The following is a 57,671-nucleotide window of genomic DNA, read 5'->3' on the forward strand; positions in this document are numbered from 1 at the left end:
TCAAGCCGATCTACACCGTGCTCGACAACAAGTACTGGTTCGACACCGTGTACTTCGCCGTGTTTGCCCGTGGCGGCATGGCGCTGGGTCGTGCCCTGTGGAAGGGTGGCGACGCCGCTGTCATCGACGGTGTGCTGATCGACGGTTCGGCGAGTCTGGTGGACCGCATCGCGGGTGGCGTGCGTCGCCTGCAGTCCGGTTATCTCTATCACTACGCTTTCGCGATGATCCTCGGCCTGATCCTGCTGCTCGGCGGGTATTGGCTGGTCGGGCAATAAGGGAACCTGCTCCATGTTCAATCATTTGCTCAGCCTGCTGATCTGGCTTCCCGTTCTGGGTGCCATCCCGGTGCTGCTCGCCGGCTCAGCCCGTCCCAATGCAGCGCGCTGGATCGCGCTGCTGGTGGCCATCCTCACCTTCGTGGTCAGCCTTTGCGTACTGCCGCAGTTCAACGCGGCCGACAGCGCCAAGCAGCTCGCGGAGAACCACGTGTGGATCGCCTCGCTCGGCGTCCACTACAGCCTTGCCGTCGACGGCATCTCCGTCGCCCTGATCCTGCTGACCACCTTCGTGGGCATCCTGGTGATCATCGGCGCCTGGGAGGTCATCCAGACCAACCCGCACCAGTACATGGCCGCCATGCTGGTGCTCGAGGGCCTGATGATCGGCGTGTTCTGCGCCACCGACGCGTTGCTGTTCTACGTGTTCTTCGAAGCCATGCTGATCCCGATGTTCATCCTCATCGGTGTCTGGGGTGGTCCGCGTCGCGTCTACGCCACGCTGAAGTTCTTCATCTACACGTTCTTCGGCTCCATCTTCATGCTTGTGGGCCTGATCTATCTGTACCTGAAGGCGGGTTCGTTCGACCTGGCCACGCTGGCCGCGCTGCCGCTGACCATGCAGGAGCAGTCCTGGCTGTTCTTCGCCTTCCTCATCGCCTTCGCGGTGAAGGTGCCGATGGTGCCGGTGCATACCTGGCTGCCGGACGCGCACGTGGAAGCGCCTACCGGTGGTTCGGTGGTGCTGGCCGCGGTGATGCTGAAGATCGGTGGCTATGGTTTCCTGCGCTTCTCGCTGCCGATCGTGCCGGATGCTTCCGAACACTTTGCCTGGCTGGTCATCGGCCTGAGCCTGGTGGCGGTGGTCTACATCGGCTACATCGCGCTGGTGCAGGAAGACATGAAGAAGCTGGTGGCGTACTCGTCCGTCGCTCACATGGGCTTCGTCACGCTGGGTATCTTCATCGCCTTCATGCTGGTGCGCGGCGCCAACAACCTGGATGCAGCCAAGCTGGGCATGCAGGGTGCGATGGTGCAGATGATCTCGCACGGCTTCGTGTCGGGCGCGATGTTCTCGTGCATCGGCGTGCTGTATGACCGCATGCACACCCGCCAGATCAAGGATTACGGCGGCGTCATCAACGTGATGCCGTGGTTCGGCTTCTTCTACGTGCTGTTCGCCATGGCCAACAGCGGCCTGCCGGGTACCAGCGGTTTCGTGGGCGAGTTCCAGGTGATCCTGGCCAGCTTCCAGGCCAATCCGTGGATCGCCTTCTTCGCCGCTTTCACCCTGATCATCGGCGCGGCCTACACGCTGTACATGGTCAAGCGCGTGCTGTGGGGTGACATCACCAACCCGCACGTGGCCGAGATGAAGGACATCAATGGCCGTGAATGGTTTGTTCTCGGCGCCTTCGCCATTGCCGTGCTGGCCCTGGGCATCTGGCCGCAGCCGCTGATCCATCTGATGGATTCGTCGGTCTCGCAGCTCGTGACCCAGCTTGCCAACCACAAGATCTAAGCAGGACCGATCATGCCGAATCTCAATGACATTCTGATCCTGTTGCCGGAGTTCTATCTGGTGGCGGCGGCGTGCTTGCTGCTGCTGCTGGATGCCTTCATGAAGCCCGAGCAGCGTCCGATGCTGCACTGGCTGTCCATCGGCGTGCTGCTGGTGGCCATTTACCTGGTCATCACCGGCCAGCCGAGCCAACCGGTTTCCGCCTTCGGTGGCATGTTCATCCGTGATGGCGTGGCCGAGATCCTCAAGGTCTTCGCGCTGCTGAGCACGGTGCTGGTGTTCGTCTACGCCAAGCCGTACCTGATGGACCGCAAGCTGTTCGTCGGCGAGTTCTACACGCTGACCATCTTCGCGGTGATCGGCATCATGCTGCTGGTGTCGGCCGGCAACCTGATCATGGTCTACCTGGGCCTGGAACTGCTGACGCTGTCGTCGTACGCGCTGGTCGCACTGAACCGTGATTCGCGCCTGTCGTCCGAAGCGGCCATCAAGTACTTCGTGCTGGGTGCACTGGCCTCGGGCATGCTGCTGTACGGCATGTCGATGGTCTACGGTGCCACCAAGACGCTCGACCTGTCGCACCTGCACATGGCAGCCACGCAGACGGCCATGCCGCACCTGCTGGTGTTCGGCCTGATCTTCATGATCGTGGGTATCGGCTTCAAGCTGGGTGCCGCACCGTTCCACATGTGGATCCCGGACGTGTACCAGGGTTCGCCGACGGCGGTGACCATCTTCATCGGTTCCGCTCCGAAGCTGGCTGCCTTCGGCATGGCCTACCGCCTGCTGGGCACCGGCCTGGGCGACCTGGCCAACCACTGGCAGCTGATGCTGGCCTGCCTGGCCGTGCTGTCGCTGGCCATCGGCAACATCGTTGCCCTGGTGCAGAGCAACCTGAAGCGCTTGCTGGCCTATTCGACCATCTCACACATGGGTTACCTGCTGGTCGGCCTGGTCAATGCGGGTCCCGAGGGTTATGCCGCTGGCCTGTTCTACGCCATCAGCTACGCGCTGACCGGCGCCGCCGCCTTCGGCGTGATCCTGGCCCTGGCCCGCGCCGGTTTCGAGTGCGAAGAGATCGACGACCTCAAGGGCCTGAACCAGCGTTCGCCCTGGGCTGCCTTCCTGATGATGCTGGTGATGTTCTCGCTGGCTGGCGTGCCGCCGCTGTTCGGCTTCTTCGGCAAGCTGCTGGTGTTCCAGGCCGCCATCCACGCCGGTTTCATGTGGCTGGCCATCGTCGGTGCCGTGTTCGCCATCATCGGCCTCTACTACTACCTGCGCGTCGTCAAGGTGATGTACTTCGACAAGCCGGTGGAGGGCGCCGAAGTGCACCTGCAGAAGGACATGTCGGTTCGCCTGGTGCTGTCCCTGAATGTGCTGGCGCTGCTGGTGCTCGGCATTGTGTGGGGCCCGCTGTTCGGCTGGTGCCAGAGCGTGTTCGTCGGTTGAAAAACAATGTGACGGACCCATGTCCGTCACGTTGGCTTGTCGGGTTATGTGAAATTATTTTTGCGAAAAGGCTTGCAAGAAATCGGCCATCTCGCTAATATTTCCGGACTCTGATGCGGGGTGGAGCAGTCTGGCAGCTCGTCGGGCTCATAACCCGAAGGTCGTAGGTTCGAATCCTACCCCCGCTACCAGATCTTTCTTAGAACAAGAAAGCCTCCTCGTGAGGCTTTTTTGTTGGGCGCAAGGAAGCGTCGCACGTATGTCACAGGCCGCTTTAATGCTGCTCGTACGGTGCCCCGGAAGATTCTGGATGGGTCGGGACATCGGCGAGAACGCTCTTGCAAAAGAGCAGGGAATGGGCCGCTTGAGCCCATTTTTTGTTTCTGGCGACTGGTAACGGTAGGCAAACTCAATGGATACGCAGGTACTGGCTCAACGCTTCACGGAAGTTCTGGCCGATCTCGGGCTGGAATGCATCGGCGTGGAGTTCTCCCCGTCGCAGGGGCAGAGTACCCTGCGCGTCTACATCGACGCCGAAGGGCGCGAAGTCACGGTGGATGATTGCGAGGCAGGCAGCCGCGAGCTGTCGGCGATGCTGGATGTGGAAGATCCGATTCCGGGCCACTACGTGCTGGAAGTGTCTTCCCCGGGCATTGATCGCCCGCTGTTCACCGCGGCGCAGTTCGCCAAGGTGGCCGGGAAGGAAGTGAAGATTCTGCTGAAGGTGCCGCTGGAAGGCCGGCGTCGTCTTCGCGGCAAGGTTACGGCGGTGGAAGGCGAACGTATTTCGCTGGAAGCCGAAGGCAAGACCTTCGAGTTCGACCATGACGCAGTGGAAAGCGCGCGCGTGGTGCCGGACTGGGTGGCGCTCGGTTATGCGCCCCAGCCCAAGCCCGGCAAAGGTCCGGCCAAGAAGTCGTCAAAGAACTAAACCATTCGAAACCGATCGGACGCCAGTGGTGTCTACGGAGTTGCTGCAATGAGCAAAGAACTTTTGCTGGTGGTTGACGCGGTTGCCAATGAAAAGGGCGTGCCGCGGGAAGTGATTTTCCAGGCGATGGAAGCGGCGCTCGCGTCCGCTGCCAAGAAGCGCTACCCGGATGAAGATCCGGACATCCGCGTGGTCATCGACCGCCACACCGGCGACTACGAAACCTTCCGTCGTTGGGAAATCATCGCCGACGACGGTGAGATGGAGTCGCCGTTCCACCAGATCCGCCTGATGGACGCCGTCGACGAGCGCGAAGGCGCCGAGATCGGCGAGTACATCGAAAACCAGATCGAGAACGCCGAATTCGGCCGTATCGCCGCACAGGCCGCCAAGCAGGTGATCGTGCAGCGCGTGCGCGAAGCCGAGCGCATGCAGGTGGTGGACGCCTTCCGTGAGCGCGTGGGCGAGCTGGTCACCGGCATCGTCAAGCGCGTCGAGCGCGGCAACGTCTACCTCGACCTGGGCAGCAATGCCGAGGCCTTCATCCCGCGCGACAAGACCATTCCTCGCGAATCGGCCCGCGTCGGCGATCGCGTCCGCGGCTACCTCTACGAGGTGCGCTCGGAAGCTCGTGGCCCGCAGCTGTTCGTGTCGCGCGCCGCGCCGGAATTCATGATCGAGCTGTTCAAGCTCGAAGTGCCGGAAGTCGGTCAGGGCCTGGTCGAGATCAAGGGCTGCGCCCGCGATCCGGGTGACCGCGCCAAGATCGCCGTGGTGGCCCACGATTCGCGCACCGATCCCATCGGTGCCTGCATCGGCATGCGCGGTTCGCGCGTGCAGGCCGTGTCCAACGAGCTCAACGGCGAGCGCGTGGACATCATCCTGTGGCATGAAAACCAGGCCCAGTACGTCATCAATGCGATGGCGCCGGCGGAAGTGCAGTCCATCATCATGGACGAAGAAAAGCACTCCATGGACATCGCCGTGGCCGAGGACAAGCTGTCCCAGGCCATCGGTCGCGGTGGCCAGAACGTGCGCCTCGCCAGCAAGCTCACCGGCTGGCAGCTCAACGTGATGACGCAGGACCAGGTCGCCGCTAAGAGCGAGGCCGAACAGGAAGCCGCTCGCCAGCTGTTCATGGACAAGCTGGAAGTGGACCAGGAGATTGCCAGCATCCTCGTGCAGGAAGGCTTCTCCAGCGTCGAAGAAATCGCCTATGTGCCCAGCGCCGAGCTGCTGGCGGTGGAAGGTTTCGACGAAGACATCGTCGAAGAGCTCCGCGCCCGCGCCCGCGACGCGCTGCTCACCGAGGCACTGGCAGTGGAAGAGAGCATCGACGAGCACCAGCCGTCGGAAGAGCTTCTGCACCTGCCGGGCATGGACGAGGCAACGGCATTCGTGCTGGCCTCGCGTGAAGTGGTTTCGCTGGACGATCTGGCCGACCTCGCGGTTGACGACCTGATCGACATCGAAGGTATGGACGAAGAGCGTGCCGCTGCGCTGATCATGGCTGCGCGAGCACCGATGATCGCGCGCCTGGAGAAGGGCGGCTAACCGCGGGCGGACGCGCCCTGGATGGGCGCGCCGAGGAAGGCCGGAAGGCCTTCCACCACGGATGGTGGTGGCCGTGCAGGCAAGGCCGCACGGACGATAAGCGCGGGAACGGCGGAGAAAGAACACGATGTCCGGTGAAACGATCAAACAACTTGCCCAGAGCATGAAGGTGCCCGTCGACAGGCTGCTTACGCAGCTGAGTCAGGCTGGCATGTCCTTCTCGGACCCTGAGCAGATCATCAGCAGCACGGAAAAGATGAAGCTGCTTGGCTTCCTGCGGCGCAGCCACGGCAAGGACGCACCTGCCGAAGGCGAAAGCGCGTCCCCGCGCCAGATCACGCTCAAGCGCAGCACGCGCGGCGAGCTGAAGCTGTCCACGCCAGGCGGCCGCGGTGCGACGGGTGGGGCCAAGACGGTCAACGTCGAAGTCCGCACCAAGCGCACCTACGTCAAGCGCAGCGTCATCGCCGAAGAGGCGGGTAGCGACGTCGAGCGCGAAGAGGCCGTGCGCAAGCTGCAGGAATCGCAGGCCCAGCGCGATCACGAAGAGATCGAGCGCGCCGAAGCCGACCTCCGCCGCCAGGAAGAAGCGCAGCGGGCGGAAGAAGCCCAGCGCCAGCGCGAAGCGGAAGAAGAACAGCGTCGCCAGCAGGCTGAGGCTGAGGCCGCTGCGCGCGCCAAGGAGCAGGAAGAGCGCCAGGCCGCCGTCGAGGCCGCCGCTGCCGCTCGCGCGGAACCCGCGCTGGCGCCCGCTCCGGCCCCGGCTCCGGTTGCCGCCCAGCCGGTCGAAAAGGCCGCACCGGCCGAACCGGCTGCCGTGCAGAGGATCGACCACAGCTCCCTCGGCATGATCGTGCCGACCATCCATGAGCCGCGTCGCCGCGAAAAGAAGGTGGTGGTCACGCCGGCTCCGGCACCCGCACCCGCGCCGGCGCCCGCACAGGCCGCTGCAGCCGGTGCTGCCGCAGCCCCTGCCAGTGGCAACAAGACGCGCTATGCCCGCGAAAAGGACGAAGGTCCCGGCGGCAAGCGTTTCGCGGCTGGCGAACTGCATCTGAGCGATGCCGATCGCGCGCGCCGTTCCAGCAACAACAAGCGCGGTGGCAAGCCGGGCCGTGGCGGCTCTGGCCGCGACATGGGCCGCTCCAACTCGCAGGGCTCCAGTGGTCCGCATGGCTTCACCCGTCCGACCGCTGCGGTCGTGCGCGAAGTGATGGTGGGCGACAACAACGTAGTGGCCGATCTCGCCAACAAGATGGCGGTGAAGGGTTCGGAAGTGGTCAAGGCCCTCTTCAAGATGGGCGTGATGGCCACCATCAACCAGACCATCGACCACGACACTGCCGTGCTGGTGATCGAGGAACTCGGTCACAAGGCCGTGGCCGTGAGCGAGAACAACGCCGAAGCCGCGCTGGCTGCCCACACGCAGAACGCGGAGCTGGAGGGCGAGAAGAAGCCGCGTCCGCCGGTGGTCACCATCATGGGCCACGTCGACCACGGCAAGACCTCCACGCTCGACTACATCCGCCGCACCAAGGTTGCCTCGGGCGAAGCGGGTGGCATTACGCAGCACATCGGTGCCTACCACGTGGAAACGCCCAAGGGCGTCATCACGTTCCTCGACACCCCGGGCCACGCGGCGTTCACGTCCATGCGTGCCCGCGGCGCCCAGTCGACGGACATCGTGGTGCTGGTGGTGGCCGCTGACGACGGTGTCATGCCGCAGACGGCGGAAGCCGTGCAGCATGCGCGCGCCGCCAAGGTGCCGCTCATCGTGGCACTCAACAAGATGGACAAGTCCGACGCCAATCCGGACCACGTCAAGCAGGGCCTCGGCAACCTGGAAGTGATTCCGGAAGAGTGGGGTGGTGACACGCCGTTCGTGCCGATCTCGGCCAAGACCGGCATGGGCATCGACGACCTGCTGGACGCGATCCTGGTGCAGGCCGAAGTGATGGAGCTGACCGCCGTTGAAGACGGTCCGGCTTCGGGTGTGGTCATCGAATCCAGTCTGGACCGCGGTCGCGGCCCGGTGGCGACGGTGCTGGTGCAGCAGGGCACGCTCAAGCGCGGCGACTTCGTCGTCTGCGGTATCGAGTACGGCCGCATGCGTGCGCTGATCGACGAGAACGGCAAGACCGTGCAGGAAGCCGGTCCGTCCATTCCGGTGCAGGTGCTGGGTCTGTCCGGTGTGCCGGAGTCGGGCGACGACTTCGTGGTGGTGGCTGATGAGCGCCTTGCGCGTGAAGTGGCCGCCGAGCGTCAGCTCAAGCGTCGTGAAACGCGCATGGTCAGCAAGGCGAACCGCCTTGAGGACATCATGGCCCAGATGGGTCAGGGTGCCGAGCAGCAGACGCTCAACATCCTGGTCAAGGCCGACGTGCAGGGTTCGGTGCAGGCGCTGCGCGAGTCGCTCAGCCAGATCGGCAACGAAAACGTGAAGGTCAACGTGATCGCGGCCGGCGTCGGCGGCATCACCGAGTCCGACGCCACCCTGGCTGCCGCCTCCAAGGCGCTGGTCATCGGCTTCAACGTCCGTGCGGATGCCTCGGCACGCAAGGTGATCGATACGTCGGGCCTCGACGTCCGTTACTTCTCGATCATTTACGACGTGATCGATCAGGTGAAGCAGGCCGCTTCGGGTCTGCTGGGCAAGGAAGTGCGCGAAGAGATCATCGGCATCGCCCAGGTACGCGAGGTCTTCCGCAGCTCCAAGTTCGGCGCAGTGGCCGGTTGTATGGTCACCGAAGGTACGGTCAAGCGCAGCAAGCCGATCCGCGTGCTCCGCGACAACACCGTGGTCTTCCAGGGCGAACTGGAATCGCTGCGTCGCTTCAAGGAGCTGGTCGACGAAGTGCGCAACGGCATGGAATGCGGTATCGCCGTGAAGCAGTACAACGACGTCAAGGTCGGCGACCAGATCGAGTGCTTCGAGCGTATCGAGGTTGCCCGCACGCTGTAATGGTGGATGGCCCGTGCATCGGGCCATCACCCCAGCGGTGGTTTTATCGGCGGGCGGTGTGGAGATCCACATCGCTCGCTTCGTTTTTCGGGACCCGCCATGTGGGCGTGTCCGTGCCGGAAGGAGTGCGTCATGCCCTCACGCGATTTCAAACGTACCGACCGCGTCGGCGCTGAACTGCGCCGCGAAATTGGCCTGCTGGTGCATGCCGCCGTGCGCGACCACGGCCTGCCGTCGGTCAGCGTGTCCGACGTGGAAGTAACCCGCGACCTGGACTGGGCTACGGTCTGGGTGACCGCCCTGCAGCCGGAGCGTTCCGTCGAGGCCATGAAGGCGCTCAAGGAGCTGGCGGTGGAATTCCGCCGTGAGCTGTCGCGCAGCATGCGCCTGCGCCGCGTGCCGGAACTGCGCTTCAAGTATGACGACTCGGTCGACAAGGGCGAGCGCATCGAAACGCTGCTCCGCCAGGACAGCGAGCGCAACCCGGCGCCGTCCAGGGACGAGTCCGAGGACTGAGTGCGTGTTCATCGTTGACTTGGCCCGTGTTGCCTCGGCGGGGCTGCGGGCCGGCATGACCCCATGAGCAAGAAGAAAAGCCGCATTCGTTTTCGCGACCTGCACGGCATCGTGCTGCTGGACAAGCCCCTGGGGGTGAGTTCCAACGAGGCGCTGCAGATCGTCCGCAAGGGCATCTTCCGCGCGGAGAAGGGCGGCCACACCGGCGCGCTCGACCCGCTGGCCACCGGCCTGCTGCCGTTGTGCTTTGGCGAGGCCACCAAGCTGGCTGGCATGCTGCTGGGGTCGCGCAAGGCCTATCTGGCCGAGTGCAAGCTGGGCGCCACCACCAGCACGGCCGACCTTGAGGGTGACGTCGTGCAGGAGCGGCCGGTTCCGGCGCTTTCCGAGGAAGCCCTCGAAGCCGCCCTGGCCCGGTTGCGTGGACGGATCACCCAGGTACCCCCGGTCTATTCGGCGATCAAGGTCGATGGGGAGCCGCTTTACGTGAAGGCCCGGCGCGGCGAAGCCGTGGACGTGCCCTCGCGCGAGGTGGAGGTCCATCGGCTGGACCTGGTCTCCCGCACCGAGGACAGCCTCACCCTGTACGTGGAGTGCGGTTCGGGCACCTACGTGCGCAGCCTGGCCGTGGACCTCGGCGAAGACCTTGGCTGCGGCGCCCACCTGACGGCCCTGCGTCGCCTGTGGGTGGACCCGTTCAGGGAGCCGGCCATGGTCACGGTGGAACAGCTCAAGGCGGCGGCAGAGCAGGGCGACGATGCCTTGCTGGCGCTGTTGCTGCCGGTGTCGGCCGGATTGGCGGGCTTGCCCGAGCTGCGGCTGGACGCCGAGCGCGCCGCAGCCGTCTCACAGGGGCAGCAGATTGCGATCGATCCTTCGCTGGCCGGACCGCTGGCAGTGCTGGCCGAGGATGGCCGCTTGCTGATCCTGGGGAATGCGGTCGAAGGAAAGCTGCACATCGCGCGGGGCTTCAATCTCCCGGCGGTGGGCGGCGAGGGTCGTTGAGCGCCGACCTTTTATGACGGTCTTGTTGTCATAGGGCTCCGGTCGCTACAATACGGAGCTTGTTTCAGTAATTTCATTCATCTAGGCGAAGCTTGCGCAACGTCATCGCGTGACGTTGCGCAAGCTTCGCACCCGTTTTTTTAGGAAGAGATCACATGTCCCTTACCGCAGAACAGACCGGCAAGATCATCGCTGACTTCGGCCGCGTGCCGAACGACACGGGTTCGCCGGAAGTGCAGGTCGCCCTGCTGTCGGCCCGCATCGACCACCTCACCGATCACTTCAAGGCTCACAAGCAGGATCACCATTCCCGCCGCGGCCTGCTGAAGCTGGTCAACCAGCGCAAGCGCCTGCTTGCCTACCTCAAGGATCGTGACCTGGCTCGTTACCAGAGCCTCATCGAGCGCCTCGGCCTCCGTCGCTAATCCCTAAAGGAACAATAAAGTGGCGAAAGTAACCAAGTCATTCCAGTTCGGTAATCACGAAGTCACACTGGAGACGGGCGAAATCGCCCGCCAGGCTTCCGGTGCCGTCATGGTCAGCATGGGCGGCACCGTCGTGCTGGTCACCGTGGTGGCCAATGCCAAGGCGAAGGAAGGTCAGGACTTCTTCCCGCTCACGGTGGACTACGTCGAGAAGTTCTACTCGGCCGGTCGCATCCCGGGTGGCTTCTTCAAGCGCGAAGGCCGCCCGACCGAGAAGGAGACGCTCACCTCGCGTCTGATCGATCGCCCGGTGCGCCCGCTGTTCCCGGAAGAGTTCAAGAACGAAGTGCAGGTCATCGCACAGGTCGTGTCGCTGAACCCGGAAATCGACGGTGACATCCCGGCCATGCTGGGCGCCTCCGCTGCGCTGAGCCTCGCCGGCATCCCGTTCAAGGGTCCGATCGGCGCCGCCCGCGTCGGTTACGCCAATGGCAAGTACCTGCTGAACCCGACCGCCACCGAGCTGAAGACCTCGGACCTGGACCTGGTCGTCGCCGGTACCTCCAACGCCGTGCTGATGGTGGAGTCCGAAGCCAAGCTGCTGTCGGAAGAGGTCATGCTGGGCGCCGTGGTGTTCGGTCACCAGCAGATGCAGGTGGCCATCCGCGCCATCGCCGAGCTGGCCACCGAGGCGGCTCGCCCGTCCATGGCATGGCAGGCTCCGGCCCGCAACGAAGCGCTCATCGCCGCCCTCACGGGTGCCGTCGGCAACCAGCTGGACACCGCCTTCCAGGTGCGTGACAAGCTGCAGCGCCGCGATGCCATCTCGGCCATCAAGAGCGACGTGCTCGCCTCGCTGGCTGCCGATGTGGAAGCCAAGGGCTGGGACAAGGCCGAGCTGTCGAAGGAATTCGCCGAGCTCGAATACCGCACCATGCGCGACGGCGTCCTCAAGACGAAGATCCGCATCGACGGTCGCAATCTGGATGACGTCCGCCCGATCACCATCCGCGTCGGCGTGCTGCCGCGCACCCATGGTTCGGCGCTGTTCACCCGTGGCGAAACCCAGGCGCTGGTCGTGACCACGCTGGGCACCACCCGTGACGCCCAGATCATCGACGCGCCGGAAGGCGAATCGAAGGATCCGTTCCTGTTCCATTACAACTTCCCGCCGTTCTCGGTGGGTGAAGCCGGTCGCTTCGGCGCGCCGAAGCGTCGCGAAATCGGCCACGGCCGTCTCGCCAAGCGCGGCGTGCAGGCTGTGAAGCCGAGCATCGAAGAGTTCCCGTACGTGGTTCGCGTGGTTTCGGAAATCACCGAGTCCAACGGTTCCTCGTCGATGGCTTCGGTGTGCGGTTCCTCGCTCGCCATGATGGACGCCGGCGTGCCGCTGAAGGCTCCGGTGGCCGGTATCGCCATGGGCCTGGTGAAGGAAGGCAACGACTTCGTCGTGCTGTCCGACATCCTGGGTGACGAAGATCACCTCGGCGACATGGACTTCAAGGTGGCCGGTAGCGCCGATGGCATCTCCGCGCTGCAGATGGACATCAAGATCGACGGCATCACCGAAGAGATCATGAAGGTGGCGCTGGAACAGGCCAAGCGTGGTCGTCTGCACATCCTCGGCGAAATGGCCAAGGTGATCAGCACCGCCCGCACCGAGATGAGCGAGTTCGCCCCGCGCCTGCTCACCATCAAGATCCACCCGGACAAGATCCGCGAAGTCATCGGCAAGGGCGGCGCCACCATCCGCTCGATCACCGAAGAGACCGGCACCACGATCGACATCAGCGACGACGGCACCGTCATCATCGCTTCGGTCAATCGTGAGGCTGCCAATGCCGCCAAGGCGCGCATCGAGCAGATCGTCTCCGACGTCGAGCCGGGCCGCATCTACGAAGGCAAGGTTGCCAAGCTGATGGACTTCGGCGCGTTCGTGACCATCATGCCGGGCAAGGACGGCCTGGTGCACGTCTCGCAGATTTCCAGCGAGCGCGTGGAGAAGGTCTCCGACAAGCTGAAGGAAGGCGACATCGTCAAGGTCAAGGTGCTGGAAGTGGACAAGCAGGGCCGTATCCGCCTGTCCATGAAGGCCGTGACCGAGGACGAAGGCGCAGGCGCCTGAGTCGTCACCGTCAAGGTGTCATGACAGAAGCCCGGCGAAAGCCGGGCTTCTGCTTTTCAGCATGAGCGATAGCTGATGCTGCGACGCAATATCGAATCTTTCCTGGGCTGGCTAATACGCTTTTTGCGTTCGTCGCAACATGCTTTTGCTACGATGCCCTGAGTATGAAGAGGACGCGGGCATGGTCGATCAGGCAAGTGATTTTCTGAAGGATTACCAGACGTTGGCGCAGCAGTCCTGGGATGCCTGGACCCGGTACCTGCAACAGCAAGCCGCCCCCGCTTCCTTTGGCGCAGGTGCCCCGTTTGCGGGCGCCGCCAACACTGGCGATGACCTGATGGCGCGCAGCATGGCCGCCCTCAAGGGTTACAGCGACTGGCTGCAGGGCGCCGCGAGCAGTGGCCTGGGCCAGGCCCCGATGGACTGGCAGCAATCGCTGCAGAGCCTCTTCTCGACCCTGGGCGGGCAGCCGTTCGGCCAGGCTTTCGCCAGCATCGACAGCGAAGCCGCCAAGAGCTTCGCGCAGCTTTGGCAGTCGTGGATGCAGTCCAGCGCCACCGGCGCGCCGGGCATGAAGTTCGACGTCGAGCACATGGCTGCGTTCGGTTACACGCGCGAGCGCCAGCGCCTGCAACAAGCCTTGGCCGCCGCCGTGCAGGATTACACCGAGTGGGCGGGCAAGTACCAGACGCTCATCCAGCGCGCCAACACCGAAGGTTTCGAGCGGCTGCAGGCCAAGCTCGCCGAGCTGGGTGATTCGGCCAAGCAGATCGAATCGCTCAAGGCGCTGTACGACATGTGGGTGGATGCCGCGGAAGAGGCCTACGGGCAGATTGCCCTATCGGAGGAATTCCGCCACGCCTACGGCGAAATGGTGAATGCCCAGGGGCGCGTGCGCCAGCTGCAGCAGCAACAGCTTGACGCGCTCTGCCGCGACATGGGCCTGCCTACGCGCAGCGAAGTCACTGCACTGGGCAAGCGCATGCATGAGCTGCGCCGCGAAGTGCGCGGGCAAGGCAGCACGCAGGGCAGTGATGAGATCGCCGCGTTGCGCGCCGAAGTGGCCGCGCTCAGGCGCCAGCTCGCCGGCAAGCCCGACGCGTCGAAGCCGGTGGAAAAGAAATCGCCGCCGCGCAGCAGCAAGCGTGCCGCGGGCGAATCCATCAACGTGGGTGGCACCAAGAAGACCGCGGCGGCGGTGGCTGCCCGCAAGACCGTCGCGCGCGGCGTCACGCGTACGCGCAAGTAAGGAGCACACATGTATCCACCGCTTCGCCTCGACCCGGCCGCGCTGATGGGCGAGATTTCCGCTTTCCAGCGCAAGCTGACGGCGGGCATGGACAACCTCAAGCACCAGCTGGAGCCCGAGTACGCCAATACGCCGCGCGAGCTGGTGTATCGCGAGGACAAGCTCTCGGTCTGGCGCATGAAGGGGCAGGGCAAGCCGACGGCGAAAACGCCCACGCTGATCGTCTACGCGCTGGTCAATACCGTGTGGATGACCGATCTGCAGGAAGATCGCTCGATGGTGCGCAACCTGCTCGAGCAGGGCGAGGATATCTACCTGCTCGACTGGGGTTATCCCGATGCAGCCGATCGCTGGCTGACGCTGGACGATTACATCAACGGTTATCTCGATCGCTGCGTGGATGCCGTGCGCAAGCATGCCGGCGTCGATGCGATCAACACGCTGGGCATCTGCCAGGGCGGCACGTTCTCGCTGTGCTATGCCGCCACGCATCCGGACAAGGTGAAGAACCTCATCACCATGGTGACGCCGGTGGATTTCCAGACGCCGGACAACATGCTGTCGAGCTGGTCGCAGCATATGGACGTCGATTTGTTCGTCGACACCATGGGCAATATTCCCGCCGAGCTGCTCAACTGGGTGTACCTCACGCTCAAGCCGGTTCGGTTGAACCAGCAGAAGTACGTGGGCCTCGTGGACATCCTCGACAACCCGAAGGAACTGCAGAACTTCCTGCGCATGGAGCGCTGGATCTTCGACTCGCCGGACCAGGCGGGCGAAGCCTTCCGCGAGTTCATCAAGGAGTTCTACCAGCAGAACAAGCTGATCAAGGGCGAGCTGATCATTGGCGGCAAGCCGGTGGATCTGGGCATGATCACGCAGCCGGTGCTGAACATCTTCGCCGAGCAGGATCACCTCGTGCCGCCGGACGCTTCGCGCGCGCTGGCCCACCACGTAGGCACCACCGACTACACGCAGCTGGCCTTCAAGGGCGGGCACATCGGCATCTACGTGTCGGGGCGCGCGCAGCGTGAAGTGCCACCGGCTATCCATCAGTGGCTCAGTACGCGAAACTGAGCCACGTCGAACATCTACAGGGCAGGGTCATGGAAAAGCGTCTGCATCGTTCACTCACGGATAGAAAAGTCGCCGGCGTCTGCGGCGGCATTGCCGAATACCTCGGTTGGGACCCCACGCTGGTGCGACTGCTGTGGGTGGTCCTGACCTTCCTGGGCGGCTCGGGCATCGTGGCCTACCTGGTCCTCTGGCTGGTCATGCCCGACGGCCCCTGATTTCCGCGACAGGCGCAACGCTGCGCCATCGCTTACCGTTTTCACCGCCTATCAAAGTAGTTTTATGGATTACGACCGTTACGACCGCATCCGTGCCGTGCAATGGCAGGGCGACCACCTTCGCCTGCTCGACCAGCGCCTGCTCCCGCAGGAAGAGCGCTGGATCGACTGCCGTGACGCCGCGCAGGTGACGCAGGCCATCAAGGATCTCGCCGTTCGCGGCGCGCCAGCCATCGGCATTGCCGCCGCCTGGGGCGTGGTGCTTGCCGCGAAGCAGGGGGAGGCGCTGGAACCGGCGCTGGCCATGCTGCGCGCGGCGCGTCCCACGGCCGTCAACCTGATGTGGGCTCTGGACCGCATGAAGGCGCGCATCGCAGCCGGTGCGGATGCTGCTGCACTGGAGCGCGAGGCCCAGGCCATCCAGGGCGAGGACCTTGCCGCCAACCGTCACATGGGCGAACTTGGCGCCGGCTTGATCGCGCCGCATTCGGGCGTGATGACCCACTGCAACACCGGCTCGCTGGCGACTTCCGGCTTCGGTACGGCGCTGGGCGTGATCCGCGCGGGCGTGGCCGGTGGTCGCATCGACCACGTCTACGCCGGTGAAACCCGCCCCTGGCAGCAGGGCGCACGCCTGACCATGTGGGAACTGGTGCGCGACGGCATTCCCGCCAAGCTCATCGCCGACTCCGCGGCCTCGCACCTGATGCGTTCGGGCGTGGTGCAGTGGGTGATCGTGGGTGCCGACCGCATCGCCGCCAATGGCGACACCGCCAACAAGATCGGCACGTACCAGCTGGCCATCGCTGCGCGCCATCATGGCGTGAAGTTCATGGTGGTGGCGCCGTCGTCCACGGTCGACATGGCCACCGCTTCCGGCGAAGACATCGAGATCGAACTGCGCGACTCGGCGGAACTGCTTTCCGTGGCTGGTCGCCGCACGGTGGTGGAAGGTGCGGATGCGTGGAACCCGGTGTTCGACGTGACGCCTGCCGATCTCATTGATGCCATCGTCACCGAGCGTGGCGTGATCGAGCGCCCGACCACGCAGGCCATGCAGGCACTGTTCGGTTCATGAGGTTATCGAGGCAATTCTTCCTCTTTGCGATCGGTGGCCTGATCGGCTTCGTGGTGGATGCCGGTCTGGCCCAGGCGCTGGTGTCGTGGTGCGGGTGGAGTGCTTACTACTCGCGCCTCGTTTCCATTCCCCTGGCCGCTACCGTGACCTGGTGGTGGAATCGCCGGCAGACGTTTGCGGGGAGCCATAGCGGCCGCAGCCTGTTCTCGGAATGGCTGCACTGGATGGCGCTGATGGGCGTGGGGGCGCTGGTCAACTACGGCACGTACGTGGTGTTGCTGTTGCTGTTTCCCATGCTGCACCGCTGGCCCGCCATCGCCACGGCGGGCGGCTCGCTCGTCGCCGCGGTGTTCAATTTTTCGACAGCGCGCCTGATGCTTTTCAAGAGCGCCAAAACGTCCGCGTAACTCATTGATTGATATAGTGAAAATACTGTGAATCCCACGCTGGACGTGGTACACTTCGCAGGTTGTCTCCAGGCTGCCCGCGCCTACGTTCCAGGGGGAGCGCGCAGGAGCCGTTTTTCTTAGATCAGGGAAGCCGATTGATGGCAGAACTCGCCAAAGAAGTCATTCGCGTCAACATCGAAGACGAGATGCGCCAGAGCTACCTCGATTACGCCATGAGCGTGATCGTGGGACGCGCCCTTCCGGATGTCCGCGATGGCTTGAAGCCTGTACATCGCCGCGTTCTGTTCGCCATGAACGAACTGGGCAACGCATGGAACAAGCCCTATAAGAAATCGGCCCGCGTGGTCGGTGACGTCATCGGTAAATACCACCCGCACGGCGACTCGTCGGTTTACGACGCCATCGTGCGCATGGCCCAGCCGTTCTCGCTGCGCTACATGCTGGTCGATGGTCAGGGTAACTTCGGTTCGGTGGACGGCGACAACGCCGCAGCCATGCGATACACCGAAGTGCGCATGTCGCGCCTCACGCACGAACTGCTTGCGGACATCGACAAGGAAACGGTCGATTTCGGCCCGAACTACGATGAAAGCGAGCACGAGCCGCTGGTGCTGCCCACCCGCGTGCCGGCACTGCTGATCAACGGTTCGGCCGGTATCGCCGTGGGCATGGCGACCAATGTGCCGCCGCACAACCTCAACGAAGTAATCGCCGCGACCATCGCGCTGATCGACGATCCGTCGCTGTCGATCGACGACCTGATGCACTACATCCCGGGTCCGGATTTCCCGACCGCGGGCATCATCAACGGTTCGTCGGGCATCGTCGAGGCGTACCGCACCGGTCGCGGCCGCATCCTGGTGCGCGCACGCGCCGAGATCGAAACCGAGTCCAACGGCCGCGAGACGATCATCGTCCACGAGCTGCCGTACCAGGTGAACAAGGCCCGCCTGATCGAGAAGATCGCCGAGCTGGTCAAGGAAAAGAAGCTCGAAGGCATCAGTGAACTGCGCGATGAGTCCGACAAGGACGGTATGCGCATGGTCATCGAGATCCGTCGCGATGCGATGGCCGATGTGGTGCTGAACAACCTGTTCCAGCAGACGCAGCTGCAGGTCACCTTCGGCATCAACATGGTGGCCCTGCTGGATGGCCAGCCGCGCCTGCTGAACCTCAAGGACATCCTCGAGGCGTTCATCCGTCACCGCCGCGAAGTGGTGACGCGTCGTACCATTTTCGAACTGCGCAAGGCACGTGCCCGCGCGCACATCCTCGAAGGCCTCACGGTTGCGCTCGCCAACATTGAAGAGATGATCGAGCTGATCCGCACCTCGCCGTCGCCGCAGGAAGCACGCGAGCGCATGCTCGCCCGCAAGTGGCAGCCGGGCATGGTGTCCGCGCTGCTCGCGGCATCCGGTGCCGAAGCGTCGCGTCCGGAAGACATGGATCCGCGCGATGGCCTCAAGGACGGTGGCTACCAGCTGTCCGAAGTGCAGGCGCAGGAAATCCTGCAGATGCGCCTGCATCGCCTCACCGGCCTGGAACAGGAAAAGCTGTCTGAAGAGTACCGCCTGGTGCTCGAAACGATTCGCGGCCTGATCCAGATCCTGGAAGACCCCGCGCGCCTGCTTTCCGTGATCCGCGGCGAACTGGAAGCGGTGAAGGATGAGTTCGGCGACGAGCGTCGCACCGAGATCCAGCATTCGCAGGAAGATCTCAACGTCCTCGACCTGATCGCGCCGGAAGACGTGGTGGTCACGCTGTCGCACACCGGTTACGTGAAGCGCCAGCCGGCCAGCACGTATCGCGCGCAGCGTCGCGGCGGCAAGGGCCGTTCGGCCTCGGCGCTGAAGGACGAGGATTTCGTCGAGCAGCTGTGGGTGGTCAATACCCATGACACGCTGCTCACCTTCACCAGCACCGGTCGCGTGTACTGGCTCAACGTGTACCAGATGCCGGAGTCGGGCCCCAACGCGCGCGGCAAGCCGATGGTGAACCTGCTGCCGCTGGCCCAGGGCGAGAAGGTGCAGGCCGTGCTGCCGGTACGCGAGTACACCGAAGACAAGTTCGTGTTCTTCGCCACCAAGCAGGGCACGGTGAAGAAGACGCCACTGACCGAGTTCGCGTTCCAGCTGCAGAAGGGCAAGATTGCCATCAACCTCGACGAGGGCGATGCGCTGGTCAACGTGGCGCTGACCGATGGCAACAGCGATGTGCTGCTGTTCGCCTCCAACGGCAAGACGGTGCGCTTCGACGAATCCGAAGTGCGTTCGATGGGCCGTACCGCCACCGGCGTGCGTGGCATGAAGCTCGCGGACGAAGCGGAAGTGGTTTCGCTGATCGTGGCGGCCGAGGGCGACATCCTCACTGCCACCGAGCGTGGCTACGGCAAGCGCACCCAGCTTGACGAGTTCCCGAAGAAGGGTCGCGGCACGCAGGGCGTCATCGGTATCCAGTGTTCCGAGCGTAATGGCCCGCTGGTCGCTGCAACGCAGGTCACCGAAGCCCACGAGATGATGCTCATCTCCGACCAGGGCACGCTGGTGCGCACGCGTGTGGCTGAGGTCTCGCAGCTGAGCCGCAACACGCAGGGCGTGACGCTGATCCGCCTGCCCGCCGATGAAAAGCTGGTAAGCGTAGTGCGTCTGGATGCGGAAACCGAGAACGGTGACGGCGAAGGCGAGGGCGACGAAGGCCCGGTCGATGCTGCACCGGAAGCACCCGCCGACGGCGAGTGATCATCATCGGTTGATGGAAAGTAACCCGGCCCAGGCCGGGTTTCTTTTTGCCCGCCGTCAGCCGGGCGTGACTTCGATGGCATCCACGCGCGTGCCGTAGAACGCCAGATATCCCCTGATCTCGGCGACCGCGTCATAAGGGTGTTCATACGTCCACACGGCGTTGGTTCCGCGCTCGCCGGCGGAGGGGATGCTGAAGTACGAGCAGTCGCCCTTGTAGGGGCAATAGGTGTGATGGTCCGTGCGTTCGAGCAGGGACATGTCCACGTCCTGCCGCGGTAGGTAGTGCACCACCGGATAGCTGGCCTCCTGCAGGCTCAGCGAGGCACGCGTGTCGGCCAGCACGTGGCCGGCCACGCGCACCACGATATGGTCTTTGCTGGGTGTGACCGTGATCGGGTGATCGGGCCCCGGCTGGCGTTGTTCGCGTGCACTCATGATGGCGAGTCTCCGTTGGCGCAAGGATGATCCGCGAACGCTACGCTCCGCCATGGCAAGGAATGGTGGAAAGGCGTCTCGTCAGGGCGTGAAATCGACCAGCTGCCACAACGGAGCGGGATCGTAGACCGCGCCACCGGCAATGGTCTTGTCCACGCGCCGGGTATTGTGGATGTCGGCCAGCGGATCGCCATCGAGCAGCACCATGTCGGCGTGCTTGCCTACTTCGATCGTACCCAGTTCCTTGTCCAGGCCCATCACGCGCGCGGGCACGCTGGTGGCCGCCTGCAGTGCTTCCATCGGCGTAAAGCCGGCCTGCACGTAGATCTCCAGCTCGCGATGCAGCGAGTGGCCGGGGATGGCCTGATCGGTGCCTGCCACCACGGTGAGACCCTGGCGATGCAATTCGCCCAGCATCGCCAGCATGTCGTGGTAGTACTCGTTTGATCGTGCCGCGCGCGCGGGCGGCGCTCCGGGGCTATCCAGGGCGGCGGCGAGTGACGGCGGCAGATGCTTCACGCCGGGCTCAAGCGACGACAGCGGTGTGCTGCCCGGGTGCAGGAACATTTCATACAGGGCGATGGTGTCGTCGAACACCGTGTGGTGTTGTTTGTACAGCGCGAATTGTTCCGCGGCCTTCTGGCCGTGCAGATCCAGTGGTGGCAGCGGCTTGTCGCGTTGGACGTCGATCAGCGCGCGTGTCACGAAGTCCATGTGATTAATGCCGTCGTAGCCATCCCTCACGGCCTGGGGCGCCGTCATGCCCTGCGGAATGTGACCGGTCACGGTCATGCCCAGCCGATGCGCCTCGGCGGTGATCACGGGCACCAGTTCCGGTTTCATGCTGCTGTAGATCTTGATCTGCAGTGCGCCCGCCTTCTTGTAGCGCTGCACGACAGCGATGGCTTCCTGCGGCGTATCGGCAGTGATGGCGCCCAGCGTGATCGGGCCGGTGCCGTCCACGATGCCGGCGACAAGAATGCGCGGGCCGATGCCGTGGCCTTCGTCCAGCACATCGCGCACCGAGGTGATGAAATCGAACTCGTTGCCGCAATCGCGCACGGTGGTGACGCCCGAGGCGAGATACACCGGACCCCATTCCACCTGCTCGTAATGGGCATGCATGTCCCACAGGCCCGGGATGAGGAATTTGCCGGTACCGTCGATGGTGTTGTAACCGTCCGGTGGCTGTTTCTCGCCCGCGACTATGCCGGCGATCCGGCCATCCTCCATCAGCACCGTGGTGTTCGCCCGTGGCGCCGCACCGGTGCCATCGATCAGCGTGACATGCGTAATGGCCAGTCGCTTTGCGGCCGGCTGGCGAGCCTTGGTGCCCAGATGTTCGAGGGAGGCCAGGCTGTCCTTCGCGGCCTGCCGGATAAACAGGCCCAGCGCCGGTTCGTAGGCGGTGCGCACGGCTTCGAAGTGATCCTGCTCGGCATCGCGCGTGACGAGTGCGGCGAGCTTGCCGGCATCATCCATCCACAGTGCTTCGGCACCCCAGTCCAGCCCTGTCACTTCGTAACCATGCAAGGTGGTGCGATGGCCGGCGACATCGACCTGCAGATCGGTGGTTGGCGTGATGCGAATGGTTTCACCCGGCGGTGCCTCGATGCTCGCCGGCTTGCCCTTGGCCAGCCAGAAACGCATCAGCATCTGCTGCATGGCCACCGGTGAATAGCCGTCCATCAGGAACGTATGTTCGCCGGCCGCGAAGGCCTGCTCCTTGCCATCGCGCTTCAGCGTGAGCTGCCGGCGTGATGCGTCCAGCGCGAACTCATCGTGCAGTTCGGAGTGGCGCGAGGACTGGCCATCGACTTTCAGTGACAGCGGATGCAGCTCGTCCTCGGCGTGATAGACGGTCTTGAGCGGCACGTCCGTTCCGCGGTCGGTGAACTTGAAGTCCGACGTGACCGTCAGTCCGTCGTGGCCGTGGCTGATGGTGTAGTGCTCCTGGCCGATCGCGCGGGCGAACTTGTGCAGCACGAATACGTCCTGCTCGGCGGGCGTCGCGTCCTGCGCACGCGCGCCGGGAACCAGCAGCAGGGCTGCAAACAAGGGCAGGGCACAGGCATTCGCTGATCGCACGGCGGACTCCTCGGCAGACAGGACGGTCGGGGTACAGCAGCGGCGGCGGAACAGAACGAACGGTTGGAGCATGGGCGCCGCCAGGTGCGGCGGCGCGGCCGGATGGCGTGTCATGCCACGCCATCCTTGTGGTGCGGAATATCAGCCCAGCAGTTCCAGCATGGCCTCGGCGGTGGATACCCGGAACTCGCCGGGCGCTTCCACCTGCAGCTGCTTCACCACGCCGTTGTCGGCATACAGCGCGAAGCGACGGGAGCGCAGGCCCATGCCATAAGCGTTGCCATCCAGCTCCAGGCCCATGGCCTTGGTGAAGTTGCCGTTGCCGTCGGCCAGCATCAGCAGTTCCGGCGGTACGTGCTGGGCGGCTGCCCAAGCTTGCATGACATAGGCGTCGTTGACGGCCAGGCACATCACGTCCAGGCCGCGTTCCCGGAACTGGGCGAAGTGCTGCACGTAGCCCGGCAGGTGACGATTGGAGCAGGTCGGGGTGAACGCGCCCGGCACCCCGAACAGCACCACCTTGCGGCCGGCGAAGAGGGCGCTGGTATGGACCTGTTCGATGCTGGCGCCCACGGCGCGGATCTCGACGTCGGGCAGGGTGTCGCCCACCTGGATGCTCATGGAAGTGCTGCCCGTGCTGTGAGTGGGAGAGGAGGCGATCCTAGCGCCAGCGGGGCGGCTTGTCGCCTTGAATCACGCGGTTTTCGCACCCATCTGACAGACCATAGAGAGGGTGGCGACGCTTCGCCATGCATCATCCATAAAAGTCGGGCAACCTTGCCGGCTGACCGGCGGAGCACCATGATCTCCGCCCCGTCGGTGCAGGCGGGTGGATCGACGGGGAGTGGTTGTGGAATTCAAAGACTATTACGACATTCTGGGCGTCAAGCCGGACGCCAGCGAGGCGGAGATCAAGGCCGCCTATCGCAAGCTGGCCAAGAAATACCACCCGGACCGCAACAAGGACGCGGGGGCGGAAGACAAGTTCAAGGCAATCAACGAAGCGAACGAAGTGCTTCGCGATGCGGAGAAGCGTCGCGCCTACGACGAGCTGCGCGCTGGCGGCTATCGCGGTGGCGAGCAGTTCCGTCCGCCGCCGGGCTGGGGCCAGAGCCATGGCTTTGATTTCGGTGGCGACGGCGGCGGCGATTTCAGCGATTTCTTCGAGAGCCTGTTCGGTCGTGGCGGCGCAGGCCCGCAGGCCCATCGTGGCGCGCCGCGTGCGCGCCGTGGCGGTGACGTGCATGCGCACGTGCAGATCGACCTGCAGACCGCGTTCGATGGCGGCAAGACGCGCCTGGCCCTGCAGGACGGCAGCGGCGGCGAGCGCGTGCTGGAAGTGAAGATTCCCGCCGGTATCCAGCCGGGACAAGTCATCCGGCTGGCGGGCCAGGGCCACAGCGGCTCGGGTGGCGCGCCCAATGGCGATCTGTTGCTGGAAGTCGGCATCCGCGACGACGCGCGTTTCCGCCTGGACGGCCGGAACGTGTTGCACGTGCTGCCCATCACCCCCTGGGAGGCGGCTCTGGGCGCCACGGTGCCGGTACCGACCCTGGCGGGCACGGTGGACCTGCGCATCCCTGCCGGCTCGCAGTCGGGCCGCAAGCTGCGCCTGAAGGGCCGTGGCCTGCCGGGCGCGCACCCGGGCGATCAGCTGGTGGAGCTTTCCATCCGCGTACCGCTGGCGGATACGGATGCCCAAAAGAAGGCCTACGAGGCCCTCAGCGAGCAGTTCAGCGATTACGACCCGCGTCAGTGAGCTTCCCGGGGCAACAAAAAACGGCGCCGAAGGGCGCCGTTTTTCTTGGTGGAAAAGGGAGCGTGCCTTACGCTGGCAGCAGTTCCTTCAGCGTGGTCACCAGCTCTTCTTCCTTGATCGGCTTGGTGACATAGGCCTTCGCGCCTTGGCGCAGGCCCCACACCTTGTCGGTTTCCTGGTCTTTCGTGGTCACCAGCACCACGGGAATGTGCTGGGTATCCGGGTCCTTGCTGATGGTGCGGGTGGCCTGGAAACCGTTGAGGTTCGGCATGACCACGTCCATCAGGATCAGATCGGGGCGCTCGCGCCGGGCCGCTTCGACACCCGCGGCGCCATCCTCGGCGGTCAGCGCTTCATGCCCGAGCTTTTCGACGATGCGCTTGATGCCCAACAGCTGCGACGGCGAATCGTCGACGATCAGGATGCGTGCCATAAGGTGGAATTCCCCTTGTTGTTTCGTTGGATTCTATGACGCTGCCGCGATGCTTCCAAGCCGAGCGGCGTCAGCCCACGCGTACCACGGTACGACCGAATGACTCGCCAGCCAACATGCGCGAGAACACATCGGGCAATTGCTCCAGGGTGACCTCGCGCGTGGCAATGCGCTCAAGATGTTGCGGCTTCCAGTCGCTGGCCAGGCGCTCCCAGACGCGATCACGGATATCCCGGGCGGTACCGGCCGAGGCAATGCCCAGCAGGCTGGCGCCACGGATGATGAAGGGCATCACGGTGCTTTCGAAGCCGATGCCGCCCGCGTTTCCGCAGATGGCGACGTTGCCGTAGGGCGCGATGAGCGGCAGCAGGCCAGCGAGCATGCTGCCGCCGACGTTGTCCAGCGCACCGCCGAAGCGGGCCGAATCCATGGGCTTGCCGCTGAAGGCAAGCTGGTGGCGGTCGATGCACTCGGCCGCGCCCAGGTCGCGCAGGAAATCGAAATGCGAAGCCTTGCCGCTGATGGCATGCACGGCATAGCCGGCCCGCGTGAAAATGTCGATGGCCAGCATGCCCACGCCGCCGGTGGCGCCCGTCACGGCGAGCGGGCCGAGGGCGGGCGTCTGGCGGTTGTCTTCCATGCGCAACAGGGCGAGCGCGGCCGTAAAGCCGGCCGTGCCGATGATCATGCTCTCGCGCAGGCTCAGCCCTTTGGGCAGGCGGATGGTCCAGTCGGTGGACAGCCGGGCGTATTCGCCGTAGCCGCCGTCACGCGTTTCGGACAGCCCGCTGCCGGTGCACAGCACCGCATCGCCTTCCTTGAAGGCGGGATCGGTGGATGCGACCACCGTGCCGGCCACGTCGATGCCGCCGTTGAGCGGGTACTGTCGGAGGATCTTGCCCTTGCCGGTGCCGGCCAGGGCGTCCTTGTAGTTGATGGACGAGTAGGCGACCTGCACCAGCACTTCACCGGGGCTCAGCGCGTCCGCGCTCATGGTCTCGACGCCGCCGCGATAACCGGCGTCGTCGTTGTGGATGCGGAAAGCGCGAAAGGCGCTGGGGTTGCTCATGGCCAATCCTTACGTGTTGCGCGTGAAGCCGGTGATTCAGGCTTCGACGCTGCTGCGGTCGATCCACTTGGGCATGTGGAAGCCCTGGTATTGCTCCATCCAGTCGAACAGCTGATGCATGTCCTGACCAAACCATACACTCTCGCGCTGCTCCGGACGCACGAAACGCTCGCCGACCATGTGGTCCATCATCGCGCTCAGGTGCGTGTAGTAGCCGCGCACGTCCAGGAAACCGCAGGGATAGCGATGCAGTCCCAGCTGGGCCCAGGTAAGCATCTCGAACATTTCGTCCATGGTGCCGAAGCCGCCGGGCAGGGCGACGAAAGCATCGGACAGTTCGAACATGCGCGTCTTGCGCTGGTGCATGGTTTCCACCACCACCAGTTCGGTAAGGCCGCTGTGGGCCACTTCCAGATCCACCAGCTGGCGCGGGATGACGCCAATGACCTTGCCGCCGGCGGCGAGCACGGCATCGGCCACCGTACCCATCAGCCCGACCTTGCCGCCGCCATACACCAGGGCAATGCCGCGACGGGCCATTTCCGTGCCGAAGGCGCGGGCTTGTTCGACATATTCGGGGTGGCTGCCGCTGCTGGAGCCGCAGTAGACGCAAAGGGCGGTAGGCATGAGAGCTAGGAAATAGGGGAGAGGAGTGAGAAGTAAGAGTAAATCGGCGATGCCTGGGTTTTCGGATAGCCGTCAGGCGTTTCTACAACAAATAGGCCCGCTCATGTTGCCATGAGCGGGCCTATTCCAAGCCGGGGAGAAGCGAGGAGTCCTGTCAAAGCGAGACCGGCACACGGGCCACTCTCACTTCTCACTCCTCTCAACTCACTCCTGCCCTTAATTGCCCTTGTGAATCGCGCGCTTGTCCACCGACAGGGCGGCTTCGTGCACGGCTTCGGACAGCGTCGGGTGCGCGTGGACGATGCGGGCCAGGTCTTCGGAGGAGCCCTTGAACTCCATCGCGACGACGCACTCGGCGATCAGCTCGGACACGCCCGGGCCCACCATGTGCACGCCCAGGATGCGATCCGTCTCGGCGTGGGCGAGCATCTTCACCTGGCCGATGGCTTCGTTCATGGCCACGGCGCGGCCGATGGCAGCGAACGGGAAGGTGCCCACCTTGTACGGCACGCCTTCTTCCTTCAGCTGCTTCTCGGTCTTGCCTGCCCAGGCGATTTCCGGCTCGGTGTAAATCACCCACGGCACGGTATCGAGGTTGATGTGACCCGCCTTGCCGGCGATCCACTCGGCCACGGCCACGCCTTCCTCGGAACCCTTGTGCGCCAGCATCGGGCCGCGCACGGCGTCGCCGATGGCCCACACGCCGTTCACGCCGGTGTGGTTGTGCTCGTCGACCACGATGCGACCGCGCTCGTCCAGCTTCACGCCGGTGTCGTCGGCCAGCAGGCCGTCGGAGTAGGCGCGACGGCCCACGGCGACCAGCAGCTTGTCGACCACCAGGTCGTGTGCGCCGTCCTTGTCCTCATAGGTCAGGGCGACTTCGTTGCCCTTCACTTCGGCCTTGGTCAGCTTGGCGCCGAGCTTGATGTTCAAGCCCATCTTGGCGAATTCCTTCGCGGCGATCTTGGCGATGTCGGCGTCGGCCACGCTGAGGAAGTCCGGCAGGGCTTCGAGCACGGTCACGTCCGAACCCAGGCGCTTCCACACGCTGCCCAGCTCCAGGCCGATCACGCCGGCGCCGATCACGCCCAGGCGCTTGGGCACTTCGGTGAAGTCGAGCGCGCCGGCGTTGTCGACGATGAACTTGTTGTCGAACTTGGCGAACGGCAGCTCGATCGGCACGGAACCCGAAGCCAGGATCACGTTGGTGGCGCTGATGGTCTGCTTGGCGCCATCGTTGCCGGTGATTTCCACTTCGTTGTTCTTGAGCAGCTTGCCCTTGCCGAAGAACGGCGTGACCTTGTTGGCCTTGAACAGCTGGCCAATGCCACCGGTGAACTGCTTGACGATCTTGTCCTTGCGGCCGATGAAGGTGGCCAGGTCAACCTTGGCGCCTTCCACCGTGATGCCGTGCACCGGCAGGTTATGCGCGATGTTGTAGTACTGCTTGGACGAATCCAGCAGCGCCTTGGACGGGATGCAGCCCACGTTGAGGCAGGTACCGCCAAGCGCCTGCTTGCCGTCCTTGCCGACAAAGGCGTCGACACAGGCCGTCTTCAGGCCCAGCTGCGCGGCGCGGATCGCGGCCACATAACCGGCCGGGCCGGCGCCGATGACGATGACGTCGAATTTTTCGCTCATGGTTTTTCCTTGCTGTGCGGCGCCTTAGGGGAGTGCGTCGCATGTAAAGCGGGAGATGTGTGCGGCGAGCGTGGATTCAATGCCACTGCTCGCCGCCAGAGCTTCGTGCCTGATTTTGCTTCTTGGTCAGAGACCAAGAAGCATGCGCTGCGGGTTCTCGAGCTGGTTCTTGATGTCCACCAGGAACAGCACCGCGTCCTTGCCGTCGATGATGCGATGGTCGTAGGACAGCGCCAGGTACATCATCGGGGCGGCGATCACCTGGCCGTTCTCGACGATCGGGCGCTCCTTGATGGTGTGCATGCCCAGGATGGCGCTCTGCGGCGGGTTCACGATCGGGGTCGACAGCAGCGAACCGAAGGTGCCGCCGTTGGTGATGGTGAAGGTGCCGCCCTGCAGGTCGTCCAGGCCGAGCTTGCCGTCACGCGCCTTCTTGGCGTAGTTGAGGATGCCCTTTTCGACATCGGCAAAGCCCATGTCCTGCACGTCGCGCAGCACCGGCGTCACCAGGCCCTTGTCGGTGGACACCGCGATGGAGATGTCCTGGTAGCCGTGATAGATGACGTCGTTGCCGTCGACCGAGGCGTTGACGATCGGGTGACGCTTCAGCGCTTCGGCGGCGGCCTTCACGAAGAAGCTCATGAAGCCCAGCTTCACGCCGTTGGTCTTCTCGAACGACTCGCCCAGCGCCTTGCGCATCTTCACCACTTCGGCCAGGTTCACTTCGTTGAACGAGGTGAGCATGGCGATGGAGTTCTTCGACTGCATCAGGCGCTCGGCGATGCGGGCGCGCATGCGGGTCATCGGCACGCGCTCTTCCGGACGCGAACCCGGGGTCGGCACGGCGGCCGGCGCGGCAGCCGCAGCGGCGCCACCCTTGCCGTAGTTGACCAGGTCTTCCTTGGTCACGCGGCCGTCGCGGCCGGTGCCAGCCACCTTGGAGGCGTCGATGTTCTGTTCGGTGGCCACGCGCAGGCCGGCCGGCGAGAGATCAGCGTTGCCGGCGTTGGCGGCAGCCGGAGCGGCCGGGGCAGCAGCCGGAGCGGCGGCAGCGGGGGCCGGGGCGGCAGCGGCCGGAGCCGGAGCAGCGGCAGCAGCGCCTTCCTCGATCACCGCGATGACCTGCTGGCTGGTCACGGTGTCGCCGGACTGGAACTTGATTTCCTTCAGCACGCCGTCGACCGGCGAGGGCACTTCGAGCACGACCTTGTCGGTTTCGAGGTCGACCAGGTTCTCATCGCGCTTGACCGCTTCACCGGCCTTCTTGTGCCAAGTGGCGATGGTGGCGTCGGAGACGGATTCGGGCAGGACGGGAACTTTGACTTCGATAGACATGAGTTTTCCTTGAGGAGTGCGCCCATCCCTGAACGCTAAAGTGGAAAAGCGGCCGTCCATGGCCGCACTTTTCAGGATTTCTTATTCGGCCGCGTGGTCCGTGCCAACCGGCGAGACCAGTGCCTGCTCGACGAGTGCCGCCTGCTCGGCGACGTGCGTGTTCAGGTGACCCGCTGCCGGTGCCGGCGAACGCGCGCGACCGGCGTACGACAGGCTCTGCTTGCCGCTGATGCAGGCCTGCAGGTGATGGCGGATCTGGAACCATGCGCCCTGGTTCATCGGCTCTTCCTGGCACCAGATCACTTCCTTCACGGAAGGATACTTTTCCAGTTCGGCCGTGACCTGCGGACGCGGGAACGGGTAGAGCTGTTCCACGCGCACGATGGCAACGTCGGTGAGGCCGCGCTTCTCGGCGTCTTCCAGCAGGTCGTAGTAGACCTTGCCCGAGCACAGCACCACGCGCTTGACCTTCTTGGCGGCCAGCTCGCGATGTTCCGGAATCACCAGCTGGAAGCTGCCCGTGGCCAGCTCGTCCAGGGTGGACACCGCCAGCTTGTGGCGCAGCAGCGACTTGGGCGTCATCACGATCAGCGGCTTGCGGGTCGGACGGACCATCTGGCGGCGGATCATGTGGAACGCCTGGGCCGGCGTGGTCGGCACGCAGACCTGCATGTTGTCCAGCGCGCAAAGCTGCAGGAAACGCTCCAGGCGGGCGGAGGAGTGCTCCGGGCCCTGGCCTTCGTAGCCGTGCGGCAGGAACAGTGCCAGGCCGCACAGGCGGTTCCACTTGGCTTCGCCGGAGCTGATGAACTGGTCGATCACCACCTGCGCGCCGTTGGCGAAGTCGCCGAACTGGCCTTCCCAGATGTGCAGGGTGTACGGGTCGGTGGTGGCGCTGCCGTATTCGAACGCCATGACCGCTTCTTCGCTGAGCAGCGAGTCGATGACTTCGACGTCGGCGCCGGAGCGCACGTCGGCCAGCGGCATATAGGTGTAGCCGGTCTTCTGGTCATGCAGCACGGCGTGACGGTGGAAGAACGTGCCGCGACCCACGTCCTGGCCGACCAGGCGCAGGTTGTAGTTCTCGTCGATGAGCGTGGCGTAGGCCAGGTTCTCGGCAAAGCCCCAGTCGCCGGCCTGTTCACCGGAGGCCATCTTGGCGCGGTCTTCGTAGATCTTGGCCACGCGCGACTGCAGCGTCATGTCCTTGGGCGTCACCAGGATCTGGTTGGCCAGCTCCACCAGGCGCTGCTTGGATACGCCGGTGGGGGTCTCGGTGGACAGCTTGCCGCCGATGAACTTGTCCCAGTCGACCTCGATGTCCTTGATGAGGGCCGTGGTGAGCTCGGTCATCGGCTCGCCGGCCTCAAGGCGGCTGCGGTAGTCCTCGAACATCTTCTGGCCGTCGCCATCGGCGATCACGCCCTGCTTGACCAGCTCCTGTGCGTACAGGTCGCGGGTGGTCGGGCGCTTGCGGATGATCTGGTACATCACCGGCTGCGTGGCGGACGGCTCGTCGGCCTCGTTATGGCCGTGGCGGCGGTAGCACACCAGGTCGATCACCACGTCCTTGCGGAACTGCTTGCGGAAATCGTAGGCCAGGCGGGTGGCCTGGATCACGGCTTCCGGGTCATCGCCGTTCACGTGGAACACCGGCGCATTGACCATCTTGGCCAGGTCGGTGCAGTACAGCGTGGAGCGGGTGTCCTGCGGGTTGGACGTGGTGAAGCCCACCTGGTTGTTCACCACGATGTGCAGGCTGCCGCCAATCTTGAAGCCGCGGGCCTGGGACATGTTGAACAGTTCCATGTTCACGCCCTGGCCGGCCAGGGCCGAGTCACCGTGAACGATCACGGCCATTGACTGCTTGCGCTCGGTGTCGCGGCGACGGATCTGGCGCGAATGCACCGAACCGGCCACCACCGGGTTGACGATCTCCAGGTGCGACGGGTTGAACGCCAGCGCCACGTGGGTACCGCCGTTCGGCGTCTTGACGTCGGCGGAGAAGCCCATGTGGTACTTCACGTCGCCGGAGTGGGCCGGGTCGTCCGGATGATCCCACTTGCCTTCGAACTCGTTGAACAGGGTGCGCGGCGGCTTGCCCAGGATGTTGACCAGCATGTTGAGACGGCCACGGTGGGCCATGCCGATCACGACTTCCTTGATGCCGTTGTCGCCGGCGGCACGCACTACGTCGTCCACCATCGGGATCAGGCTGTCACCGCCTTCCAGCGAGAAGCGCTTCTGGCCCACGTACTTGGTGTGCAGGTAGCGCTCCAGGCCCTCGGCGGCAGTCAGCTCGGCGAGGACGCGCTTCTTGCCCGCGGCGTCGAGGCCGGCGCTGCCGTTGGCCTGCTCCATACGGGTATAGAGCCAGTTGCGCTGCTCATGGTTGCTGATGTGCATGAACTCGACGCCGAGGGTGTTGGTGTACACCTTCTTCAGTCGGGCCAGCAGGTCGCGCAGCTTCATGCGCTGGCCGCCACCGGCAAAGTTGCCGCAATCGAACTCGGTGTCCAGGTCGGCGTCGGACAGACCGTGGAACGAAGGTTCCAGATCCGGAGCCGGCAGCTTCTCGGCCAGGCCGAGCGGGTCGAGGTTCGAGGCCAGGTGGCCGCGCGAACGGTAGGCGGTAAGGATGCGCAGCACGCCGGCCTGTTTGCGGGCGTGGGCGTCGTCTACGGGGCCGGCGACGGCAACACCGTTACGGCGCTGCTTTTGCGCGGCCTCTATACGCGCAATGGCCGCAGAGTGGGGCACGTCCCCCGACTCGCGGCCTTTGAAAGTCTCGAAGTATTTGCTCCAGGTGGCATCGACCGACGAAGGGTCTGCCAACCACGATTCATAGAGCTGTTCAACGTAATCGGCGTTGCCGCCGGCGAGTTGGGAGGATTCGAAAAACTCGCGGATCAGATTAGTGCTCACGTCACCACCGGTGAGGAAGGGAGGCTTGCAGCCGTTCCGACCGGGGTTGGTCGGATGGCTGGGAAAAATCCCGTTAATTATAGCCTTGGGCTGCTGCGACGCGGCAACCCAAAAGACTCACTTCAGATGGGGTCATCGGACGATATTTCGAGTTTTTGGGTACCGACCATCGTCGTAGGTGGCGGATTTGCACGGTGAACCAAGCGTTTCGATGCGAAGTGACCGTGCCTTGCGCGTCCCGGCCACCCGTTCAGCCAGTGGCTAAAGATCGAGCGGCTGCCAGGCCGTGGCGCGGGCCGATCGCTCCCACACCTCATTGAAGTGTTGCAGCAGGGGGGCCTGCGCGGCGCGATCGGCCGTGGAGGCACGGCCTTCGGGGCGGCGTGCGTCCGGCAGGAACAGGTAGCCGCCCTGGTCGGTGAGCAGGTAGGACGAGGCATAGGCCAGGTCCAGTTCCTCCAGCGGTACGCGGACCAGCACGACGCTGGGCAGGCGCTGGGCCAGCGCCACCAGCCGGTGGTCATCCCGCAGGGCGCCGGCGGGGTCGTGCAGGATCAGGCGGATCTCCGCCCCGCGCCCGGAGGTGCCGATGCGGCGAAGCTCGGCCAGTTCGGGTGGGGTGCCATAGGTGTCCTCGGGGAGCACCGGCTGGTAAATGGCTACCCGCCGACGGGCGCCGGCAAGCAGCTGGGCGCGGGCGGCGGCCACATCGACCCGGCTGCCGGCGGGCAGCGGCGGTCGGGCCGGGGCCTGACCGCTTTCCGCCGGACCGCTGGCGCCGGGGTCGCTCATCGGCGACGCGGCTTGTGCACGACCAGGTGGCCGTCGTTGACCAGGTGGAGCAGCACGGCCCGGCCGGCTTCGTCCAGCGAAGCGTCTGGCACCAGGTCCCGCGTTTCACAGAGCTGCGCGGCCAGATCCACGGTGGTCGGCCAGGCGTGGCCGTTGACGAACAGGGTGGCGCCTCGCTTGTCGCGCGCCCAGGCCATGCGCGCCCACGGGTGCCGCATCAGGTGGGCGCCGCCGTCCAACTGCTTGCCCAGCGCAGCCTCGGTCAGTTCCTTCTCCGGCGGCACCGGCATCTGCGCACTGCGATAGCGGGTGATGAAGCGGCCGAACCAGTCCGTGAGGGTGGCATCGTCCAGCGCGGCGGCGAAGGGCAGGGCCTGGCGGAGGCGGGCGAGCGCGGCCCGGTCGATCTCGCCGACGGACTTGGCCGGGGCCAGGTCGGGGTCGGTGTAGCGCAGCTCGTCGGGCAGGCGTTCGGCGAGGTAATCCGCCAGGTCGCCGGTCAGCTCGGCCTGCGACGGCGCGCGCATGCCCACCGAGATGGTCAGGCAGGGGCCGCCGAAGGCCACGCCGTCATGCGGCACGCCCGGCGGCAGGTAAAGCATGTCACCCGGTTCCAGCAGCCATTCGTGGTCCGGCTCGAACACGCTCAGCTGTTTGAGCTCCACGTCGGGACGAAAGCCCTTGGGCGCGTCCGGGTTGGTGTCGATGGCCCAGTGGCGCTGGCCCAGGCCCTGCAGCAGGAACACGTCGTACTGGTCCACGTGCGCACCCACGCCGCCGCCCGGCTCGGCGTACGAAATCATGATGTCGTCCAGGCGCCAGCTGGGCAGGAAGCGGAACTCCTGCAGCAGGGCGGCCACGTCGGCATCCCACTTGTCCACGTCCTGCACCAGCAGGGTCCAGTTCTTGTTGGGGGTGCTGGCGAAATCCTGCTCAGTCAGCGGGCCAGTCTTCACCTTCCAGCGGTCGCGGTTCTCGTCATGGATGATCAGGCGCGACAGCGCCGTTTCTTCCAGCGCGAGGCCGGCCAGGTCATCCGGCTCGATGGGCGAGACGAAGTCGGGGAAGGCCTGGCGGATCAGCAGCGGGCGCTTCTGCCAGTAATCGCGCAGGAACTGGGCCGGGCTCATGCCCAGCGGCTGCCTGGCGGTGCCGCGGACTTCGATGGGGAGGTCGTGGGTCTTGGTCATCGCGCCATTCTATGCGAATGCGATGACGGTCCCGTTGATCGCCGTCAGTGGGCGAGCAGGGTATGGGCGATGTTGTTGATGCCGATGGCCAGCACGGCCAGCGCGGCCAGGATGGTCGCCACGCGGGGAGGCATGCGGCGGGCAAGCACGGCGCTGAGCGGGGCGGCCACCACGCCGCCAACGATCAGCCCGGCCACGGATGCGCCGTGCGGAAAGCCCACATGTACGAAGAAGCTGATGCTGGCCACCGCGCTCACCACGCACTTGGCCAGGTGCACCGTGCCGATGACCATGCGGGGACGCACCCCGCGGGCCACCAGCGTGGGGACGGTCAGCGCGCTCCAGCCGCCGCCCGCCACGGCATCGGCGAAACCGGCGACCAGGCCCAGGGGGCGGCTCAGGGACGGTGTGTCCTCATGCAACCGCTGGCGGCGGTGCGGGCGGAACAGCAGGAACAGGCCCATGCCGATCAGGTAGGGCGTCAGCACCATCTTCATCCAGACCGCCGGGACATGGCTGACCAGGTAGGCGCCGATGGTGGCGCCGATGGCACCCGGCACCACCAACGCCCAGAACAACCGCTTGAGCACGTTGCCGGCCATCACGTGGCTGATGCCCGATGCCCCGCAGGTCAGCGTTTCGGCGTAGTGCACGCTGGCGCTGGCCATGGCGGGCGGAATGCCCAGGGCCAGCAGCATGGCCGCCGAAGTCACGCCATAGGCCATGCCCAGCGCGCCGTCGACCAGCTGGGCCAGCACGCCGATGGCGGCGGAGGTGAGGAAATCCGTAGGCATGAACCTGAACGTGGTGAAGACGGGGCCAGTTTACGCGGTGGGTGTCACACAAGGGAAATAAGCCCGGGGACATAACGTTATGACAACACGTCCTTTCACATGACAAAACGTGATGACTACTTTGGGAGTCCAGATGTCTGGACGTCCAAAGGTGGACAGTGAACGCCGTCGTCGCAACGCAAACCGGGCTGGCCTCCATCGATAGCGAAAAGCTGTCGGCACTGGAGCGACTGACCCAGGGACTCGGGCCCGCCGAGCTTTACTGGATCGCCGCGTGGAGCGCCACGCGCGCCGGGCAGGTACAGCGCGGCCTCGTGCCGCTGCAGCCCGCCAAGGCCACCGGCGATCGCCTCACCATTCTCTACGGCAGCCAGACCGGCCAGGCCAAGCGGCTGGCCACCCAGCTGAGCGCCCGGGCCGAGGCCGCCGGGCTGGCGGTTCGCCTGGTGCGGGCCGACAGCTACCCGCAGCGCGACCTGGCCAAGGAAACGCATCTGGTCGTGGTGATCAGCACGCAGGGTGATGCGGAGCCGCCGGACGATGCGCGCGGGCTGGTGGAATTCATCCTGGGCAAGCGCGCGCCGAAGCTACCGGGCCTGAAGTTCGCCGTGCTTGGGCTGGGCGATTCCAGCTACCCGCAGTTCTGCGCCATCGGGCGTCAGCTTGACGCACGCCTGGCCGAACTGGGTGCGTCGCGCTTCGCGCCGCTGGGCGAGGCTGATGTGGACATCGACGCGGTGGCCACGCCCTGGGCCGAACAAGCCCTCGACCAGGCGCGCAAAGTGTTGGGCGCCACGCAGCCCGTTGCACGCGTAACCAACCTGCAGCCGGTGCCTACGCGCGTCAGCCACACCCGTGAACATCCTTTTGCGGCCAGCGTGCTCGACAACCAGGGCATCGTGGCTCGTGATGCGGGTCGCGACATTCGTCATGTCGAACTGTCACTGGAAGGCTCGGGCCTGAGTTACGAACCGGGCGACGCCATCGGCGTGTGGCCGGAGAACCCGCCCGCGCTGGTCGATCAGTGGCTGACACTGCTGAAGCTCGATGGCGAGCAGCAGGTGCATCACGAGGGCAGGGAGCTTCCGCTGCGCCGCTGGCTGTCGCATGAGCGCGAACTGACGCGCCTGAGCCGTCCGCTGATCGCCGCCGTGGCCGATGCCAGTGGTGACGAAAAGCTCGCGGGCCTCTTGCGTCCGGACCGTTCGGCCAGCCTCGCAGCGCTGCTGGCGGAGGAGCAGCCCATCGATCTTTGGCGCAGCCATCCCGCGCACTGGTCGGCCGATGAACTGGTCGCCGCGCTGCGGCCGCAAACACCACGCCTGTACTCCATCGCCTCCAGCCAGAAGGCGGTAGGTGACGAAGTGCACCTCACCGTGGCCGTGGTGGATTACGAAGCGTACGGCGAGCGTCACTGGGGTGCGGCGTCCTCGTTCCTTGCCGCGGCGGGCGACGATCATCGCGTGCCGGTATTCATTGAAGAGAACGAGCGCTTCCGCCTGCCGAAGGACAGCGCCCGCGACATCATCATGATCGGACCCGGCACCGGCGTGGCCCCGTTCCGCGCCTTCGTGCAAGAGCGACGCGAAATCGCCGCTGGCGGACGCAACTGGCTGTTCTTCGGTAACCGCCATTTCAGCCGCGATTTCCTCTACCAGATCGAATGGCAGGCGGCCTTGCGCGACGGTTCGCTCGACCGGCTGGACCTGGCGTTTTCCCGCGACGGCGATGCCAAGGTGTACGTGCAGCAGCGCATCCGCGAACAGGGCCGTGACCTGTATGCGTGGCTGCAGGAGGGTGCGCACATCTACGTGTGCGGCGATGCCAATTTCATGGCCAAGGACGTGCATGCCGCACTGCTCGACGTGGCGGTGACCCACGGTGGCCAGTCACCGGATCAGGCCCGGGAATGGCTGTCCGACCTTCTGCAGCAAGGGCGTTACGCCCGCGACGTGTACTGACATGACGACACCGCTTTCCGATCTCGAACGCATCAAGGACGCCAGCCGGCAGTTGCGCGGCACCATCGCCGAAGGCCTGCGTGATCCGGTGACCAACGCCATCAGCGACGACGACAACAAGTTGCTGAAGTTTCATGGCAGTTATCTGCAGGATGACCGCGACCTGCGTGAGGAACGCCGCAAGCAGAAGCTGGAGCCTGCGTATTCCTTCATGCTGCGCGCGCGCCTGCCTTCGGGCGTGGTCACTCCGGCGCAATGGCTGGTGTTCGACCGGCTGGCCCGCGAGTACGCCAACGGCACGTTGCGCATCACCACGCGCCAGACCTTCCAGTGGCACGGCATCATCAAGCACCACCTCAAGCCGACCATCGCCGCCATCCACGATGCGCTGGCCAGCACCATCGCCGCCTGCGGCGACGTGGTGCGCAACGTGGTCAGCACGCCCAATCCGGTGGAATCGTCAGCACATGCGCTCGCCTACGAGTGGGCCACGCGGCTGTCCGAAGAGCTTGCGCCGCGCACGGGCGCGTATCACGAGATCTGGCTGGATGGCGAAGCACTGGTCGGCGAGCCGAAGGAGGAAGAGCCGCTGTACGGCCGCACCTACCTGCCGCGCAAGTTCAAGATCGGCCTGGCCATTCCGCCGCTCAATGACATCGATGTGTTTGCGCAGGATCTCGGCCTGATCGCCGTCATCGAGCAGGGCGAACTGAAGGGCTTCAACGTGGCCATAGGCGGCGGCATGGGCGCGACGCACGGCGATGCCAGCACCTATCCGCGGCTTGCCAGCGTCGTCGGGTTCACCACGCCGGATCGCCTGTTCACGGTGGCCGAGACCATCGTGGCCATCCAGCGCGACTGGGGCAACCGCGTCGAGCGCAAGCACGCGCGGTTGAAGTACACGCTGGATCATCGTGGCCTGGATGCGTTCAAGGCAGAGCTGGAGCATCGGCTGGGTTTCGCGCTGGAACCGGCACGCGCTTATCGCTTCGACCACAACGGCGACCGTTACGGCTGGATCGAAGGTGACGACGGCCGCTGGCACCTCACGCTGCAGATCGAATCCGGTCGGCTTGCCGATGTGGGTGAGCACCGCTGGCTCACCGGGCTGCGCGAACTGGCCAAGGTGCACCACGGCGATTTCCGCATGACCTGCAACCAGAACGTGATCGTGGCGAACGTTGCGCCCAGTGAAAGGGCGCGCATCGACGCGATCGTGGCGGCGCATGGCCTGGATGGCTACCGCTCGCACAGCGGCATCCGCCGCCATGCCGTGGCCTGCGTGGCCTTGCCGACCTGCGGCCTCGCCATGGCGGAGAGCGAACGCTACCTGCCGCAGCTTCTGCCCCGGCTGGAAGCGCTGCTGGATGAGCATGGCTTGCGTGATGCCCCCATCCTGTTGCGCCTCTCCGGCTGCCCCAACGGCTGCTCGCGTCCGTACCTGGGCGAGATCGCGCTGGTCGGCCGCGGGCCGGGTCGTTACGACCTGCGCCTCGGTGCAGATTTCCGCGGTGAGCGACTGAATCAGGTCTATCGGGAGAACGTGGACGAACCGGCCATTCTCGAAGCGCTGTCACCGTTGGTTGCCGGTTACGCGTCCGATCGGCTGGACGGCGAAGGCTTTGGCGATTTCCTGGTGCGCACGGGCGTGCTTGCCGCGAACACGCGGCGGATTCCCGCGGAGGTCGTGGCATGAAGCAGGCCCTGCTCGATGACGCCCGGCATGATGCCCGCGCACGAAACGAACTGAATACATGGCTCGGCACGCTGGATGCGGAGCAGCGCGTGCTCTGGGCACTGGCCTATGCGCCGGGCGCGCACGTGCTGTCGTCCAGCTTCGGGGCGCAGGCGGCCGTGTCCCTGCACCTGCTGACGCGTCAGCGCCCGGACCTGCCGGTGGTGCTGATCGATACCGGCTATCTCTTTCCCGAAACCTACTGCTTCATTGACGAACTGCGTGACCGCCTGTCGCTGAACCTGAAAATTTACAGCGCCGCCGAAAGCCCCGCGTGGTTCGAGGCGAGGGAAGGGCGGCTGTGGGAGCAGGGCGTGGCGGGTATCGACCGCTACAACCAGCTGCGCAAGGTGGAACCCATGCAACGCGCACTGAGCGAACTGGGTGCCGGATCGTGGTTTGCCGGCCTGCGCCGCAGCCAGGCGCGTACCCGCGCCGCGATTCCCTTCGCCGAGCGACGCGATGACCGCTGGAAATTTCATCCCATCGCCGACTGGAGCGACCGCGACGTGGGCATGTACCTGCGCAAGCACGGCCTGCCGTACCACCCGCTGTGGGACCAGGGCTACATCTCCATCGGCGACGTGCACACCACGCATCGCTGGGAACCGGGCACCGATGTCGATGCCACCCGATTCTTTGGCCTGAAGCGCGAATGCGGGCTTCACGGCCTGGCCTGACCGAACCACACAAGAACCGATCCGGCGCACGTCGCCGGCTGCCGCCCCCGACCGAACAAAGACACACATCATGAGCCAGACAGCACTTGCCCAGTCCGACGTTGCCGTCTTCGACGACGAAGCGCCCGCGTTGATTCCGCCGCACGGCGGCGTCTTGAAAGAGTTGTACCTGCCGGCCGACGAAGCCGCCGCACTCAAACAGCACAGCGCCGGTCTGCCGGGCGTGGATCTGGATACGCGCCAGTTGTGTGACCTCGAGTTGCTGCTGAGCGGCGCGTTCTCCCCGCTGGAAGGGTTTCTCACCCAGCGCGATTACGACCGTGTGGTCGAAGAATATCGCCTGGCCGACGGCACGCTCTGGCCCATCCCGATCTCGCTGGACGTCAGCGAGGCATTTGCCGAACGCCTGGCGCCAGGCAGCGAAGTGGCACTGCGCGATTCGCAGGGTGTACCGCTGGCGGTGCTGGAAGTGGAGGACATCTATCGACCGGATCGTCTCCACGAGGCGCAGAAAGTCTTCGGCACCACCGACCGAGCGCACCCCGGCGTCGCCGAGCTGCTGGATCGCTATCGACCGGTCAACCTGGGTGGCCGCGTGCGCGGCATCCAGCAACCGTCGCACTACGATTTCACCGCACTGCGCGATACGCCGCGCAGCCTGCGTGCGTGGTTCGAGTCCCAGGGCTGGCACCGCATCGTGGCCTTCCAGACCCGCAACCCCATGCATCGCGCGCATCGCGAACTGACCCTGCGCGCTGCAGAGCAGGTCGGTGCGAAGCTGCTGGTACAGCCATCGGTAGGCCGCACCAAGCCGGGCGATATCGACCACTACACCCGCGTGCGTTGCTATCAGGCCCTGCTGTCGCAGTACCCCGCGGACAGCGCCCATCTGTCGCTGCTGCCGCTGGCGATGCGCATGGGTGGCCCGCGTGAAGCGCTGTGGCACGCCATCATCCGCAAGAACTATGGCGCCAGTCACTTCATCGTAGGCCGCGACCATGCCGGTCCGGGCAAGGATTCCCACGGCAACCCGTTCTATGGACCGTTCGATGCGCAGCACCTGCTGGAGCGCCACCAGGACGAACTGGGCATCCGCATCGTGCCGTTCCCCGCCATGGTCTACGTGGCCAACCGCGACACCTACCTGCCGTCGAACGAAGTGCTGCCTGATGATGAGGTGCGCGACATCTCGGGCACCCAGCTGCGCAGGCATCTGCACGAGGGCAGCGAGATCCCTTCGTGGTTCTCCTTCCCCGAGGTGGTGAAGATCCTGCGCGAGCGCCATCCCGCGCAGGCCGCGCGAGGCTTCGCCCTGTTCTTCACCGGCCTGTCCGGCGCAGGCAAGTCGACCATCGCCCAGGCGGTGGTGGCGCAGCTGCTGGAACGCACCAGCCGTGCAGTGACCGTGCTGGATGGTGACGAAGTGCGCAAGCACCTGTCCCGTGGACTGGGTTTCTCGCGCGAGGATCGCAATGCCAACGTGACCCGCATCGGTTACGTCGCCAGCGAGATCGTGCGGCATGGGGGCGTGGCCGTGTGCGCGCCCATTGCGCCTTATGCCGATGCACGCGCTGAGGCCCGTGAGTTGGTGGAGGCCCATGGCGACTTCATCGAGATTCATGTGGCGACGGCGCTGGAGGTGTGCGAGGCACGCGACCGCAAGGGGCTGTACGCACAGGCGCGAGCCGGCACGATTGCGCACTTCACCGGGATCAGTGATCCGTATGAGGAGCCGGTGACGCCGGAGTTGCGGATTGATGGGAATGGTGGCGATCCGCTGGTGTTGGCGGGGCGGATTCTTGATGTGTTGGAGGAGAGGGGGTTGTTGGGGGGCTGATGCTCTCTGGATTCATCTTCATTCGGGTGCGCGGGATCGTTTGTAGTGCGGCGCGCTATCTCCCTCTTCCCGCCGGGGAGATGGTTGGGGTGAGGGGCGGGTGCTCGCCTCAGACTTTATTTCCCTCACCGTCATCCCAGCGAAGGCTGAGGTTCAGTGCCTTTGCTCTCGGCCTTCGGTAGTCATGCAGGCGCCAGGTTGCCGCTTACGCAGCGGGGGCGTTTCGACCTCCTGCCGGAGGCCGAGTCACTTTTCTTTTGCTGGCCCAAAAGAAAAGTAACCCAAAGAAAATGGCCTTAAGAGCTGGCAGCATTCCGTAGGGATAAGCCCGAACGGCTGAGGAACGTTGCTGCTTGGCAACCTTCGCCTCTACACAGCGGGTACATCAAAGCGCTTCGCAACGCGCCGATGCTAAGAGGACTTAACGCGGAGCGTCGTGCCGCTGTGCGGCACATCCTTCCTTGCCACTAGGGCGTTCACGTTGAACATCACCTGTCGCTCGTCCTCTCCCGTTCGGGAGAGGACTGGGGTGAGCACTGAGGCGAGAGAGGAACGGGCTTCACACGGTGCGAGACAGCCCCTGTAGGAGCGCACCTTGTGCGCGACCGCAGCGTCGTGTCGATACCGCTCCGTCAGGTGGTCGCGCACAGGGTGCGCTCCTACAGACAAGCTAAGCCGGCACGCGATGCACCTCCGCGCCATGCGACGCGATGTGCAGCTCCGCTGCACGAGCCTTTTGCTCTTGACCTACCCGACCCCTTGAGCGGCGGTGAGGGGCGGACGACAGGCCCGCAGGGGGATCGGCAAGGATGCCGATCCCTTTTCGACAGGACATGGAAGTCCTGTCGAAAAGCCCGGCCGACCCTCACGGACTGGCCGGCTTCACCGGCCAGCGCCGCGATGGGGTGCTCTTTCTTTTGGTTACTTTTCTTTGAGCAAGCAAAGAAAAGTGACCCGGCCTCCGGCAGGAGGCCGGAACGCCCGCTGCGTAAGCGGCCCGATCGCGGAAGCGCTAGAACCCGAAGGCCCAGAGCAAAGTCACTGGAAGTCCAGCCATGCGGCTGTTGAAAAGCGCCTCCGGCCTGCGCCGGAATGAGGAGCAGGAAGGGGCACACAACGCTGGCAGGTGTCTACGGTTCTCACATCCCGAGAGCAGTGTGTCGCATCGCCGTATGCATCACCGCCAGGCAATACCCGGGGCGCTACTGCGCCTCCACCATCGGCTCCGCCACTTTCAGCGGCACCTGCCGATCCCGCCAATGCGGCACCCCCGGCCATTGCGACGTCCCCGCACCACCGGACGTCAGCGCACGACTCACCGCACGCCGCTCCAGATGCGGCGCAAACACGCTGATGAAGTCGAGGGCGTATTCGCGCAACACGCTTTCCCTGCGCAGCACGATCCAGGTGGTGCACCCCGCAAACAGGTTGTCGGCGCCCAGCTGGCGAAGGTCGGTGTCGACGCTGGGCTGGAAGGCCATCTCGGCGAGTACTCCGACACCCAGCCCCTCGCGTACATAGGTCTTGATGAGGTCGGCATCGCTGGCAGTCATCACGATTTGCGGATCCAGACCCGCGCTCTGGAAAGCACGGATCAGCGAGGACTCCGGCTTCAGCGATGAGTCGTAGCTGATCAGCGGGTGCGCGGCCAGTTGTTCCAGCGTCGGCGCCTGCTTCTGCTTGGCCAGGGGGTGATTCTTCGGCACCACCACCGTGCGGCTCCAGCGGTAAGCGGGCAGGGCGATGCCGTTTGGCGGCGGCGCGCCGGCCGCTGTGCTGACAATGGCAAGGTCCACAAGACCGCCATCCAGCAGGGACATTACATCGGAATCGCTCACCGGCTGCAGGTGCACGCTGACTTGCGGGTAGCTGCGGCTGAGCGCGGCCACGGCGGAAGGCAGGGCAAAGCGCGCCTGCGTGTGCGTGGTGGCGATGCGCAGCGTGCCGCGCGATTCGTTGCGCAGGTTCGCGGCGATCGAGCGGATGTTGGCCGCTTCGGCCAGGATGACGCGCGCGCGTTCGAGCACGTGGCTGCCAGCATGGGTAATCGCGTGCAGGCTGCGGCCCTTGCGATGGAATAGCTGGAAGCCGAGTTCGTCTTCCAGCTGACGCAGCAGTTTGCTCAGCCCCGGCTGGGTGGCGTGCACCCGCTCGGCGGCCAGCGTGATGTTCAGGCCGGCATCAGCGATGGCGACGAGATAGCGAAGTTGGGTCAGCGTCATGGCTCGGGTTCCACAGGCAATCGAGAAGGTGAGGGCTCGGTGTCGCGCTGCGGATACATCGCGCAAGCGCACACACCGAAGCCGTGCGTTTGCCGGCGGTCGGGGTGGTGTTCAGCGATTGGCGACGGTGGTCCATGGATTACCGTAACGGGTGTGCTCAATTAGACGTCTATACAGCCACTGCTGCGCTGCGTCAATACGTTGGCTTCGCTGACGGGGATCGGGCTTATAACGGCCCGTCATGTCGCCCCGCCCAGAAATCATTTGTAGGGACGAAGGTGGCTGTCTAGCGTGGGAAGCTGGCCATTGCCCCCTTGGGAGCCCGAGGTTTCATGAAGCTCTACCCCTTGTTTGCCGATCTTTCCGGCCGCCAGGTACTGGTGGTGGGCGGCGGCGTGGTGGGCGAGCGTAAGGCTGCCGTATTGCTGGAAGCCGGCGCGCGGGTGGCGGTGGGGGCGCCCGACCTCACCCCCGCGTTGCTGGTCTGGGCGGAACAAGGCCGCGTGCAATGGTTGCGCGGTGCGTTCGACGAGAGCTGGCTGGACGAGGCATGGCTGGTCGTGGCGGCCACCTCTGACCAGGCACTGCATCAGCGCATTGCCGCGCTGGCCGAGGCGCGGCGTGTGTTTGTCAACGTGGTGGACGATGCGGAGCAATCGAGCTTCCACGTGCCTGCCGTGATTGATCGCTCCCCCGTCACCATCGCCATTTCCAGTGGCGGTCACGCCCCGATGCTCGCGCGCCTGCTGCGCGAGCGGCTGGAAACCCTGATCGATCCGGTGGTTGGCCCCGTGGCTACTTTGCTGGCGCAGATGCGCCACCGCATCCGCGCGCGCCTGCCGGATATGGCCTTGCGGCGCCGGTTCTACGAGCGCCTGTTGAATGGCCCCGTGCAGAGCCTGCTGCGTCGCGGCCAGTGGGCCCTGGCGGAAGCATCGACCGAGCGCCTGCTGGATGCCACGGAAGCAAAGCCTGCAGGTTCGGTGGTACTGCTGGGTGCGGGTCCGGGCGATCCGGGCCTGCTCACGTTGCGCGGACTGCGTGCGCTGAACGAGGCCGACGTGATACTGCACGATCGCCTGGTCAGCGTGGAGGTGCTGGCGCTGGCACGCCGCGATGCCGAGCGCATCGAGGTGGCCAAACAGGCCGGTAACCATCACACCACGCAGGCGCAGATCAACGCACTGATGCTTGAACACGCCAGCGCCGGGCGTCGCGTGGTGCGCCTGAAGGGCGGTGATCCGTTCGTGTTCGGGCGGGGCGGCGAAGAGCTGGAGTTCCTGCGCAGCCACGGCATTCCCTATGAGGTGGTGCCAGGCATCACGGCCGCCCTGGCCTGCGCCGCGTATGCAGGCATCCCGCTGACCCATCGCGAGTACGCCCAATCCGTGCGGCTGGTGACGGCCCATTGCCAGAACTCCAACGACACGCTGGACTGGCGCGCGCTGGCACAGGAGCGCCAGACCCTGGCCGTCTACATGGGCACCAGCGAGCTGCCGGTGATCCGTAGCCGACTGCTGGAACACGGTCGTTCGGCCGGCACCCCGTTTGCGCTGGTGGAAAACGGCTCACGCCCGGAGCAGCGGGTGGTGACCGGCACGCTGGCCAACCTGGTGGAACAGGCCAGCCTGCACGATGTCAGGTCGCCCGCGCTACTGATCATCGGTGAAGTGGCCAGCCTGGCGTCCACTCTGTCATGGTTCGGCAGCCCGCCCGTGGGCACCGTGCCGGGGCAGCCGCCCGCGCAGTCGAAGGCGGCCGCGGCTTGACACAACCTTTCCCCTGACGGGCGCACCATCGCGCCCTCTGTCTTTCTTATCCACGCCGAGTTCCGGAGCCACGCCATGATTTACGACAGCATCCTCGACACCATTGGCAACACGCCCATCGTGCGCCTGCATCGCCTGGCGCCGAAGCACGTGACGGTGTATGCCAAGGTGGAGGCGTTCAACCCGGCGGGTTCGGTCAAGGATCGTCTGGCTTACGCCATCATCATCGATGCCGAACAGCGCGGCGTGCTCAAGCCGGGCCAGACGGTGGTGGAAGCCACCTCCGGCAACACCGGCGTGGCCCTGGCGGCAGTCTGTGCCGCGCGTGGCTATCCTTTCGTGGCCGTGATGACGGAAACCTTCTCCATCGAGCGCCGCAAGCTGATGCGCGCCTACGGCGCCAAGGTGGTGCTGACGGCGGCAGCCGAGCGTGGCACCGGCATGGTGCGCAAGGCGAAGGAGCTGGCCGACAAGCACGGCTGGTTCCTGGCCAGCCAGTTCGAGAACCCGGCCAACCCTGCGTATCACCGCAATACCACCGCACCGGAAATCCTGCGTGATTTCGCCGGCAAGCGACTGGATTATTTCGTCACCGGCTGGGGCACGGGCGGCACGCTCACCGGTGTGGGCGAGGTGCTTAAGGTGGCGCGCCCGGAAGTGAAGATCATCGCCAGTGAACCGGCCGGTGCGTCGTTGCTGTCGGGCAAGGAGTGGGCGCCGCACAAGATCCAGGGCTGGACGCCGGATTTCGTGCCGGGCGTGCTCAATCGCGCGGTGGCCGACCAGATCGTGCCGGTGGACGATGTGCTGGCGCGCGATACGTCGCGGGCGCTGGCGCAGAAGGAAGGCATTTTCGTGGGTATTTCGGCGGGTGCCACGGTGGCGGCAGCGCTGCAGGTGGCCAAGGATGCGCCGGAGGGGGCGGTGTTGCTGGCGATGTTGCCGGATACGGGTGAGCGGTATCTGTCGACGTTCTTGCTTGAGGGTGTGAATGAGGGTTCGGACGAGGTGGAGTGAGTCCTCGTCGGTTTGTTTTCTCCCTCTCCCCTTGTGGGAGAGGGTTGGGGTGAGGGGTGGGTGCTCGCCTCAGACTTTATTTCCCTCACTGTCATCCCAGCGAAAGCTGGGATCAAGTGCCTCTGCTCTTGGTCTCCGGTCTCGCGCGTTTCCGCGATCTGGCCGCTTACGCCGCGGAGGCGTTTCGACCTCCTGCCGGAGGCCGAGTCACTTTTCTTTGCTGGCCCAAAGAAAAGTAACCCAAAGAAATGGCCTTAAAGGCTGGCAGCATGCCGATGGGATAAGCCCGAACGGCTGAGGAACGGTGTTGCTTGGCAACCTCCGCCTCTACACAGCGGGTACTTCCAAGCGCTTCGCAACGCGCCGAAGCGGAGAGGACTTAACGCGGAGCGTCGTGCAGCTTTGCGGCACCTCCTTCCTTGCCACTAGGGTGTTCACGTTGAACATGACCTGTCGCTCGTCCTCTCCCGTTCGGGAGAGGACTGGGGTGAGCACTGAGGCAAGCTAGGAACGCGCTTCACACGGTGCGAGTCCCCCTGTAGGAGCGCACTTTGTGCGCGACCGCAGCGCAACGTCGTTACCCGCTCCTCACGATGGTCGCGAAATATCGCTCCGCAGACTCAACGCGAAGCGTCGATTTCGCCCCTGGCATCGCGGGTCGTTCTCGCTGATCTGCGCGACACTTTCCGCTGACTCGCCTCCCACTCATCCAGCAACTTTTTCCCCACGCACGCCAGCGAATCAATGGCCGGCAACAGCTCGCGGCCCAGCGGTGTCAATGAGTACTCGGCAGACGGCGGTGACGTATCGAGCACGCGTCGCATCACCAGTCCACGCGTTTCCAGTTCGCGCAGGCGTGCACTCAGCACGCGTGCGGAGATGCGGGGGATATCGTGACGCAACTCGCCGAAGCGGCGGGGTTCGCCGCTGAGCTGCCAGATGACGTTGGGTGCCCAGGCACCACGCAACAGGCCCAGGACTTCGCTGAGAGGGCAGCCGGGAGGCGGGGCGACTTTGCTTTTGCGTACGGGCAGGCCCATGGCGGTGGTTTCCTTCGGAGCCGTCCGGTAACCCGGCGGTTACCGCATTCTACGGGTTACGGGTGGTTAGGTGGTATCCAACAGTAACCATGAGGGCTAGCATCATTGGTCTGCGCGAGCCCGGGTCGCGTTGATCCCGTCCCCTATGGAGAAGCCATCATGAAGCTCTATTACGCCGCGGGCGCCTGCTCGCTGTCGCCGCATATCGTTGCGCTGGAAGCAGGTATCCCGGTGGAACTGGAAAAGGTCGATACCAAGGCCAAGCGCACGGCGAGTGGTGAGGACTACCTGAAGATCAACCCCAAAGGCTACGTGCCGGCACTGAAGCTCGACAACGGCGAGCTGCTGACCGAAGGCCCCGCCATCGTGCAGTACCTGGCGGATCTCAAGCCCGAAAGCAGCCTCGCGCCCGCCAATGGCACCACCGAGCGTTACCGCCTGCAGGAAGTGCTCGGCTACATCAACTCCGAATTGCACAAGACTTACTCGCCGCTGTTCAAGGCGGAAACGCCCGATGCGACGCGCGAGGAGCGCAAGGAATACCTGCGCAAGCGCTACGCCTTGCTCGACCAGCACCTGGCCGCGCACGAGTGGCTGGTCGGCGATCATTTCACCGCGGCGGATGCCTATCTGTTCACGGTGACCAACTGGGCGCAGCACGTGAACGTCGATCTCTCCGGTTTCCCGGCGATCCTGGCGTTCCAGAAGCGCGTGGCCGAGCGCCCGAACGTGCAGGCGGCGCTGAAGGCGGAAGGCCTGCTCAAGGCTGCCTGAGGTGGCTTCGATGTGCCCGGCGCCTGCCGGGCACATCACTTGGTGTGGCACTGGACCCCGCCGTCTGCCGGGACGGTGCCGCTGTCGCGGATGGTCCTGTTCGGCGACCCCGCAGTGCCTTCAGCGGCAGAGCATCTTCCGGTTGTCGGCGCCGGGAACATCGCTCTCGCATTTCTTCCTGACGGCGGCGAGGCAGTTTTCGATGGTCTTCTGGTCGTTCGGCAGGCGCTGGTGCGGGCGGCAGACGGGCAGGGGCGCGGTGACTTCCACGCAGCTGGCGATGAGGGTCAGGTTGAGTCCGCGCATGCCGTAGCTGCAGCTGTTCCACACCAGTGAACTGATGGCGGGCAACGGCTGCATCTGCTGCAGGCGCTCATAGGCGCGCTGGTTGCCCTTGCGGCAGGCATCGTTGTCGCAGGCGTCGAGTACTACCCGCCGTTGCGTGTCGCTGTACGGCTTTTTGGCCTCTTCGGCATCGACGGCCTGCAGCACGCCGAGCTGGATCAGTTGCCGCAGGGTCTCGCGGGTTTCCGCAGACAGGCCATCGTGCAATTCGACACGGACATTCGCGGCGAAACGGGCAGCGATGGTGCTGCGGATCTGCGCGGCCGTGGTGATGGCCTTGTCGTCTTGCGTACAGTCGATCTTGTCGCCACTGGGGGCGAGCGAGCCGTCCAGCGGCAGGGCCTGCCAGCCGCCTTGTTGGCGATACGCCACCCAGTTGTAGACGTCGATGGATTCATCGGTGCCGAGGACCGCACCGTCTTCCTGCTTGAGCGCGCACAGGTAGGCGAAATCGCCATCCTTGACCAGATCCTTCACCACGAAGCGCACGTTCTCGTCGCCGCGTGCGGCGTTGAGGATGGCGGCGCGATCAGGATCATTGCGGTCGATGTCGGCCGCCGTGACGCTGAGCGAAGCCAGCGTCAACGGCAGCAGTGCCATCGCCGCGAGGCGGCGAAGCGCATTCCTTTGTATTCGAGCGATCCTTGCCGTTGCTTGGGTATCAGATGTTCTTGGCCAGCGGCTCGGCGAGGCCGATATAGCCGCCCGGCGTCAGGTCGAGCAGGCGCTGCCTGGCATCGGCCGGCAGGTCCAGGCCGGTGATGAACTCGCGCATCGAATCCTTGGTGATGCCCTGGCCGCGGGTAAGGGCCTTCAGCTGCTCGTACGGCTCCGGAAGGCCATAACGGCGCATCACCGTCTGCACGGCTTCGGCCAGCACTTCCCAGCTGGCGTCCAGATCGGCAGCGAGACGGTCGGCGTTCACCGTGAGCTTGCCCAGGCCCTTCTTCAGCGATTCCAGCGCCACCATGGTGTGGCCGAACGCCGTGCCCAGCGCACGCAGCACGGTGGAGTCGGTCAGGTCGCGCTGCCAGCGGCTGATCGGCAGCTTCTCGGCGAAGTGGCCGAGCAGGGCGTTGGCCAGGCCGAAGTTGCCTTCGGCATTTTCAAAGTCGATCGGGTTGACCTTGTGCGGCATGGTCGACGAACCGACTTCGCCGGCCTTCAGCGCCTGCTTGAAGTAGCCCAGCGAGATGTAGCCCCAGACGTCGCGCGCCAGGTCGATCAGGATGATGTTGGCGCGGCGCACCACGTCGCAGTACTCGGCCACGCCGTCATGCGGCTCGATCTGCGTGGTGTAGGCGTTGTAATCCAGGCCCAGGCTTTCCACGAAGCGCTGCGAGAAACCACGCCAGTCGAGTTCCGGATAGGTGATGGCGTGCGCGTTGTAGTTGCCCACGGCGCCATTGATCTTGCCTGGGATTTCCACCGCGGCGAGCTGCTTGCGCTGGCGCTCCAGGCGGGCCACCACGTTGGCCAGCTCCTTGCCCAGCGTACTCGGCGAAGCCGTCTGGCCGTGCGTGCGCGACAGCATCGGCAGGCCGGCGTTGGCATGGGCCAGCTCGCGCAGCTTGGCGATGATGCCGTCGAAGGCCGGCAGCAGCACCTGGTCGCGCGCATCGCGCAGCATCAGTGCGTAGGACAGATTGTTGATGTCCTCGCTGGTGCAGGCGAAATGCACGAACTCCTTGGCCTGCGCGAGCGAGGCGTCGTTGCCGATGCGTTCCTTGATGAAATACTCCACCGCTTTCACATCGTGATTGGTGGTGGCTTCGATGGTCTTGATGCGCGCGCCGTCATCCACGCTGAAGTCGGCCGAGATGCCCTTGAGCTTCGCCACCTGGTCGGCGGTAAAGGCGGGCAGCTCCACGATGCCCTTGTCCGCGGCCAGGGCCAGCAGCCACTCGATTTCCACGTGCACGCGACGGTGCATCAGGCCGAACTCGCTGAAGATCGGGCGCAGCGTTTCGACCTTGCTGGCGTAACGGCCGTCCAGCGGCGACAGGGCGGTCAGGGCATGGGAGGACATCGGGGAGTTCCGGAGGCGGGAAATGGGGGATTTTACAACAGGGGGGAGGGGGTGTCTGGGGGCGCTGGCAGGCGGCGGTTTTGCCCGCTCTACCGGTCGGGAGAGGGGGCGCGAGAGGGCCCGCCTCGTGGTCTCCTTCTTTGGTCGTCACCCCCTGCGGGGGCAGGGGTCCAGTGACTTTGTTCTTGGCCTTCGGTCTCGCGCGTTTCCGCCACCTGGTCGCCTACGCGGCGGGCGTTCCGACCTCCTGCCGGAGGCCGGGTCACTTTTCTTTGCTTGCCCAAAGAAAAGTAACCAAAAGAAAAGGCACCCCCATCGCGGCGCCGGCCGGTGGAGCCGGCCAGTCCGTGAGGGTCGGCCGGGCTTTTCGACAGGACATCCATGTCCTGTCGAAAAGGGATCGGCATCCCTGCCGATCCCCCTGCGGGCCTGTCGACCGCCCCTCACCGCCGCTCAAGGGGGCGGGTAGGTCAAGAGCTAGAGCCGGAGCCGAAGGCTCGTGCAGCTGCGCTGCACATCGCGTTGCGCTGCAATGGCCTATCGCGTGCCGGCTTAGCTTGTCTGTAGGAGCGCACCCTGTGCGCGACCACCTGACGGAGCGGTATCGAAAGGACGCTGCGGTCGCGCACAAGGTGCGCTCCTACAGGGGGTGTCTCGCACCGTGTGAAGCCCGATTTTCTCTTGCCTCAGTTCCCACCCCAGTCCTCTCCCGAACGGGAGAGGACGAGCGACAGGTGATGTTCAACGTGAACACCCGAGTGGCAAGGAAGAAGGTGCCGCGAAGCGGCACGACGCTCCGCGTTAAGTCCTTTCCGTGCCGGCGCGTTGCGAAGCGCCTGGAAGTACCCGCTGTGTAGAGGCGGAGGTTGCCAAGCAGCAACGTCCCTCAGCCGCTCGGGCTTATCCCACCGGCATGCTGCCAGCCTTTAAGGCCATTTTCTTTGGGTTACTTTTCTTTTGGGCCAGCAAAAGAAAAGTGACTCGGCCTCCGGCAGGAGGTCGAAACGCCTCCGCGGCGTAAGCGGCCGTCTAGCGGGAACGCGCGAGACCAAAGGCCAAGTGCAAAGGCGCTGGATTCCCGCTTTCGCGGGAATGACGGTGAGGGAAATGCAGCGTGAGGCGAGCACCCGCCCCTCACCCCAGCCCTCTCCCCGGAGGGGAGAGGGAGCCAGAGCCGAAAGGCAGAGCGCCCCCCCCTTGGCGGCGCACTAACGCGCCCCGACCTATAGTCCCCGACATCCCCCGAAGGAATCGCCACACCATGAGCCAGTTTCGCATCGAGCACGACAGCATGGGTGAACTCAAAGTGCCGTCCAAGGCGCTCTACGGCGCCCAGACGCAACGCGCCGTGGACAATTTCCCCATCTCCGGCATGCACCTGCCGCGTGCCTTCATCCGCGCCCTGGGCCTGATCAAGGCTGCGGCGGCGGACGCGAATTTCCTGCTGGGGTATCTGAAGAAAACCCAGGCGCATGCCATCCGCAAGGCGGCGCTGTCGGTGGCGCAGGGCGAGTATGACGACCAGTTTCCCATCGACGTGTTCCAGACCGGTTCGGGCACCAGCACCAACATGAACGCGAACGAGGTGATTGCCCATCTCGCCAGTCGCGGGGGCGGCAAGGTGCATCCCAACGATCACGTCAATTACGGGCAGAGCTCCAATGACGTGATCCCCACGGCCATCCACGTGAGCGCCACGCTCACCACCAGCGAGCAGCTGCTGCCAGCGCTGAAGCACCTCAAGCGCACCATCGAGCGGCGCGCGCGTCAGTTGCGCAATGTGCCCAAGACGGGGCGCACGCACCTGATGGATGCCATGCCGGTGACGTTCGGGCAGGAGCTGTCGGGTTGGGCGGCGCAGATCGGCTCGGCCATCGAGCGCATCGAGGACAGCCTCACCCGCATGCGTCGCCTGCCGCTGGGCGGCACGGCCGTGGGCACGGGCATCAATGCCGACCCCAAGTTCGGTGCGTCGGTGGCGCTCGAACTGAAGAAGCTCACCGGCGTGCGCTTCGATTCGGCGGACAATTTCTTCGAAGGCATGGCCGGGCAGGACGCCGCGGTGGAGTTGTCGGGCCAGCTCAAGGCGCTTGCCGTGGCGCTGATGAAGATCGCCAACGACCTTCGCTGGATGAATTCCGGTCCGCTTGCCGGGCTGGGCGAGATCGAGCTGCCGGCGCTGCAGCCGGGTTCGTCGATCATGCCGGGCAAGGTGAATCCGGTCATTCCGGAGGCGACTGCCATGGTCGCTGCGCAGGTCATCGGCAATGACGCGGCCATCACCATCGCCGGCCAGTCCGGCAACTTCCAGCTCAACGTGATGCTGCCGCTGATCGCGCACAACCTGCTGCAGTCCATCGGCATCCTGTCCAATGTCAGTGTGCTGCTGGCCGACAAGGCCATCGCCGGTTTCAAGGTGAACACGGCGCGGGTGAAAGAGGCGCTGGACAAGAACCCCATCCTGGTCACCGCGCTCAATCCGGTGATCGGTTACGAGAAGGGCGCGGCCACGGCCAAGCAGGCGTACAAGGAAAAGCGTCCGATCATGGACGTGGCGCTGGAAACGACCGGATTGCCGAAGGCCGACCTGCAGAAGCTGCTCGATCCGATGGCGCTCACCAAGGGCGGCATCCATGGTGGTGGAGGCGGTGGCGGCTAGAACGTCGCCACGCCGCTCTTCATGTAGGAGCGCACTTGTACGCGACAAGACGGTCTGGCGATACCCGCCAGGTCGCGGTCGCGCACACGTGCGCTCCTGCAAGGGCCATGCAAAGCGGTTGCTTGTCAGTGCTTCGCACTGCTTCGGCACTTCTCGATGGTGGTGTCGGTCAACGCTTGCCCGTAGGGCTTGAACGCTTCCATCTGGCCGGACAGCTCGTCCTGCACCGACTTCATCTCGACCAGGTCATCGCAGATCTTCGATACGGCCAGGCGCACATCCGCGGCTGCGGCGTCCATCTTCTGCCGGGTTTCCTCGGAACTCTCCGCGCCGGTCATCTTGCCGGCAACGGTGCCCAGTGCCTTGGATGCGGTTTCGGCGCCGGCCTTGCCGACCGCCACGGCGTCCGCGTGCATTTTCAGCGCCGCGGCGTTGTAGCGCTGCAGCTGCGCGCGCTGGGCATCGCTCACGGCAATCTCGTGGCCGTCCACGGCGAACTGACCCTGCGGGTTCACCGTGGCATGGGGTACGCCGTCTGCCTTGATGGTGACGACCTGGTCGTGCAGGGTGATGTGGCTGTTGATGATGTCGGTGTTGCCGCCAAACACCTGGGTGTCGTCCAGGGAGCCGTTGCATCCGGCGGTGAGCACGGCCAGCGCAAGCACGCAGGGGAGGTGGCGGAACGACATGGCGGGACTCCTTGGCAGTGGAGAGTCGGCGGGTGGATTCGCCGGTGACGCCCCATCGTAGACACGTCGATGGCGGTCCTGCCTGTCCCTATCGTCACGGCTCCGGGGCATCCGGCACGCCAAAAAGGATGTCCCGCCTGCACCCCCGCTTCCTTGCGGAAGATGCAGACGGGACATGACTGTCAACCGTGGTGTGGTCCCCGGCGATGCACCGGGCGAAGCGTGATCAGTCGGAGGACACCGTGACGCCGGGCTTGCCGTTGTCGTCGCGGTCCTTGCCACAATCGTCCACTTCCTTCTGCGTCAACGTGGCGTAGGGCTGGAAGGCCGGCATGGCCGCCGCCAGTTTCTGCTGCGATGCCAGCAGGTCCGGCATGCGCGAGCACAACTTGAGGGCCGCGGCCTGGATCTTGTCAGTCTGTGGCTTGATGCTGGCCTCGATGGCCTTGTCGCTCTTGCCGGTCAGCGCACCGACGATGGCCTGCTTGGCGATATCCACGCCCATGCCGGCGCTGGCAGCGCCCACGTCCATACCGGCGCTGGCGATGCCGGTGATCTGCTGGCGGTAGTCCAGCAACAGGGCGTGCTGCTCGGGCGTTGCATCTTGCGTCTTGCCGGCGATCACCAGGTCGCCCTTCGGCGTGATCACGGCCTTCGGGCGGGTGTCCTTGTCATTGTGGGAGTGGTTTCTGAAATGCACGCCACTATTGACGTCGATGTCCTGGGTGGCCAGTTCGACCTTGGCCTGCTCGATGCCCTTCTGGACTTCGGCGGCGATCACCGACGGTGATGTCTGCTGGTCCACTTCCTTGGCGGCCTTGGCCATGTCGCTGTCGGCGTCATGGCCGGACTGACTGCAGGCCGCCAGAGGCATCAGCAGGGCCAGTGCCATGGCGCGTCGGGCGAGTGCGTTGATCTTCATCATGTGTTCCCCCAGGGCGAATGCGGTTGGATGTCAGCTGTCGTCGCGGACCCGGCGGAACCAGATGGCGCCAGCGATAAGCGCTGCACCGGCGACCACACCAATCCACAGGTTGGGCGAAGCGAGCAGGCCGTAGGTGTGGGCCGGGGAGATGGCGGCCAGCGGGTTGTTCTGCTCCAGGTCGCCCATGCTTTCCAGGCCGTGCTTGTCGAAAATCAGGGCCGAGCCGGGGAAGACGCTGAGCAGCACACGCTGCACCACATTGCCCCAGAACCACGCCGTGGGACGGTTGAACTGACCCATGATGCCGAACCAGCTGACCAGCAGACCCAGCACCACCGGCACCGCCACCGCCCACAGGAAGGGCTTGCTGCGTGCGCCGGACGAGCAGAGCATCAGCCAGCCGATGGCGGGCATCGCCCACAGGGCATACAGCGGTACGTTGCTGATCAGCGAAACGATGGCGCGCAGGGGGTGGGCGAGGGTGAGCAGTTGCCAGGCGTTGACGCCGTGGAAGGACAGCACGATGGCGAACAGCATCAGTTGCAGCAGCCCGCAGATGACGCTGACCACCACGGCGATCACCGGTGCCACGAGCGCTGCGCTGGCTACCTTGGAGAGCACCGTGCTGGTGTTGGACACCGGCAGGGACTTCCAGAAAAGCACGCTGCGGTCACGGCGGTCGTCATAGAGCGAGCCGAGGCAGTAGAACAGCACCACCATGCCCATGACGATGCCGATCAGGCCCATCGAGGAAATCATGGCGACATCCGCCGCCGCGCCCACCTGTGCCCAGTCGCCGGCATCGGCGTGGCGCAACATCATGCCAATGTCGTTGCCGCCGATCTGCACGCCGTGATTGGCGCTGAGCACCTCGGCCGCGATGATGGCCATGATGTTCAGGACCAGGAAGATGCCGCCGGTCACCACCGGCGCCCACAGGAAGCCACCGCGGTGTTCCCAGAATTCACGCTTCATGAGCCAGTAGAAGGTTTTCATGCGTAGGTCCCCTTCATGGTGGCGACAAACAGGTCGCTGACGGTCGGGCGACGGACTTCGCCCATGCTTTCCAGCGTGGCGCGGTCCGCACCGTCGAACAGGAAGATGCTCTTGCCGAACACCTGGCGTTCGTCCAGCGGCTTGAGGCTGCGCGCTGCGGCTGCCTTGTCGGAACTCACCATCACTTCGGCGAATCGCTCGCCCACGGCGTCCATGTCGGCATCCAGCACGATCTTGCCGTCCCGGATGAACATCAGGTCGGTAAGGATGTGTTCGATCTCTTCCACCTGGTGCGTGGTGACGATGATGGTCTTGTTCTCGTCGAAATAATCTTCCAGCAGGCTCTGGTAGAACTGCTTGCGATACAGGATGTCCAGGCCCAGCGTGGGTTCGTCCAGCACCAGCAGGCGGGCGTCGATCGCCATCACCAGCGCCAGGTGCAGCTGCACGATCATGCCCTTGGACATCTGCTTCACGCGCTGGTTGGGCGTGAGCTTGGTACGGGCGAGGAAAGCCTCGCACTTGGCGCGATTGAAGCGCGGATGCACGTTGGCCACGAAATCGACGGCCTCGCTCACCCGGATCCAGCGGGGCAGCACCGCCACGTCGGCGATGAAGCACACCTGTTCCATCAGCTTGTCGCGCTGGGTGCGCGGGTCAAAGCCCAGCACGCTCAGGTCACCCTTGAAATCGGTCAGGCCCAGGATGGCCTTGAGCGCCGTGGTCTTGCCGGCGCCGTTGGGGCCAATCAGCCCCACGATGCGGCCGGACTCGATGCGGAAGCTCACGTCGTTCAGCGCCAGCGCATTCTTGTACGTCTTGGTGAGGCCATGGGCCGTCACAACCGCGTTCATGATTGGCTCCCTTCCGGGCCGGCCGGGGATTCCGGTGCTTCGCGCAACAGGGTTTTCAGGTCCAGCCCGAGGCGCTGCAGCCTGGCGAACAGCGAAGGCCATTCTTCGCGCAGGAACCGCTCGCGCTCGGACTTGAGCAGTGCTTCCCTCGCTCCATCGATGACGAACATGCCCAACCCCCTCCTTTTCTCCACCAGTTGATCGTCGACCAGTTCCTGGTACGCCTTGGACACGGTGAGCGGATTGATCTGGAAATCCGCAGCAACCTGGCGTACTGACGGCAGCGGGTCGCCCTCGTTCAAGGCGCCGTCCAGAATCATCGCCACCACGCGTTCGCGGAGCTGGCGGTAGATCGGGACGCTGTCGTTCCAGGTGATGGTCATACATTTATTCCTTGCTGATACGGCCGAACTTGTTGCTGCCAAAAGAATAGTAGGGCATGGCCAGCGGGCTCCCGATGCGGGTGCTGGCGGCCTCGGGGGCCAGCAGCGGCAGCATGGTGACGGTGGCAACACCGGCGTCGGCCAACAGGGCGGCGGCGCGCATGTCTTCAGCCGACGGGCGGACCACCACCGGAGCCAGGTCAATGACCTTGACGCCGTTGATCTCACTGACGGGGAGACTGTAGACGTTGGAGTGGATGGCGGCCAGGCCTACCGTGGTGAACAGGGCAGCGGCGGTCAGAGCTAGCAGGTTGTTCGCTTTCATGGCGGGTCTCCTTTAGTGACCTCGTGGACCGGTGTTGTAGTGAACTATAACACCATATCCGAAACCGTCAATAGGACGGGCTGAAATTCGCAACATGACTGATGGCCTATAAGGCTGAACGAGATCCGGGGCAGGCCTGTGCCCGGAAGCCGGCGCTTATATTCGGGATGCGGGCCAGGCGCTGGCAGGGCCACCCATCAGGCATCGCAGGTGACAGCCATCACCCCGCGCCGGGCGGACGGGCCGCGTGCTTCAATGACGCCACCACCCCAAGGGGAGCGCCGTATGGATGTCGGTCTGGCCGGGAAGGTTGTCGTGGTCACCGGGGCGAGCAAGGGCATAGGCCTCGCCTGTGCCATGGCGTTCGCACGCGAGGGCGCCAAGGTGGTGGGCGTGTCGCGCGACATGGGGCACCTGCACGCCGCGCAACACGACCTGCAGCGCGAAGGGCTGCACATGGAGGTCGCCGCGGCCGACCTGCGCGAAAGCGTCGCGGCGCAGTTGGTGGCCGAATACATCGAGAACGCGTTCGGGCCGATCGAGGTGCTGGTGAATTGCGCCGGCGCCGCGAAGCGCACGCCGCCCGCCGAGCTTCACGCCGATGCCATGCATGCCGCCATGCAGGCGAAGTACTTCACGTACATGCACATCATCGATCCGGTGATCCGCCGCATGGCGGCGCATAACCACGGCAGCATCGTGAACGTGGTCGGGCAGGGCGGGCGGCAGGCCAGCCCGCTGCATATCGGTGGCGGTGCGGCCAATGCGGCGCTGATGCTGGCCTCGGTGGGCTATGCGAAGGC

At 64.9% G+C, this 57,671-nt stretch carries 48 protein-coding genes and 1 tRNA gene (2 of these 49 only partly in view); 27 read left to right on the forward strand and 22 right to left on the reverse strand.

Translation table 11 applies throughout. The features are described 5' to 3' along the window. From nuoL to gyrA, 17 genes are all read left to right on the forward strand, one after another. A protein-coding gene (gene nuoL, locus H8F01_RS17625) for an NADH-quinone oxidoreductase subunit L (protein WP_187056343.1) crosses the window boundary here: on the forward strand, positions 1–278 show its end. 1,798 nt of this gene lie to the left of the window's left edge; 278 of the gene's 2,076 nt are visible here — the last part of the coding sequence; the start codon falls outside the window, past its left edge; its stop codon occupies positions 276–278. A 13-nt stretch (positions 279–291) separates the two neighbouring features. After that, complete coding sequence (locus H8F01_RS17630; RefSeq protein ID WP_187056344.1) at positions 292–1,800, forward strand: NADH-quinone oxidoreductase subunit M; 1,509 nt, start codon at positions 292–294, stop codon at positions 1,798–1,800. Between the two features lie 12 nt (positions 1,801–1,812). Next, the gene (gene nuoN, locus H8F01_RS17635; protein ID WP_187056345.1) at positions 1,813–3,252 is read left to right on the forward strand and encodes an NADH-quinone oxidoreductase subunit NuoN; all 1,440 of its coding nucleotides are present in this window, start codon (positions 1,813–1,815) and stop codon (positions 3,250–3,252) included. Between the two features lie 114 nt (positions 3,253–3,366). After that, positions 3,367–3,443: transfer RNA gene (locus tag H8F01_RS17640), tRNA-Met, on the forward strand. Between the two features lie 221 nt (positions 3,444–3,664). Further along, entirely contained in the window at positions 3,665–4,183 is a 519-nt protein-coding gene (locus tag H8F01_RS17645) for a ribosome maturation factor RimP (protein WP_187056346.1), read from the forward strand. 48 nt (positions 4,184–4,231) lie between these two features. Next, positions 4,232–5,737, forward strand: coding sequence for a transcription termination factor NusA (gene nusA, locus H8F01_RS17650; RefSeq protein ID WP_187056347.1), 1,506 nt, complete (start codon positions 4,232–4,234; stop codon positions 5,735–5,737). Between the two features lie 127 nt (positions 5,738–5,864). Next, positions 5,865–8,699, forward strand: a complete 2,835-nt coding sequence (infB, locus tag H8F01_RS17655) for a translation initiation factor IF-2 (RefSeq protein WP_187056348.1) — start codon at positions 5,865–5,867, stop codon at positions 8,697–8,699. 132 nt (positions 8,700–8,831) lie between these two features. Continuing rightward, a complete protein-coding gene (gene rbfA, locus H8F01_RS17660) occupies positions 8,832–9,215 on the forward strand; it encodes a 30S ribosome-binding factor RbfA (RefSeq protein WP_187056349.1) in 384 nt (127 codons plus the stop codon). Between the two features lie 63 nt (positions 9,216–9,278). After that, positions 9,279–10,220, forward strand: coding sequence for a tRNA pseudouridine(55) synthase TruB (truB, locus tag H8F01_RS17665; protein WP_187056350.1), 942 nt, complete (start codon positions 9,279–9,281; stop codon positions 10,218–10,220). Between the two features lie 155 nt (positions 10,221–10,375). Next, positions 10,376–10,645, forward strand: coding sequence for a 30S ribosomal protein S15 (rpsO, locus tag H8F01_RS17670; RefSeq protein WP_187056351.1), 270 nt, complete (start codon positions 10,376–10,378; stop codon positions 10,643–10,645). 19 nt (positions 10,646–10,664) lie between these two features. Next, positions 10,665–12,770, forward strand: a complete 2,106-nt coding sequence (gene pnp, locus H8F01_RS17675) for a polyribonucleotide nucleotidyltransferase (RefSeq protein WP_187056352.1) — start codon at positions 10,665–10,667, stop codon at positions 12,768–12,770. 181 nt (positions 12,771–12,951) lie between these two features. Next, positions 12,952–14,019, forward strand: a complete 1,068-nt coding sequence (locus H8F01_RS17680; RefSeq protein WP_187056353.1) for a poly(R)-hydroxyalkanoic acid synthase subunit PhaE — start codon at positions 12,952–12,954, stop codon at positions 14,017–14,019. A gap of 9 nt (positions 14,020–14,028) precedes the next feature. Continuing rightward, the gene (locus H8F01_RS17685; protein WP_187056354.1) at positions 14,029–15,096 is read left to right on the forward strand and encodes a class III poly(R)-hydroxyalkanoic acid synthase subunit PhaC; all 1,068 of its coding nucleotides are present in this window, start codon (positions 14,029–14,031) and stop codon (positions 15,094–15,096) included. A 29-nt stretch (positions 15,097–15,125) separates the two neighbouring features. Continuing rightward, positions 15,126–15,311, forward strand: coding sequence for a PspC domain-containing protein (locus H8F01_RS17690; protein WP_187056355.1), 186 nt, complete (start codon positions 15,126–15,128; stop codon positions 15,309–15,311). A gap of 64 nt (positions 15,312–15,375) precedes the next feature. Then, positions 15,376–16,389, forward strand: a complete 1,014-nt coding sequence (gene mtnA / locus H8F01_RS17695) for an S-methyl-5-thioribose-1-phosphate isomerase (RefSeq protein WP_187056356.1) — start codon at positions 15,376–15,378, stop codon at positions 16,387–16,389. Beyond that, positions 16,386–16,796 carry a GtrA family protein gene (locus H8F01_RS17700; protein WP_187056357.1) on the forward strand — a complete coding sequence of 137 codons (411 nt, stop codon included), beginning with the start codon at positions 16,386–16,388 and terminating at the stop codon, positions 16,794–16,796. Before mtnA ends, H8F01_RS17700 begins: the two co-directional genes overlap by 4 nt. A 140-nt stretch (positions 16,797–16,936) precedes the next feature. Next, positions 16,937–19,537, forward strand: coding sequence for a DNA gyrase subunit A (gyrA, locus tag H8F01_RS17705; protein ID WP_187056358.1), 2,601 nt, complete (start codon positions 16,937–16,939; stop codon positions 19,535–19,537). A 57-nt stretch (positions 19,538–19,594) separates the two neighbouring features. Here gyrA and H8F01_RS17710 read toward each other — a convergent pair whose 3' ends face one another. From H8F01_RS17710 to H8F01_RS17720, 3 genes are all read right to left on the reverse strand, one after another. Next, complete coding sequence (locus H8F01_RS17710; RefSeq protein ID WP_187056359.1) at positions 19,595–19,975, reverse strand: DUF427 domain-containing protein; 381 nt, start codon at positions 19,973–19,975, stop codon at positions 19,595–19,597. Positions 19,976–20,056: 81 nt separating this feature from the next. Next, positions 20,057–22,063, reverse strand: coding sequence for an amidohydrolase family protein (locus H8F01_RS17715; protein WP_187056360.1), 2,007 nt, complete (start codon positions 22,061–22,063; stop codon positions 20,057–20,059). A 141-nt stretch (positions 22,064–22,204) separates the two neighbouring features. Further along, complete coding sequence (locus H8F01_RS17720; protein WP_187056361.1) at positions 22,205–22,684, reverse strand: peroxiredoxin; 480 nt, start codon at positions 22,682–22,684, stop codon at positions 22,205–22,207. 229 nt (positions 22,685–22,913) lie between these two features. Between H8F01_RS17720 and H8F01_RS17725 the strand changes: the two genes are divergently transcribed. Then, complete coding sequence (locus H8F01_RS17725) at positions 22,914–23,822, forward strand: DnaJ C-terminal domain-containing protein (RefSeq protein WP_187056362.1); 909 nt, start codon at positions 22,914–22,916, stop codon at positions 23,820–23,822. Positions 23,823–23,889: 67 nt separating this feature from the next. Here H8F01_RS17725 and pilH read toward each other — a convergent pair whose 3' ends face one another. From pilH to H8F01_RS17770, 9 genes are all read right to left on the reverse strand, one after another. Then, positions 23,890–24,255, reverse strand: a complete 366-nt coding sequence (pilH, locus tag H8F01_RS17730; protein ID WP_109126809.1) for a twitching motility response regulator PilH — start codon at positions 24,253–24,255, stop codon at positions 23,890–23,892. A 70-nt stretch (positions 24,256–24,325) separates the two neighbouring features. Next, positions 24,326–25,324, reverse strand: coding sequence for an oxidoreductase (locus H8F01_RS17735; RefSeq protein ID WP_187056363.1), 999 nt, complete (start codon positions 25,322–25,324; stop codon positions 24,326–24,328). 36 nt (positions 25,325–25,360) lie between these two features. Further along, positions 25,361–25,951, reverse strand: coding sequence for an LOG family protein (locus H8F01_RS17740; RefSeq protein ID WP_187056364.1), 591 nt, complete (start codon positions 25,949–25,951; stop codon positions 25,361–25,363). Between the two features lie 216 nt (positions 25,952–26,167). Then, positions 26,168–27,592 carry a dihydrolipoyl dehydrogenase gene (lpdA, locus tag H8F01_RS17745; protein ID WP_187056365.1) on the reverse strand — a complete coding sequence of 475 codons (1,425 nt, stop codon included), beginning with the start codon at positions 27,590–27,592 and terminating at the stop codon, positions 26,168–26,170. Between the two features lie 126 nt (positions 27,593–27,718). Next, a complete protein-coding gene (gene odhB, locus H8F01_RS17750) occupies positions 27,719–28,927 on the reverse strand; it encodes a 2-oxoglutarate dehydrogenase complex dihydrolipoyllysine-residue succinyltransferase (protein ID WP_187056366.1) in 1,209 nt (402 codons plus the stop codon). 81 nt (positions 28,928–29,008) lie between these two features. Then, positions 29,009–31,852: a 2-oxoglutarate dehydrogenase E1 component gene (locus H8F01_RS17755; RefSeq protein WP_187056367.1), complete on the reverse strand. Its 2,844-nt coding sequence runs from the start codon at positions 31,850–31,852 to the stop codon at positions 29,009–29,011. A 261-nt stretch (positions 31,853–32,113) separates the two neighbouring features. Further along, positions 32,114–32,644 carry a DUF7931 domain-containing protein gene (locus H8F01_RS17760; RefSeq protein ID WP_187056368.1) on the reverse strand — a complete coding sequence of 177 codons (531 nt, stop codon included), beginning with the start codon at positions 32,642–32,644 and terminating at the stop codon, positions 32,114–32,116. Then, entirely contained in the window at positions 32,641–33,834 is a 1,194-nt protein-coding gene (locus H8F01_RS17765; protein ID WP_187056369.1) for a cupin domain-containing protein, read from the reverse strand. The genes H8F01_RS17760 and H8F01_RS17765 overlap by 4 nt, the downstream gene beginning before the upstream one ends. 44 nt (positions 33,835–33,878) lie before the next feature. Next, positions 33,879–34,628 (reverse strand): sulfite exporter TauE/SafE family protein, encoded by a 750-nt coding sequence (locus tag H8F01_RS17770; protein WP_187056370.1) that lies wholly within the window; start codon positions 34,626–34,628, stop codon positions 33,879–33,881. A 158-nt stretch (positions 34,629–34,786) separates the two neighbouring features. Here H8F01_RS17770 and H8F01_RS17775 point away from each other — a divergent pair, with 158 nt between their 5' ends. The 4 genes from H8F01_RS17775 (at position 34,787) to H8F01_RS17790 (ending at position 40,841) form a co-directional block, all read left to right on the forward strand. Then, positions 34,787–36,589, forward strand: coding sequence for an assimilatory sulfite reductase (NADPH) flavoprotein subunit (locus tag H8F01_RS17775; protein ID WP_238481037.1), 1,803 nt, complete (start codon positions 34,787–34,789; stop codon positions 36,587–36,589). A gap of 1 nt (position 36,590) precedes the next feature. Next, positions 36,591–38,285 carry an assimilatory sulfite reductase (NADPH) hemoprotein subunit gene (gene cysI / locus H8F01_RS17780; RefSeq protein WP_187056371.1) on the forward strand — a complete coding sequence of 565 codons (1,695 nt, stop codon included), beginning with the start codon at positions 36,591–36,593 and terminating at the stop codon, positions 38,283–38,285. Next, positions 38,282–39,004, forward strand: a complete 723-nt coding sequence (locus H8F01_RS17785) for a phosphoadenylyl-sulfate reductase (protein ID WP_187056372.1) — start codon at positions 38,282–38,284, stop codon at positions 39,002–39,004. Before cysI ends, H8F01_RS17785 begins: the two co-directional genes overlap by 4 nt. Positions 39,005–39,074: 70 nt before the next feature. Next, a complete protein-coding gene (locus H8F01_RS17790) occupies positions 39,075–40,841 on the forward strand; it encodes a bifunctional sulfate adenylyltransferase/adenylylsulfate kinase (RefSeq protein ID WP_187056373.1) in 1,767 nt (588 codons plus the stop codon). Between the two features lie 1,202 nt (positions 40,842–42,043). Here the strand turns inward: H8F01_RS17790 and H8F01_RS17795 are convergent. Then, entirely contained in the window at positions 42,044–43,063 is a 1,020-nt protein-coding gene (locus tag H8F01_RS17795) for a LysR substrate-binding domain-containing protein (RefSeq protein ID WP_187056374.1), read from the reverse strand. Between the two features lie 332 nt (positions 43,064–43,395). On the opposite strand from H8F01_RS17795, the gene cysG reads away from it, so the two are divergent. Further along, a complete protein-coding gene (cysG, locus tag H8F01_RS17800; protein ID WP_187056375.1) occupies positions 43,396–44,832 on the forward strand; it encodes a siroheme synthase CysG in 1,437 nt (478 codons plus the stop codon). Between the two features lie 75 nt (positions 44,833–44,907). After that, positions 44,908–45,849 carry a cysteine synthase A gene (gene cysK / locus H8F01_RS17805; RefSeq protein WP_187056376.1) on the forward strand — a complete coding sequence of 314 codons (942 nt, stop codon included), beginning with the start codon at positions 44,908–44,910 and terminating at the stop codon, positions 45,847–45,849. 620 nt (positions 45,850–46,469) lie between these two features. Here the strand turns inward: cysK and H8F01_RS17810 are convergent. Further along, entirely contained in the window at positions 46,470–46,889 is a 420-nt protein-coding gene (locus H8F01_RS17810; RefSeq protein WP_187056377.1) for a winged helix-turn-helix transcriptional regulator, read from the reverse strand. A gap of 159 nt (positions 46,890–47,048) precedes the next feature. Here H8F01_RS17810 and gstA point away from each other — a divergent pair, with 159 nt between their 5' ends. Then, positions 47,049–47,663 carry a glutathione transferase GstA gene (gene gstA / locus H8F01_RS17815; RefSeq protein ID WP_187056378.1) on the forward strand — a complete coding sequence of 205 codons (615 nt, stop codon included), beginning with the start codon at positions 47,049–47,051 and terminating at the stop codon, positions 47,661–47,663. 120 nt (positions 47,664–47,783) lie between these two features. Here the strand turns inward: gstA and H8F01_RS17820 are convergent, their stop codons facing one another. Continuing rightward, positions 47,784–48,608 carry a hypothetical protein gene (locus tag H8F01_RS17820; protein ID WP_187056379.1) on the reverse strand — a complete coding sequence of 275 codons (825 nt, stop codon included), beginning with the start codon at positions 48,606–48,608 and terminating at the stop codon, positions 47,784–47,786. A 61-nt stretch (positions 48,609–48,669) separates the two neighbouring features. Further along, positions 48,670–50,037, reverse strand: coding sequence for an adenylosuccinate lyase (purB, locus tag H8F01_RS17825; RefSeq protein ID WP_187056380.1), 1,368 nt, complete (start codon positions 50,035–50,037; stop codon positions 48,670–48,672). A gap of 1,261 nt (positions 50,038–51,298) precedes the next feature. On the opposite strand from purB, the gene H8F01_RS17830 reads away from it, so the two are divergent. Beyond that, entirely contained in the window at positions 51,299–52,696 is a 1,398-nt protein-coding gene (locus H8F01_RS17830; protein ID WP_187056381.1) for a class II fumarate hydratase, read from the forward strand. Between the two features lie 125 nt (positions 52,697–52,821). On the opposite strand, the gene H8F01_RS17835 is transcribed toward H8F01_RS17830, so the two are convergent. From H8F01_RS17835 to H8F01_RS17860, 6 genes are all read right to left on the reverse strand, one after another. Beyond that, positions 52,822–53,385 carry a DUF2884 family protein gene (locus H8F01_RS17835; RefSeq protein WP_187056382.1) on the reverse strand — a complete coding sequence of 188 codons (564 nt, stop codon included), beginning with the start codon at positions 53,383–53,385 and terminating at the stop codon, positions 52,822–52,824. 226 nt (positions 53,386–53,611) lie between these two features. Continuing rightward, complete coding sequence (locus tag H8F01_RS17840) at positions 53,612–54,310, reverse strand: YggN family protein (protein ID WP_338017286.1); 699 nt, start codon at positions 54,308–54,310, stop codon at positions 53,612–53,614. A gap of 30 nt (positions 54,311–54,340) precedes the next feature. Further along, entirely contained in the window at positions 54,341–55,306 is a 966-nt protein-coding gene (locus tag H8F01_RS17845; protein ID WP_187056383.1) for an ABC-2 transporter permease, read from the reverse strand. Continuing rightward, positions 55,303–56,160 carry an ABC transporter ATP-binding protein gene (locus tag H8F01_RS17850; protein WP_187056384.1) on the reverse strand — a complete coding sequence of 286 codons (858 nt, stop codon included), beginning with the start codon at positions 56,158–56,160 and terminating at the stop codon, positions 55,303–55,305. Before H8F01_RS17850 ends, H8F01_RS17845 begins: the two co-directional genes overlap by 4 nt. Continuing rightward, on the reverse strand, positions 56,157–56,543 hold the full coding sequence (locus H8F01_RS17855) for a GntR family transcriptional regulator (RefSeq protein ID WP_187056385.1): 387 nt from the start codon (positions 56,541–56,543) through the stop codon (positions 56,157–56,159). Before H8F01_RS17855 ends, H8F01_RS17850 begins: the two co-directional genes overlap by 4 nt. Positions 56,544–56,547: 4 nt before the next feature. Continuing rightward, positions 56,548–56,868, reverse strand: a complete 321-nt coding sequence (locus H8F01_RS17860; protein WP_187056386.1) for a hypothetical protein — start codon at positions 56,866–56,868, stop codon at positions 56,548–56,550. A 285-nt stretch (positions 56,869–57,153) separates the two neighbouring features. On the opposite strand from H8F01_RS17860, the gene H8F01_RS17865 reads away from it, so the two are divergent. Then, positions 57,154–57,671, forward strand: partial view of an SDR family oxidoreductase gene (locus H8F01_RS17865; protein WP_187056387.1) — the 5' portion only. It continues 268 nt past the right edge of the window; only the first 518 of its 786 coding nucleotides appear in the window; its start codon is at positions 57,154–57,156; its stop codon lies beyond the right edge, outside the window.

The sequence above is a fragment of the Dyella telluris genome (genome assembly GCF_014297575.1).
Taxonomy (GTDB): Bacteria; Pseudomonadota; Gammaproteobacteria; order Xanthomonadales; family Rhodanobacteraceae; genus Dyella; species Dyella telluris.

Coding starts and splice junctions, on each gene's coding strand:
- H8F01_RS17855 (WP_187056385.1), bottom strand. CDS start 56,543: ATGACCATCACCTGGAACGACAGCGTCCCGATCTACCGCCAGCTCCGC.
- cysK (WP_187056376.1), top strand. CDS start 44,908: ATGATTTACGACAGCATCCTCGACACCATTGGCAACACGCCCATCGTG.
- H8F01_RS17735 (WP_187056363.1), bottom strand. CDS start 25,324: ATGAGCAACCCCAGCGCCTTTCGCGCTTTCCGCATCCACAACGACGAC.
- H8F01_RS17690 (WP_187056355.1), top strand. CDS start 15,126: ATGGAAAAGCGTCTGCATCGTTCACTCACGGATAGAAAAGTCGCCGGC.
- H8F01_RS17840 (WP_338017286.1), bottom strand. CDS start 54,310: ATGATGAAGATCAACGCACTCGCCCGACGCGCCATGGCACTGGCCCTG.
- H8F01_RS17845 (WP_187056383.1), bottom strand. CDS start 55,306: ATGAAAACCTTCTACTGGCTCATGAAGCGTGAATTCTGGGAACACCGC.
- H8F01_RS17785 (WP_187056372.1), top strand. CDS start 38,282: ATGAAGCAGGCCCTGCTCGATGACGCCCGGCATGATGCCCGCGCACGA.
- cysG (WP_187056375.1), top strand. CDS start 43,396: ATGAAGCTCTACCCCTTGTTTGCCGATCTTTCCGGCCGCCAGGTACTG.
- H8F01_RS17710 (WP_187056359.1), bottom strand. CDS start 19,975: ATGAGTGCACGCGAACAACGCCAGCCGGGGCCCGATCACCCGATCACG.
- H8F01_RS17795 (WP_187056374.1), bottom strand. CDS start 43,063: ATGACGCTGACCCAACTTCGCTATCTCGTCGCCATCGCTGATGCCGGC.
- H8F01_RS17740 (WP_187056364.1), bottom strand. CDS start 25,951: ATGCCTACCGCCCTTTGCGTCTACTGCGGCTCCAGCAGCGGCAGCCAC.
- H8F01_RS17700 (WP_187056357.1), top strand. CDS start 16,386: ATGAGGTTATCGAGGCAATTCTTCCTCTTTGCGATCGGTGGCCTGATC.
- H8F01_RS17760 (WP_187056368.1), bottom strand. CDS start 32,644: ATGAGCGACCCCGGCGCCAGCGGTCCGGCGGAAAGCGGTCAGGCCCCG.
- gyrA (WP_187056358.1), top strand. CDS start 16,937: ATGGCAGAACTCGCCAAAGAAGTCATTCGCGTCAACATCGAAGACGAG.
- H8F01_RS17820 (WP_187056379.1), bottom strand. CDS start 48,608: ATGGCACTGCTGCCGTTGACGCTGGCTTCGCTCAGCGTCACGGCGGCC.
- rpsO (WP_187056351.1), top strand. CDS start 10,376: ATGTCCCTTACCGCAGAACAGACCGGCAAGATCATCGCTGACTTCGGC.
- mtnA (WP_187056356.1), top strand. CDS start 15,376: ATGGATTACGACCGTTACGACCGCATCCGTGCCGTGCAATGGCAGGGC.
- H8F01_RS17850 (WP_187056384.1), bottom strand. CDS start 56,160: ATGAACGCGGTTGTGACGGCCCATGGCCTCACCAAGACGTACAAGAAT.
- H8F01_RS17790 (WP_187056373.1), top strand. CDS start 39,075: ATGAGCCAGACAGCACTTGCCCAGTCCGACGTTGCCGTCTTCGACGAC.
- H8F01_RS17765 (WP_187056369.1), bottom strand. CDS start 33,834: ATGACCAAGACCCACGACCTCCCCATCGAAGTCCGCGGCACCGCCAGG.
- infB (WP_187056348.1), top strand. CDS start 5,865: ATGTCCGGTGAAACGATCAAACAACTTGCCCAGAGCATGAAGGTGCCC.
- nusA (WP_187056347.1), top strand. CDS start 4,232: ATGAGCAAAGAACTTTTGCTGGTGGTTGACGCGGTTGCCAATGAAAAG.
- H8F01_RS17685 (WP_187056354.1), top strand. CDS start 14,029: ATGTATCCACCGCTTCGCCTCGACCCGGCCGCGCTGATGGGCGAGATT.
- lpdA (WP_187056365.1), bottom strand. CDS start 27,592: ATGAGCGAAAAATTCGACGTCATCGTCATCGGCGCCGGCCCGGCCGGT.
- H8F01_RS17645 (WP_187056346.1), top strand. CDS start 3,665: ATGGATACGCAGGTACTGGCTCAACGCTTCACGGAAGTTCTGGCCGAT.
- nuoN (WP_187056345.1), top strand. CDS start 1,813: ATGCCGAATCTCAATGACATTCTGATCCTGTTGCCGGAGTTCTATCTG.
- H8F01_RS17720 (WP_187056361.1), bottom strand. CDS start 22,684: ATGAGCATCCAGGTGGGCGACACCCTGCCCGACGTCGAGATCCGCGCC.
- H8F01_RS17860 (WP_187056386.1), bottom strand. CDS start 56,868: ATGAAAGCGAACAACCTGCTAGCTCTGACCGCCGCTGCCCTGTTCACC.
- H8F01_RS17770 (WP_187056370.1), bottom strand. CDS start 34,628: ATGCCTACGGATTTCCTCACCTCCGCCGCCATCGGCGTGCTGGCCCAG.
- gstA (WP_187056378.1), top strand. CDS start 47,049: ATGAAGCTCTATTACGCCGCGGGCGCCTGCTCGCTGTCGCCGCATATC.
- H8F01_RS17680 (WP_187056353.1), top strand. CDS start 12,952: ATGGTCGATCAGGCAAGTGATTTTCTGAAGGATTACCAGACGTTGGCG.
- purB (WP_187056380.1), bottom strand. CDS start 50,037: ATGTCCTCCCATGCCCTGACCGCCCTGTCGCCGCTGGACGGCCGTTAC.
- H8F01_RS17810 (WP_187056377.1), bottom strand. CDS start 46,889: ATGGGCCTGCCCGTACGCAAAAGCAAAGTCGCCCCGCCTCCCGGCTGC.
- odhB (WP_187056366.1), bottom strand. CDS start 28,927: ATGTCTATCGAAGTCAAAGTTCCCGTCCTGCCCGAATCCGTCTCCGAC.
- cysI (WP_187056371.1), top strand. CDS start 36,591: ATGACGACACCGCTTTCCGATCTCGAACGCATCAAGGACGCCAGCCGG.
- H8F01_RS17630 (WP_187056344.1), top strand. CDS start 292: ATGTTCAATCATTTGCTCAGCCTGCTGATCTGGCTTCCCGTTCTGGGT.
- H8F01_RS17835 (WP_187056382.1), bottom strand. CDS start 53,385: ATGTCGTTCCGCCACCTCCCCTGCGTGCTTGCGCTGGCCGTGCTCACC.
- rbfA (WP_187056349.1), top strand. CDS start 8,832: ATGCCCTCACGCGATTTCAAACGTACCGACCGCGTCGGCGCTGAACTG.
- pilH (WP_109126809.1), bottom strand. CDS start 24,255: ATGGCACGCATCCTGATCGTCGACGATTCGCCGTCGCAGCTGTTGGGC.
- truB (WP_187056350.1), top strand. CDS start 9,279: ATGAGCAAGAAGAAAAGCCGCATTCGTTTTCGCGACCTGCACGGCATC.
- H8F01_RS17830 (WP_187056381.1), top strand. CDS start 51,299: ATGAGCCAGTTTCGCATCGAGCACGACAGCATGGGTGAACTCAAAGTG.